At 70.2% G+C, this 57,340-nt stretch carries 54 protein-coding genes and 2 tRNA genes (1 of these 56 running past the window's edge); 18 read left to right on the forward strand and 38 right to left on the reverse strand.

The features are described from left to right. The first annotated feature begins 178 nt into the window (after positions 1–178). On the forward strand, positions 179–679 hold the full coding sequence (locus tag BMW78_RS21360; protein WP_177180369.1) for a DUF1918 domain-containing protein: 501 nt from the start codon (positions 179–181) through the stop codon (positions 677–679). Between the two features lie 125 nt (positions 680–804). Further along, complete coding sequence (locus BMW78_RS12120) at positions 805–2,049, forward strand: alpha/beta hydrolase (protein ID WP_091759847.1); 1,245 nt, start codon at positions 805–807, stop codon at positions 2,047–2,049. Between the two features lie 50 nt (positions 2,050–2,099). Here BMW78_RS12120 and BMW78_RS12125 read toward each other — a convergent pair whose 3' ends face one another. The 3 genes from BMW78_RS12125 to BMW78_RS12135 all read right to left on the reverse strand — a co-directional run bounded on the left by BMW78_RS12125 (position 2,100) and on the right by BMW78_RS12135 (position 3,228). Then, entirely contained in the window at positions 2,100–2,375 is a 276-nt protein-coding gene (locus tag BMW78_RS12125; protein WP_091759851.1) for a hypothetical protein, read from the reverse strand. Between the two features lie 320 nt (positions 2,376–2,695). Continuing rightward, a tRNA-Ser gene (locus BMW78_RS12130) sits at positions 2,696–2,782 on the reverse strand. A gap of 41 nt (positions 2,783–2,823) precedes the next feature. Then, entirely contained in the window at positions 2,824–3,228 is a 405-nt protein-coding gene (locus BMW78_RS12135; RefSeq protein ID WP_091759854.1) for an ATP-binding protein, read from the reverse strand. A 329-nt stretch (positions 3,229–3,557) separates the two neighbouring features. On the opposite strand from BMW78_RS12135, the gene BMW78_RS12140 reads away from it, so the two are divergent. The 3 genes from BMW78_RS12140 (at position 3,558) to BMW78_RS12150 (ending at position 5,216) form a co-directional block, all read left to right on the forward strand. After that, the gene (locus tag BMW78_RS12140; protein ID WP_143056238.1) at positions 3,558–4,220 is read left to right on the forward strand and encodes an SGNH/GDSL hydrolase family protein; all 663 of its coding nucleotides are present in this window, start codon (positions 3,558–3,560) and stop codon (positions 4,218–4,220) included. Positions 4,221–4,319: 99 nt separating this feature from the next. Further along, positions 4,320–4,790: a DUF6328 family protein gene (locus BMW78_RS12145; RefSeq protein WP_091759860.1), complete on the forward strand. Its 471-nt coding sequence runs from the start codon at positions 4,320–4,322 to the stop codon at positions 4,788–4,790. Positions 4,791–4,892: 102 nt separating this feature from the next. After that, on the forward strand, positions 4,893–5,216 hold the full coding sequence (locus tag BMW78_RS12150) for a YtxH domain-containing protein (RefSeq protein ID WP_141775252.1): 324 nt from the start codon (positions 4,893–4,895) through the stop codon (positions 5,214–5,216). 146 nt (positions 5,217–5,362) lie between these two features. On the opposite strand, the gene cysE is transcribed toward BMW78_RS12150, so the two are convergent. Both cysE and cysK read right to left on the reverse strand, forming a co-directional pair. After that, positions 5,363–5,947, reverse strand: coding sequence for a serine O-acetyltransferase (gene cysE / locus BMW78_RS12155; RefSeq protein WP_245735814.1), 585 nt, complete (start codon positions 5,945–5,947; stop codon positions 5,363–5,365). An 11-nt stretch (positions 5,948–5,958) separates the two neighbouring features. After that, positions 5,959–6,885 carry a cysteine synthase A gene (gene cysK, locus BMW78_RS12160; RefSeq protein WP_091759866.1) on the reverse strand — a complete coding sequence of 309 codons (927 nt, stop codon included), beginning with the start codon at positions 6,883–6,885 and terminating at the stop codon, positions 5,959–5,961. Between the two features lie 267 nt (positions 6,886–7,152). Between cysK and BMW78_RS12165 the strand changes: the two genes are divergently transcribed. Continuing rightward, positions 7,153–9,522, forward strand: coding sequence for a (Fe-S)-binding protein (locus BMW78_RS12165; protein WP_091759869.1), 2,370 nt, complete (start codon positions 7,153–7,155; stop codon positions 9,520–9,522). A 71-nt stretch (positions 9,523–9,593) separates the two neighbouring features. On the opposite strand, the gene BMW78_RS12170 is transcribed toward BMW78_RS12165, so the two are convergent. The 5 genes from BMW78_RS12170 to BMW78_RS12190 all read right to left on the reverse strand — a co-directional run bounded on the left by BMW78_RS12170 (position 9,594) and on the right by BMW78_RS12190 (position 15,902). Beyond that, positions 9,594–12,029, reverse strand: a complete 2,436-nt coding sequence (locus BMW78_RS12170; protein ID WP_143056239.1) for a LuxR C-terminal-related transcriptional regulator — start codon at positions 12,027–12,029, stop codon at positions 9,594–9,596. A 292-nt stretch (positions 12,030–12,321) separates the two neighbouring features. Then, positions 12,322–13,254: an ABC transporter substrate-binding protein gene (locus BMW78_RS12175; RefSeq protein WP_218144333.1), complete on the reverse strand. Its 933-nt coding sequence runs from the start codon at positions 13,252–13,254 to the stop codon at positions 12,322–12,324. Between the two features lie 29 nt (positions 13,255–13,283). Continuing rightward, positions 13,284–14,114: an ABC transporter permease gene (locus tag BMW78_RS12180; protein WP_218144334.1), complete on the reverse strand. Its 831-nt coding sequence runs from the start codon at positions 14,112–14,114 to the stop codon at positions 13,284–13,286. Further along, positions 14,111–14,755, reverse strand: coding sequence for an ABC transporter permease (locus BMW78_RS12185; protein WP_091759875.1), 645 nt, complete (start codon positions 14,753–14,755; stop codon positions 14,111–14,113). Before BMW78_RS12185 ends, BMW78_RS12180 begins: the two co-directional genes overlap by 4 nt. Before the next feature lie 28 nt (positions 14,756–14,783). Then, positions 14,784–15,902 carry an ABC transporter ATP-binding protein gene (locus BMW78_RS12190; protein WP_091759878.1) on the reverse strand — a complete coding sequence of 373 codons (1,119 nt, stop codon included), beginning with the start codon at positions 15,900–15,902 and terminating at the stop codon, positions 14,784–14,786. 62 nt (positions 15,903–15,964) lie between these two features. Between BMW78_RS12190 and BMW78_RS12195 the strand changes: the two genes are divergently transcribed. Next, positions 15,965–17,410, forward strand: a complete 1,446-nt coding sequence (locus BMW78_RS12195) for an MFS transporter (RefSeq protein ID WP_245735815.1) — start codon at positions 15,965–15,967, stop codon at positions 17,408–17,410. On the opposite strand, the gene BMW78_RS12200 is transcribed toward BMW78_RS12195, so the two are convergent. Genes BMW78_RS12200 through dcd form a run of 3 tightly spaced genes read right to left on the reverse strand, consistent with a single transcriptional unit; the run spans position 17,407 to position 18,798 of the window. Beyond that, the gene (locus BMW78_RS12200; protein WP_091759884.1) at positions 17,407–18,039 is read right to left on the reverse strand and encodes an alpha/beta hydrolase; all 633 of its coding nucleotides are present in this window, start codon (positions 18,037–18,039) and stop codon (positions 17,407–17,409) included. The two genes, BMW78_RS12195 and BMW78_RS12200, sit on opposite strands and share 4 nt — an antisense overlap. A 16-nt stretch (positions 18,040–18,055) precedes the next feature. Continuing rightward, positions 18,056–18,211, reverse strand: a complete 156-nt coding sequence (locus tag BMW78_RS20475) for a divalent-cation tolerance protein CutA (protein ID WP_143056240.1) — start codon at positions 18,209–18,211, stop codon at positions 18,056–18,058. Positions 18,212–18,222: 11 nt separating this feature from the next. Next, positions 18,223–18,798 (reverse strand): dCTP deaminase, encoded by a 576-nt coding sequence (gene dcd, locus BMW78_RS12205; RefSeq protein WP_091759887.1) that lies wholly within the window; start codon positions 18,796–18,798, stop codon positions 18,223–18,225. A 262-nt stretch (positions 18,799–19,060) separates the two neighbouring features. Here dcd and BMW78_RS12210 point away from each other — a divergent pair. After that, positions 19,061–19,134 (forward strand) — tRNA-Gly (locus tag BMW78_RS12210). Between the two features lie 1,135 nt (positions 19,135–20,269). Here the strand turns inward: BMW78_RS12210 and BMW78_RS12215 are convergent. After that, on the reverse strand, positions 20,270–20,605 hold the full coding sequence (locus BMW78_RS12215) for a hypothetical protein (protein ID WP_091759891.1): 336 nt from the start codon (positions 20,603–20,605) through the stop codon (positions 20,270–20,272). 297 nt (positions 20,606–20,902) lie between these two features. Between BMW78_RS12215 and BMW78_RS12220 the strand changes: the two genes are divergently transcribed. Beyond that, on the forward strand, positions 20,903–21,127 hold the full coding sequence (locus tag BMW78_RS12220) for a CsbD family protein (protein ID WP_091759895.1): 225 nt from the start codon (positions 20,903–20,905) through the stop codon (positions 21,125–21,127). 740 nt (positions 21,128–21,867) lie between these two features. Here BMW78_RS12220 and BMW78_RS12225 read toward each other — a convergent pair. Beyond that, on the reverse strand, positions 21,868–22,710 hold the full coding sequence (locus BMW78_RS12225; RefSeq protein ID WP_245735816.1) for an alpha/beta fold hydrolase: 843 nt from the start codon (positions 22,708–22,710) through the stop codon (positions 21,868–21,870). 479 nt (positions 22,711–23,189) lie between these two features. Between BMW78_RS12225 and BMW78_RS12230 the strand changes: the two genes are divergently transcribed. The 4 genes from BMW78_RS12230 (at position 23,190) to BMW78_RS12240 (ending at position 25,442) form a co-directional block, all read left to right on the forward strand. Next, positions 23,190–23,675, forward strand: a complete 486-nt coding sequence (locus BMW78_RS12230; protein WP_218144335.1) for a DUF899 family protein — start codon at positions 23,190–23,192, stop codon at positions 23,673–23,675. Between the two features lie 4 nt (positions 23,676–23,679). Continuing rightward, positions 23,680–23,895 carry a DUF899 family protein gene (locus BMW78_RS21315; RefSeq protein ID WP_281247081.1) on the forward strand — a complete coding sequence of 72 codons (216 nt, stop codon included), beginning with the start codon at positions 23,680–23,682 and terminating at the stop codon, positions 23,893–23,895. Positions 23,896–24,332: 437 nt separating this feature from the next. Then, positions 24,333–24,692, forward strand: coding sequence for a VOC family protein (locus BMW78_RS12235; RefSeq protein ID WP_245735817.1), 360 nt, complete (start codon positions 24,333–24,335; stop codon positions 24,690–24,692). A 297-nt stretch (positions 24,693–24,989) separates the two neighbouring features. Next, positions 24,990–25,442, forward strand: a complete 453-nt coding sequence (locus BMW78_RS12240; RefSeq protein ID WP_245735818.1) for a YdeI/OmpD-associated family protein — start codon at positions 24,990–24,992, stop codon at positions 25,440–25,442. Between the two features lie 15 nt (positions 25,443–25,457). Here BMW78_RS12240 and BMW78_RS12245 read toward each other — a convergent pair whose 3' ends face one another. From BMW78_RS12245 to BMW78_RS12260, 5 genes are all read right to left on the reverse strand, one after another. After that, positions 25,458–25,985 carry a DUF1062 domain-containing protein gene (locus BMW78_RS12245; RefSeq protein ID WP_177180370.1) on the reverse strand — a complete coding sequence of 176 codons (528 nt, stop codon included), beginning with the start codon at positions 25,983–25,985 and terminating at the stop codon, positions 25,458–25,460. A gap of 483 nt (positions 25,986–26,468) precedes the next feature. Next, positions 26,469–26,846, reverse strand: coding sequence for a GntR family transcriptional regulator (locus BMW78_RS12250; protein WP_091759905.1), 378 nt, complete (start codon positions 26,844–26,846; stop codon positions 26,469–26,471). Further along, the gene (locus tag BMW78_RS12255) at positions 26,843–27,718 is read right to left on the reverse strand and encodes a hypothetical protein (protein ID WP_091759908.1); all 876 of its coding nucleotides are present in this window, start codon (positions 27,716–27,718) and stop codon (positions 26,843–26,845) included. Before BMW78_RS12255 ends, BMW78_RS12250 begins: the two co-directional genes overlap by 4 nt. A 272-nt stretch (positions 27,719–27,990) precedes the next feature. Next, positions 27,991–28,140 carry a hypothetical protein gene (locus BMW78_RS20825; RefSeq protein WP_177180371.1) on the reverse strand — a complete coding sequence of 50 codons (150 nt, stop codon included), beginning with the start codon at positions 28,138–28,140 and terminating at the stop codon, positions 27,991–27,993. 376 nt (positions 28,141–28,516) lie between these two features. Then, positions 28,517–29,395 (reverse strand): aminoglycoside phosphotransferase family protein, encoded by an 879-nt coding sequence (locus BMW78_RS12260; RefSeq protein WP_245735819.1) that lies wholly within the window; start codon positions 29,393–29,395, stop codon positions 28,517–28,519. 552 nt (positions 29,396–29,947) lie between these two features. On the opposite strand from BMW78_RS12260, the gene BMW78_RS12265 reads away from it, so the two are divergent. Beyond that, entirely contained in the window at positions 29,948–31,156 is a 1,209-nt protein-coding gene (locus tag BMW78_RS12265) for an amidohydrolase family protein (RefSeq protein WP_091759914.1), read from the forward strand. A gap of 90 nt (positions 31,157–31,246) precedes the next feature. Here BMW78_RS12265 and BMW78_RS12270 read toward each other — a convergent pair whose 3' ends face one another. The 3 genes from BMW78_RS12270 to BMW78_RS12280 form a co-directional block, all read right to left on the reverse strand. Continuing rightward, a complete protein-coding gene (locus tag BMW78_RS12270) occupies positions 31,247–32,077 on the reverse strand; it encodes a CPBP family intramembrane glutamic endopeptidase (RefSeq protein ID WP_091759917.1) in 831 nt (276 codons plus the stop codon). A gap of 682 nt (positions 32,078–32,759) precedes the next feature. Further along, complete coding sequence (locus BMW78_RS12275; protein ID WP_091759920.1) at positions 32,760–33,443, reverse strand: Type 1 glutamine amidotransferase-like domain-containing protein; 684 nt, start codon at positions 33,441–33,443, stop codon at positions 32,760–32,762. 205 nt (positions 33,444–33,648) lie between these two features. After that, positions 33,649–34,764: a TIGR03118 family protein gene (locus tag BMW78_RS12280; protein ID WP_091759923.1), complete on the reverse strand. Its 1,116-nt coding sequence runs from the start codon at positions 34,762–34,764 to the stop codon at positions 33,649–33,651. Positions 34,765–34,913: 149 nt separating this feature from the next. On the opposite strand from BMW78_RS12280, the gene BMW78_RS12285 reads away from it, so the two are divergent. Beyond that, complete coding sequence (locus tag BMW78_RS12285) at positions 34,914–35,759, forward strand: maleylpyruvate isomerase N-terminal domain-containing protein (RefSeq protein ID WP_091759925.1); 846 nt, start codon at positions 34,914–34,916, stop codon at positions 35,757–35,759. A 433-nt stretch (positions 35,760–36,192) separates the two neighbouring features. Then, a complete protein-coding gene (locus BMW78_RS12290; protein ID WP_091759928.1) occupies positions 36,193–36,645 on the forward strand; it encodes a hypothetical protein in 453 nt (150 codons plus the stop codon). Here the strand turns inward: BMW78_RS12290 and BMW78_RS12295 are convergent. From BMW78_RS12295 to BMW78_RS12360, 14 genes are all read right to left on the reverse strand, one after another. Then, on the reverse strand, positions 36,642–37,319 hold the full coding sequence (locus BMW78_RS12295; protein WP_091759932.1) for an NADPH-dependent F420 reductase: 678 nt from the start codon (positions 37,317–37,319) through the stop codon (positions 36,642–36,644). The two genes, BMW78_RS12290 and BMW78_RS12295, sit on opposite strands and share 4 nt — an antisense overlap. Positions 37,320–37,429: 110 nt before the next feature. Further along, positions 37,430–39,106 carry a sialidase family protein gene (locus tag BMW78_RS12300; protein WP_143056241.1) on the reverse strand — a complete coding sequence of 559 codons (1,677 nt, stop codon included), beginning with the start codon at positions 39,104–39,106 and terminating at the stop codon, positions 37,430–37,432. 179 nt (positions 39,107–39,285) lie between these two features. After that, on the reverse strand, positions 39,286–40,968 hold the full coding sequence (locus tag BMW78_RS12305; protein WP_177180372.1) for a cell wall-binding repeat-containing protein: 1,683 nt from the start codon (positions 40,966–40,968) through the stop codon (positions 39,286–39,288). A 106-nt stretch (positions 40,969–41,074) separates the two neighbouring features. Further along, positions 41,075–41,980 carry an SGNH/GDSL hydrolase family protein gene (locus BMW78_RS12310; protein ID WP_091759939.1) on the reverse strand — a complete coding sequence of 302 codons (906 nt, stop codon included), beginning with the start codon at positions 41,978–41,980 and terminating at the stop codon, positions 41,075–41,077. 34 nt (positions 41,981–42,014) lie between these two features. Then, positions 42,015–42,788: a type 1 glutamine amidotransferase gene (locus BMW78_RS12315; protein ID WP_091759942.1), complete on the reverse strand. Its 774-nt coding sequence runs from the start codon at positions 42,786–42,788 to the stop codon at positions 42,015–42,017. Further along, entirely contained in the window at positions 42,785–44,437 is a 1,653-nt protein-coding gene (locus BMW78_RS12320; RefSeq protein WP_091759946.1) for a dipeptide ABC transporter ATP-binding protein, read from the reverse strand. The genes BMW78_RS12315 and BMW78_RS12320 overlap by 4 nt, the downstream gene beginning before the upstream one ends. After that, positions 44,434–45,630 carry a serine hydrolase domain-containing protein gene (locus tag BMW78_RS12325; RefSeq protein WP_091759950.1) on the reverse strand — a complete coding sequence of 399 codons (1,197 nt, stop codon included), beginning with the start codon at positions 45,628–45,630 and terminating at the stop codon, positions 44,434–44,436. The genes BMW78_RS12320 and BMW78_RS12325 overlap by 4 nt, the downstream gene beginning before the upstream one ends. Further along, a complete protein-coding gene (locus tag BMW78_RS12330) occupies positions 45,627–46,829 on the reverse strand; it encodes an anhydro-N-acetylmuramic acid kinase (protein ID WP_218144337.1) in 1,203 nt (400 codons plus the stop codon). Before BMW78_RS12330 ends, BMW78_RS12325 begins: the two co-directional genes overlap by 4 nt. Next, positions 46,829–47,713, reverse strand: a complete 885-nt coding sequence (locus BMW78_RS12335; RefSeq protein ID WP_218144338.1) for an ABC transporter permease — start codon at positions 47,711–47,713, stop codon at positions 46,829–46,831. Before BMW78_RS12335 ends, BMW78_RS12330 begins: the two co-directional genes overlap by 1 nt. Beyond that, positions 47,710–48,687 carry an ABC transporter permease gene (locus BMW78_RS12340; protein WP_091759953.1) on the reverse strand — a complete coding sequence of 326 codons (978 nt, stop codon included), beginning with the start codon at positions 48,685–48,687 and terminating at the stop codon, positions 47,710–47,712. The genes BMW78_RS12335 and BMW78_RS12340 overlap by 4 nt, the downstream gene beginning before the upstream one ends. Before the next feature lie 78 nt (positions 48,688–48,765). Continuing rightward, positions 48,766–50,319: an ABC transporter substrate-binding protein gene (locus tag BMW78_RS12345; protein WP_245735820.1), complete on the reverse strand. Its 1,554-nt coding sequence runs from the start codon at positions 50,317–50,319 to the stop codon at positions 48,766–48,768. A 278-nt stretch (positions 50,320–50,597) separates the two neighbouring features. Continuing rightward, positions 50,598–51,851: a sugar ABC transporter permease gene (locus tag BMW78_RS12350; RefSeq protein ID WP_091759956.1), complete on the reverse strand. Its 1,254-nt coding sequence runs from the start codon at positions 51,849–51,851 to the stop codon at positions 50,598–50,600. Between the two features lie 3 nt (positions 51,852–51,854). Beyond that, positions 51,855–52,673 (reverse strand): ATP-binding cassette domain-containing protein, encoded by an 819-nt coding sequence (locus BMW78_RS12355; protein ID WP_091759961.1) that lies wholly within the window; start codon positions 52,671–52,673, stop codon positions 51,855–51,857. Between the two features lie 168 nt (positions 52,674–52,841). Then, positions 52,842–53,930, reverse strand: a complete 1,089-nt coding sequence (locus BMW78_RS12360) for a sugar ABC transporter substrate-binding protein (RefSeq protein ID WP_177180373.1) — start codon at positions 53,928–53,930, stop codon at positions 52,842–52,844. 597 nt (positions 53,931–54,527) lie between these two features. Between BMW78_RS12360 and BMW78_RS12365 the strand changes: the two genes are divergently transcribed. Both BMW78_RS12365 and BMW78_RS12370 read left to right on the forward strand, forming a co-directional pair. Beyond that, on the forward strand, positions 54,528–55,859 hold the full coding sequence (locus BMW78_RS12365; RefSeq protein WP_091759967.1) for a PP2C family protein-serine/threonine phosphatase: 1,332 nt from the start codon (positions 54,528–54,530) through the stop codon (positions 55,857–55,859). Between the two features lie 131 nt (positions 55,860–55,990). After that, positions 55,991–56,932, forward strand: coding sequence for an aminoglycoside phosphotransferase/kinase family protein (locus BMW78_RS12370; protein ID WP_091759970.1), 942 nt, complete (start codon positions 55,991–55,993; stop codon positions 56,930–56,932). Between the two features lie 30 nt (positions 56,933–56,962). Here BMW78_RS12370 and BMW78_RS12375 read toward each other — a convergent pair whose 3' ends face one another. Continuing rightward, positions 56,963–57,340, reverse strand: the 3' portion of a protein-coding gene (locus BMW78_RS12375; protein ID WP_177180374.1) for a protein-tyrosine phosphatase family protein. The gene runs 123 nt beyond the window's last position; 378 of the gene's 501 nt are visible here — the last part of the coding sequence; its start codon lies off the right edge, out of view; its stop codon occupies positions 56,963–56,965.

Below are 57,340 nucleotides of genomic sequence, written 5' to 3' on the forward strand. Positions count from 1 at the left end.
GCCGACCCCCGCTGTGCCACGCTGGTCGGGAGCCGGTTGGACGACCTCGGTCCAGCCGCGCCCGGCCGGCGCTGGTGCCGGGAGGGGGCCTGTCCTAGGACCTCTGGCCCTCCCTCGTTGCGGCGCCTTGTTCTTCACTGAAGAGTCCACGCAGGTGGCCTTGACGGAGGTGTTGACCATGAAGGCGCAGAAGGGCGATCGCATCGTTCTGGCCGGCGAGCAGGTGGATCGGCCGACCCGGGACGGCGAGATCCTCGAGGTACGCGGAAAGGACGGTGCGCCCCCCTACCTGGTGCGGTGGAGCGACGGGCACACCGGCCTGCTCTACCCGGGCCCTGGTTCCGTGCTGCGGATCGGTTCGAGCCACGGCGAGGGCGCCACGGCACCCGCCGCCGAGGCGCCACCGAAGCCGGTGAAGGAGTGGCAGGTCCGGGTGTCGATCTTCGAGTCGGCCGACGACACGACGGCCAAGGTCGTCCTGCTCGCCGACGCCCCGGAGGCCCTCATGGCGAGTGGTGAGAGCCACCGCAGCGAGGAGGACCGGCCGGCGAACCGGATCGGTGACGAGGTGGCGGTCGCCCGGGCCCTGCGGCACCTCGCCGACGAGCTCCTCGACACGGCGACCCACGACATCGAGTCCGCCACCGGGGAGTCGGACGTGTTCGTGCGACCGCGGTAGGGCGACACCGCCCCCACCGCGGGGGCGGACGTGGTGCGCGGCGGACGCGGGTGCTGGGGACGTCGCAGCCGGTCGGTGAGCCGTCGCCCACCAGGGGGTCGACGGGCGACGGACAGGGGGATGTCATGACAACACTGCAGGCGCCGGAGCAGCCCCGCACGCCCCAGCAGGTGCGGCACCCACCGCACCGTCACCACCACGTGCCGGTGCGGTGGTTCTTCTGGCTGGTCGCCCTGTCGGTCGTGCTCGTCGCCGGGGTCCACCTCGCCGGCGGCTGGTACGTCGCGGGCCGCATCGGCTCGGGCGCCCTCGCCTCGACGCCGGCCCAGCCGATGCCGGCGTTCGACGACGTGCGAATCGTCAAGGTCACCCGCACGTCGGTGCAGCTGCGCCGCGGCCCCGACGCCGGCGACAGCTTCACGGGGGCCGCGACCTACGGCCTGGCCTGGGAGGGCGGCACCGGCCTGGTCGGGCCAGCCAAGGTCAACAAGGACGGCACGGTCACGCGTTCGTTCAGGGTGCTCCAGGGCACCGCGCCCTTCGCGCGGCAGCCCGCGGCGCTCGACCGCAACGTGTGGATGGGCGACCCGCCGCAGGCCTTCCCGCTGGCCAAGATGGACGTCACGGTGGGCCGGCTCCCCGCGTGGTACTTCCCGGCGGGCCCCGGGGCAGTCGGAACCGTCGCGATCTACGTGCACGGCCAGAACGGCAGCCGCAACAACGCCCTCCGCTTCGTCAACGCCGCCGTCCCCGCCGGCACACCCGTCCTGGCCATCACCTACCGGGGCGACGTCGGCGCACCGAACGAGCCGTCCGGCCGGCTGCAGTACGGCCAGACCGAGTGGAAGGACCTCGAGGCCGCCGTCGACTGGGCGCAGCAGCAGGGGGCCCGCAACGTCGTGCTGGTCGGGGAGTCGATGGGTGGGGCGATCGTCGCGTCGTTCCTCGAGAAGTCGACCCGGCGCACCATGGTCTCAGGCATCATCCTCGACTCGCCGATGCTGTCGCTGTCCGCGGCCGTCGAGAACGGGGCCCGTCATGGGCTGCCCGGCGGACGTGCCGTGCCGGCCTCGGTGCTGTGGGCCGCCGAGAAGATGGCTGCGCATCGCTACGACCTCGACTGGAAGGCCGTCGACTACCTCGACGACACGAGCTGGCTGCGCATCCGGGCCCTGGTCGTCCACGGGTCCGACGACACGGTCGTGCCCCTGTCGGTGTCTCAGCGGCTGAAGCGGGCCCATCCGGAGCTGGTGCGGCTCGAGGTGTTCCCCGGCGCCCAGCACACCGAGGCCTGGAACACCGACGCCAAGCGCTACACCACGGACGTGCGGCAGTACCTGCGGTTGGCCACCCCCAAGCCCGGGAGCTGACGGCGCGCGGGGCGGTCCTTCGGCGGTGAGGTCCTACGGCGGTGAGGTCCTCAGGCGAGCTGGGTGGCGCGACCGGCCTCGCGCAGACGCGGCAGCGGGATGAGCACGTAGACCAGGGCCGCTACCGCGCCCACACCCATCACCGTGCCGACGGCGAGCGCCACGAGCCAGAGCGCCTGCTGCTGCCCGGCGACCGCCCACTGCTGGCGCGGCCGGCGAAGCACGTCGACGAAGGCCCAGACGACGAACGCCATGAGGGCCAACGCCACGATGAACCCACCCAGGATCAACAGGCCGCCGAGTGCGGCGATGCCACTGCTGTCCACGTCTCCCCCTCGTCACGACCGTGGACCAAGGCTATCGGTCAGCCGCCGGCGTCGAGCCGGCGGCCCGCGCAGTGCGTGCACCGCGACGGCCCACCGACAACGGGTGCCCGCGTGCCAACCGTTGCACCGCCCGAGGCCGGTATGCCGCAACCGTTGCCCCGCTGCCAACCGTTGCGGCGTGCGCGTGGCGAGCGGAGGGCGTGGGAACCGTTGCGGGGCCGCTGCGCGGCGAGCGGAGGGCGTGGGACTCCGTCAGGCGCTCGTCCCTCACGCCCTCCTCCCCGAATGCGGGAGCCCTCGAGGGGCCGCTGCGCGGCGAGCGGAGGGCGTGGGATTCGAACCCACGATGACGTTGCCGCCATAGCGGTTTTCAAGACCGCCGCACTAGGCCACTATGCGAGCCCTCCCGAAGCGACCCGTGAGCCGCCGGGGACAGGGTACCCACCCGCTACGGGGTCGGCGCAGCCTCACCGTTGCGGATCGTGAACCAGACGTCCTTGCCCTCGCCCAAGCGCGGCTCGACCCCCCACTCGTCACTGATGAAGTCGACGAGCCGGATGCCGCGGCCCGACTCGTCCTCGGGACCGGCATCTCGCACGTACGCCGGGTCGGAGTTGCGGTCGGTGACCGACACGCGCAGGCGGGTGCCGTCACACTCGACCCGCAGGGTGATCGGCGGCGCACCGTGCAGGACGGCGTTGGTCACCAGCTCGCTGACCAGCAGCTCGGCCTCGCCCAGCACCTCGGCATGGTGGACCTCGCAGGCAGCCTCGCGAAGGAAGGCCCTCGCGCTCCCGGGCGCCGTCTTGTCATTCGGCAACCGCGTCTCAGCGGGGTCCGAAACCTCACACATGTCACTCCTCAGCCAAGGGATGTCGGCACGCGACGAGCTGCTCGCACGGCGCACCCCGCGACTCCCGTCCCGCCACCGGTGTCAGCAACCGGAGTGAGAGCCCCCCGGCCGCAGCCCACTCGGCGCTCAAACGGTACCGCCGTTCCGCTCACTCGACGCGGTGGCGACGAGGTGGCGACGAGGTGGCGACGTCGGCGGGCAGTTCGGCCCTTCCCCGCTCCCGCCGGTGGGCGCGTCATGGCGGTGTGGGCGAAACACCTCCGCGCCGGCCGCGCAGACCCTACGCTCGCGACACCGACCCACCGGGGCGGCACAGCAGGGGGATGCAGGTGCCACGTCGCAGGACGATCCTGGCCGTCGCCGCGGCGGCCGTACTCACCACCGCGGGCGCCCTCGGCACGCCCGCTCCAACGCATGCCGCGTGGCAGGAGAACGTCCGCACGGTGTCAGCAGACCGCACCTGGCAGGTCGCCCGTGGGCACGGGGTGTGGATGTACGGCGACTCCATCACCGCCGCCGACGCCCCGCAGCTCGCGGGGTCACTGCACTCGCGCGGGCTCACGCTCGCCTGGGACGCGACTCCCGGCATTCCCACGGAACCGGCCGTCGACCGGCTCCTCGAACGCCTGCACGACTCCCGGCCCCCGGCGCGACTGGTGATGGCGCTGGGCACCAACGACGGTGACGCCCGGCTGGTCGCCGCCCAGGTCGAGCGGGTCATGCACGCCGTGCCGCCCACCACCCGGGTGTGGTGGGTGAACACCTGGAAGCAGCGCTGGCTGGTGACCGGCGGTGACAGCGACCGCCGGGCGGCCGACCTGGTGAACGCCGCGCTGGCACAGGCGGACCGGCGCCACGGCAACCTCGCGGTCGTCGACTGGTCGGTCGTGGTGGCGGCCGAGCCGAGGCGGTACCTGCGCGACGGCGTGCACACCCTCCCCGCCGGACGGGAGGCCCGCAACGGCCTGATCCTGCGAGCCGTGACCGGCTAGATCGAAGGCTCGAGGCCCACCACTCGACGCCGCATCGTGGCGGCGGTTGAATGCAGCACCGGCTGGAGATGGAACGGGCAGCGAGGCACGAGGAGGACGGTGGACCACTACACCCGCGACGAGACCGAGGCGCAGAAGCTCGACCGGAACTGGAGCGAGCTCCTGCAGGAGCTGCGTGTCTCCCAGACCGGCGTACAGGTCCTCACCGGCTTCCTGCTGACGCTGCCGCTGCAGCCGGAGTTCCACGGGATCACCACCCTCGAACGCAACTTCTACGTCGCCGCGATCAGCTTCAGCATCCTCGCCACGGTCCTGTTGGTCGCGCCGGTCAGCATGCACCGGGTGCTCTTCCGCAAGCGCCGCAAGGAGTCGCTGGTCGAGGTGGGCGCCTGGGTGGCCAAGGCCGGACTGGTGGCCCTGGCCCTGGCGAGCGCCACGGTCGCGGCCTTCGTGTTCAGCCTCGTCTTCACCGACACGGTCGGCGTGTGGGTGGGTGCTGCCACGCTCATCGTCTTCGCCCTGGCGTGGCTCGTGCTCCCGCTGGTCATGCGCGCACCCGAAAGCGACTGACCCCGTCCGCCGCTGGACGCGCGGTCACGCCCTCGTTCTGTTCTGATGGAAGGAACACGGATCACCACTGACCAGGAGGTTGAATTCACCATGATGGGCAAGGTGTCATTCGTTCTCGGCGCGGCCGCAGGCTACGTCCTCGGCACGAAGGCCGGACAGAAGCGCTACGAGCAGATCAAGGGCAGGGCCACCCAGCTGTGGTCCAGCGAACCCGTTCAGAGCAAGGTCGAGACCGCTCGGCAGACCGTGATGGACCAGGCGCCGGTGGTGGCCGCGAAGCTCGGTGACGCAGCCAAGTCCGCGACCTCGACAGTCAAGGACAGGGTCGGCGGGGAGCACCTGCCGCCCTCGCTCCACCGCGGCACCGACGGCCACCTGCACGCCGACACCACCGGATTCGGCCCCGGTCCGGACAAGCTCCCCTGACGGGCGGCCCCCATGGTCACCTGACCAGACGGTCCTCTGACCAGACGGTCACCTGACCACACGCGGCGAGGCACGGCATACATGCGGTATGCCGTGCCTCGCCTCGTGTGCGCCCCTCCAGCTGGGCCCCGAAGGGGCGGACCTGCTCAGATCCAGATGGCCGGGTCCTTGAACATCGCCTCGTAGGGGTCCTCGTTGCCCTTCGGGAACCGGATGGTCGCCGGCACCCCGGTGGCGATGGCACCGGCGGGGATGTCCTTGACCACCACGGAGTTCGCGCCGATCTGCACGTCGTCGCCGATGTAGACGGGTCCGAGGATGCGGGCGCCGGCCCCGATGGTCACCCGGCTGCCCACGGTGGGGTGACGCTTCTCCCGCCTCAGTGACCGGCCGCCGAGCGTGACGCCGTGGTAGATCATCACGTCGTCGCCGACCTCGGCGGTCTCGCCGATCACGACGCCCATGCCGTGGTCGATGAAGAACCGACGGCCGATCACCGCACCGGGGTGGATCTCCACCCCGGTCAGCGACCGCGACAGCTGCGAGAGCAGCCGGGCGACCAGCTTGGTGCCGGGCTGCTGCCAGAGCCGGTGGGCCACGCGGTGGGTCCAGATGGCGTGCAGGCCCGGGGAGGCCAGCGCCATCTCCAGCCGCGAGCTCGTCGCCGGGTCGCGCGCGATCGCGGCGTCGAGGTCCTCGCGCAGGACGGCGAGGGCGGAGCGAAGGGTCACGAGGAGTCCGATCAGTCGAGCAGGTCGGAGAAGAGGATGGTCGACAGGTAGCGCTCGCCGAAGCTCGGGATGATCACGACGATCGTCTTGCCGGCGTTCTCCGGACGGGTGGCGACCTGGTTGGCGGCGGCGAGCGCGGCACCCGAGGAGATGCCCACGAGCAGGCCCTCCTCCTTGGCCGCGCGGCGAGCCCACTCGACCGCCGTGTCGGCGTTGATGTCGATGACCTCGTCGTAGATGTCGCGGTCGAGGATCTCGGGGATGAAGTTGGCGCCGAGGCCCTGGATCTTGTGCGGGCCGGGTTGGCCGCCGGTGAGGATGGCCGACTCCTCCGGCTCGACGGCGATCATCTGCACCCCGGGCTTGCGCTCCTTGAGCACCTGGCCCACGCCGGTGATGGTGCCGCCGGTGCCGATTCCCGCAACGACGATGTCGACCTGGCCGTCGGTGTCCTTCCAGATCTCCTCGGCCGTGGTGGCGCGGTGGATGGCCGGGTTCGCCTCGTTGGCGAACTGGCGGGCCAGCACGCCGCCGCGCTCCTCGGCGATCTGGTTGGCGCGCTCGACGGCGCCCTTCATGCCCTCGGAGCCGGGGGTCAGCACCAGCTCGGCGCCGTAGGCGCGCAGCAGGGCGCGGCGCTCCTTCGACATGGTCTCGGGCATGGTCAGCACGACGTTGTAGCCGCGGGCCGCGCCCACCATGGCCAGCGCGATGCCGGTGTTGCCGGAGGTGGCCTCCACGATGGTGCCGCCGGGCTTGAGGTCGCCGGACTTCTCGGCGGCGTCGACGATCGAGACGCCGATGCGGTCCTTGACCGAGGACGCGGGGTTGTAGAACTCGAGCTTCGCGGCGACCGTGGCGTCGCTGTGGATCAGGCGGTTGATCCTCACCAGCGGGGTGTTGCCGATGAGCTTGGTGACGTCGTCGTAGATGGGCACTGCGGATCCGCCTTCACTGGTCTCGGGGCCGGACCGCGGGGACGACCCCGCGCCGGTGGGCACACTTGCTCGTTCAACAAACACTGCCTTATGAATGTTCCAATGGCCCGTTATCCCGGCGCAAGCCGTCGTGGGTCACAGGCGGCCGTCGTCCCACCCCTCGACCCGTGCGACGTCACCGCCGGGGCGGGCACGCGGCATACCGGGCATTTGACGCTCCTCACACGAGAGGTATGCGGGCGCTTACCTGTCAGTAGACTCGCGCGCATGTCCCCTTTGCAGATCGTCGCGCTCGTCGTCTGTCTGGCCGTCACGGCCGTGGCCATCGCCCTGCTGGTGCGCACGGTCCGCCGCTTCCTGGCGACCTTCCGGCTCGGCCAGCCGGAAACGCGCAACGACAACCCGGGCGAGCGGACCCGCACGCTGCTGCGCGAGTTCCTCGGCCACACGCGGATGTCGCGCCTGCCGGTGGTGGCGGTGGCGCACTGGATCACGATGATCAGCTTCGGGGTGCTGTTCTTCACGCTGCTCAACGCGTTCGGCCAGCTCGTCGACCCGGAGTTCGTGCTGCCGGGGATCGGCCACTTCTTCCTTTACGAGTGGGTCACCGACGTCTTCGCGTTCGGCGGCTTCTTCGCGATCCTGCTGCTGATGGCGATCCGCCAGAAGAACCACCCGCGCAGCGCTGCCGGGGTCGACGGCCGCCGGTCGCGCTTCTTCGGGTCGACCTGGTGGCAGGCCTACTACGTCGAGCTGACGATCTTGGGCGTCACGATCTGCATCGGGTTCCTGCGCGCGTTCGAGTGGACCCTGGCCCGGTTGAACGGCACGGGCTACGACAACGCGCTGCACTTCCCGCTGACCGGGTGGATCGGCAACTTCTTCACCGGCCTGTCGGTGGGCACCATCGAGACCCTCATCGTGGTCGTGTCCGCGGTCAAGATCCTCATCTCGTTCGCGTGGATGATCACCATCGCCCTGCAGCCGACCATGGGTGTGGCCTGGCACCGCTTCCTGGCCTTCTTCAACATCTGGTTCAAGCGCCACGCAGACGGCCGCACCTCCCTCGGTGAGCTGCAGCCGCTGAAGGTGGGGGGCGAGGTCGTCGACTTCGAGAACATCGAGGAGCTCGACGAGGACGCCGCGCTCGGCGTCGGCAAGGTCGAGGACTTCACCTGGAAGGGCCTGCTCGACTTCACCACCTGCACCGAGTGCGGCCGCTGCCAGAGCCAGTGCCCGGCGTGGAACACCGACAAGCCGCTGTCGCCGAAGATGCTCGTGATGACGCTGCGCGACCACGCGCACGCCAAGGCGCCGTGGCTGCTGGCCACCGACGAGGAGCGCGAGGCCGCGCTCGCCGGAGCGGGCTCGGCCGAGGGCAACCCCGACGGGAAGGGTGACGCAAAGGGCAAGGGCCTGGCCGCCGCGGCCCCCTTGGCCGAGCTGCCGCTCATCGGTGAGACCGGCTACGACCTCGACCACCCGCTGACGGCCTACAACCCGCACGGCCCCGACGCGGTCATCGACCAGGACGTGCTGTGGTCGTGCACCACCTGCGGCGCCTGCGTCGAGCAGTGCCCGGTCGACATCGAGCACGTCGACGCGATCGTCGACATGCGTCGCTACCAGAACCTCATCGAGTCGGCGTTCCCCAACGAGCTCGGTGGCCTGTTCAAGAACATGGAGAACAAGGGCAACCCGTGGGGCATGGCCGCCCGGGCCCGCCTCGACTGGGCCAAGGACCTGCCCTTCCCGGTCAAGATCCTCGGCCAGGACGTCGAGTCCGCCGACGACGTCGACTACCTGTTCTGGGTCGGTTGCGCCGGCGCCTACGAGGACCGCGCCAAGAAGACGACCCGCGCCGTGGCCGAGCTGCTCGACCAGGCCGGGGTCACCTTCGCCATCCTCGGCGACGGCGAGACCTGCACCGGTGACTCCGCCCGCCGCGCCGGCAACGAGTTCCTCTTCCAGATGCTGGCCCAGCAGAACGTCGAGGTGCTCAACGAGGTCGGCGCGACCAAGATCGTCGTCACCTGCGCGCACTGCTTCAACACGATCAAGAACGAGTATCCCCAGCTCGGCGGCAAGTACGAGGTCGTCCACCACACCCAGCTGCTCAACCGCCTCGTGCGCGACAAGAAGCTGGTGCCGGTGGCCCGCCCGGCCGAGCGTCCCGGCATGTCCAGCAACAAGGACGTCGCCTCCACCGCCGAGACGGTCACCTACCACGACCCCTGCTACCTCGGCCGCCACAACGGGGTCTACTCCCCGCCCCGCGAGCTCATCGGCGCCCTGCCCGGCGTCGAGCTCAAGGAGATGGAGCGCAGCAAGGAGAAGTCGTTCTGCTGCGGCGCCGGCGGCGCCCGCATGTGGATGGAGGAGAAGCTCGGCACCCGCATCAACATGAACCGCACCGAGGAGGCGCTGGCCACCGGCGCCGAGCGGATCGCGATCGGCTGCCCCTTCTGCCGCGTCATGATCTCCGACGGACTGACCGCCAAGCAGTCCGAGGGACAGGGCGAGCAGGTCGAGGTCGTCGACGTCGCCCAGATGCTGCTCGCCGCGGTCCGCCGCGGGCAGGAGGGCGGCGAGGTCGCCGCCGAGGTCCCCGAGCCGGAGCCCGCGCCGACCGCCTGACCCGTCAGGGCTGTGAGGTGAGAGGGCCGGTATGCCGCGTGGGCGGCATACCGGCCCTCTCTCGTTCCGTCTCAGGCGTGGTCGACCATGAGGGCCGCCAGCCGGGCCCGCGAGCTGATGTCGAGCTTGCGGAAGATGTGCGCCAGGTGGGCGTCGACCGTGCGCGGTGACACGAACAGCTGCTCGGCGATCTGCCGGTTGGTCAGGCCCTGCGCGACCAGGCTGGCCACGGTGCGCTCCGTGCGGGTGAGCAGCGACAGCGGCGAGTCGGCGGCCTCACCGGCGCCGCTCTCGGGCGTGAAGAGCGTGGTGACGGCGGCGACGCCGGCGTCGGTGAACTGGCCGTCGGACACCCAGTCGGCGGGCACGCTCCGCTGCGGCACGCTCGAGGGCACGCCCTGGCCAGGTCGCTGACGGGCCACGGCACGACGTGGCGCCCGCAGCGCGCGGGCCGCGGCCGAGCACCGGCCCGCCGCCGAGCTGCCCTCCGCTGCGAGCGCCCGGTCGAGACCGTCGAGGGCGTCCGCCGCCCGCAGCGGGAAGCCGCACTCGGTCGCCTGCCGCAGCGCGCCCAGGTATGCCGCGGCCGCCTGGGCCCCCTCGCCGCAGGCGGTGAGCGCGTCGCCGAGGAGGAGCCGGGCCTCGATGCCGTCGCGACCCAGCCGGATGCTGTCGGCCAGCACGATGATGTCGGCGGCCAGACCTGCGGCCCGGCGGCACTCCTGCGCTGCCATCAGGTCGCGGGCGTCCTGCAGCTGCACGCCCAGGCGCACCCCCCAGGGCAGCCACTCGTAGTGGACCTTCGCGGACCGCGGGTTGTCCGACACGGCCCGGAAGAGCGTGTCGGCCAGCAGGGCGATGCGGTCCTCCGCGAGGTCGACGGCCCGGTCGCGGGCCGCCCGGGCGATGGCGGCCGCCTCGACGGTCCGGCCCTGCTCGGCCGCGATGACGCCCATGAGCATCCGCGCCGACAGCGCCATCCACTGCTCCTCGGCGGGGGCGTCGGTCATCACCACCTCGGCGAGCGCCTCGGCCTCGTCGAACTCGCCCCGGCAGACGTGGATGTCGACCAGGGTGCGGCGCAGCTGGCGCAGCACGTAGTCGTCGCCCACCGCGAGGCGCAGTCCGGCCTCGACCTCCTGACGGGCGGCGTCGAGGGCGCCGGCGTCGAGGTGCATCTCGGCGCGTATGGAGGCGTTGCGGGCACGCTGCCGGTCCGGGTGGGGGTCGGTGAGCGCGTGCTGCTCGGCCCGCTCGAGCAGGGGCATGCCCTCGTAGGTGCCGCGGACCTCCGAGGCGCAGATGCCGGCCCGTCGGGCGAGCTGCGATCCGATGTCGGCCGGTCCGTCGCCGCTGGCGAGCACCTCCTCGAGGATCTCGACCGCCTCCCGGGCGCGCATGGCGGTGTAGAGCGAGGAGAAGATGTTGTTGGCCAGCCGGTAGGCCAGCGGGCGGGTTCGGGCCTCGGCGGCGGCAGCGGTGATGGCCTGCCTCATGACACCCATCTCCCGCAGCCAGCTCTCGTCGGCGGCGCCACTCATGCCGTCCGACGGGGTGACCCGCTCCGCCCAGCGCAGCAGGCCGGCGACCGCCTGCTCGTGGTCGTCACCGTCCACGGTCAGGGCCACCCCGTGCCGGCGGATCGGTGCGAGCATGTCGAACCGGCCGTCGGAGTGCACCTCCACGAGGCTACGGCGGGCGAGGGCGGAGGCGAGCTGCGCCGCCTCCGCGCGGGTGACGTCGGTGATGTCGGCGAGGACGTCGAGGCTGACCGGGTGCTGCATGACCGCGAGCCGGCGGAAGCAGCGCTTCTGGTCCTCGTCGAGCAGGGCGTAGGAGGCATGCACCGCCTCGTCGATGGAGGCCGTCGGGGTCACGTCGGAGACGCCGACCAGCGCGATCTGCACGCCGAGGTGCTCGATCAGCAACGGCAGCCCACCGCTGGCCTGGAGGAGCCGGCGGACGTTGCGCTCGTCGCGGCGCAGGTCCACGGGGTGGCCGCCGGCAGCCGCGATCCGGGCCAGGAAGAGCTCCACGGCGGGGCCTTCGAGACCCTCGCCGCGCTGCGGCACCCGCAGCGGCCCCAGCCGCACCACCCGTTCGTGGGGGCGACCGGCCACCGACGAGGCGGTGCAGAGCAGCCGGAAGGTCGAGGTGGAGTCGATGAGCTCGTCGCACAGGATGCCGAGCCCGTCGACGCTGTCGACGCCGTCGAGCACGAGCAGGACGTCCTGGTCGTCGAGTGCGCGCTTGAGCGCCAGGAAGGGCGGGTCACCCGGTGCGATGTCGGCCCCGAGCGCGTCGAGGGCGGCGGTGACGATGGCGTCGGCGCCGCGGAGGCTGCGGGCCGAGACCCAGACGGCGCGGGGGTGCTCCTCCGCGGCGTGGCGGGCGAGCAGCGTCTTGCCGCACCCGGGGGCTCCCGTCACGGTCACCCAGCGCCCGTCGAGGAGCAGGCTGCGCACGCGGTCGAGGGCGTCCTCACGCCCGACGCATGGAGTCAGCACCGAAGCAGGCTATCGACACCCATCCGTCAATATCGGTGGTTTCACCGATGCCTCCCTCGGTGCCACCCGGGCAGTCTGGTCCACAGCAAGCCGGGGCCGGCAGGCGGGAGACGTGGAGGGGCGCCTCCCGCGTGCCGGGCTCGGACGCGCAGCGGCGGATCGGGGGAACCGCCACAGAAGCCGGATGTGGTTCGGGGGAGCCACATCCGGCCTTTCTGTGTGCGCCGTTGCCCTGGGGTGAGCTCGGCCCGGCGTCGGACCGGTCCCGAGTCAGCCCCGAGTCAACCCCGAGTCAGCCCAGCCCGTTGGACTTCAGCCACTCCTGCGCGACCTTGTCCGGGTCCTGCTTGTCGGTGACCACCTTCGCGAGCAGGTCGGTCAGGGTCTTGGTGTCGAGCTTGGCCGAGACGCCGTTGAGGGCCCCCGAGACGGTGTCGTTGACCTTCGTCTTCGTGATGAGCGGCACGACGTTCTGCGCAGCGAAGAGGTGCTTGGGATCCTCGAGCACGACGAAGTTGTTGGCCGGGATGCTCGGGTCGGTGGTGAAGATGTTGGCCGCGTCGACCTGGCCGTTCTTCAGCGCCTGGACCGACAGCGGACCACCGGCGTCGAGGGGCTTGAACGACTTGAACTCCAGCCCGTAGAGCTTCTTCAGGCCGGGAACGCCCGTCTCGCGGGTCTTCCACTCCGGCGGCCCGCCGAGCACGAGGTTCTGCGACTTGCCCTTGAGGTCGGCGATCGACTTCAGCTGCAACTTGTCGGCGGTCGCCTTGGTCACCGCGACCGAGTCCTTGTCCTCAGCAGCCGACTTGTCCAGCACGGTGAGGGTGGAGGGCAGCGCCGCCTGCAGCTCCTTGTAGACGCCGTCGGCGTCGGTCGCCTTCGCGTTCTTGTTGAAGTACTGCGCCAGCACGCCGGTGTACTCGGGGATGAGGTCGATCGAGCCGTCCTTCAGGGCCGGGATGTAGACCTCGCGGCTGCCGATGTTGAGCTTGGTGGTGACGTCGACGCCCTTGGCCTTGAGCGCGCCGGCGTAGATCTCGGCCAGCAGCTGGTTCTCGGGGAAGTTGGCCGAACCGACGGTGATGCTCGAGCCGCCGCCGGAGCCGCTCGAGCTGCTGCCGGTGGCGAACACGTCGTTGTTGTTGCCACCGCCGCCGCAGGCGGCCAGGGACACGAGGGCGAAGGCGGCGCCGAGGCTGACGGCGATCCGGGATGTTCTCACTGACCTGCTCCTTGCGGTTCTTTGATCGGTCAACTGTTGTGTCGCGGTTCAGTCTTGCCTGCCTCGCGGCGAACGGCGAGTTCCTTTTCGCCTGCGAACACCGCGCCAGGCGCTGGTATGCCGTCCGCGTCCGTGGTGCCGTCGGCGTCGGTGGCCGCGCGGCCGCCACCGCGGGTGGTGGTTCGTCCCGTGAGCCCGGGCGACACGGCATACCGTTGCACGCCGGCGAGGGCGAGGTCGACGAGCAGCGCCAGCACCGCGACGAGCAGGGCGCCGGACACCATCTGCGGGAAGTCGCGGATGGCCTGGCCGTCGATGAGGAGGCGGCCCAGGCCGCCGATGCCGACGATGGCGGCGATGGTGGCGGTAGCCACCACCTGCAGGGCCGCCGACCGCAGGCCGGAGAAGATCAGGGGCAGGGCGCAGGGCACCTCGACCCGGCTGAGCACCTCCCAGCCGGTCATGCCCATGCCCCGGGCGGCGTCGCGTGCGGCCGGGTCGACGCCCTCGACGCCGGCGTAGGCGCCGGAGAGGATCGGCGGGATCGCCAGCACGATGAGCACGATGAGGCTGGGCCAGAGGGACGCCGCGTCGCCGCTCAGCCTCGGGCCGAGGAACAGCACCATGATGAACAGCAGCCCGAGGCTCGGGACGGCCCGGGCGGCGCCGGCGAGGTTCACCGCGACGACCCGCCCACGGCCGGTGTGACCGATCAGGAGACCGGCGGGCACCGCGATGAGCGAGGCGATGAGGAGTGAGACGCCGGAGTACCAGATGTGCTCCCACGTGCGGGCGGGGACACCGTCGGGTCCGGTCCAGTGCGCCGGGTCGAGGAGCCAGGAGGCGACGTCGTTGATCACGAGGCACCACCTGCCCGCTGCCACGGCGTGAGCAGCCGGGCCACCGCCAGGATCACGAGGTCGAAGGCCAGGGCCAGCACGAAGCAGGCAGCCAGACCGACGACGATGGGGTCGTAGAAGGAGCGCGCGAACCCGTCCGTGAAGAGCAGCCCCAGCTGGGGGATGCCGATGACGGCGGCAACGCTGACGATGCTGACGTTGCTCACGGCGGCTACCCGCATCCCGGCGGCGATGACGGGAACGGCCAGCGGCAGCTCGACGGCGAAGAAGCGGCGGAACCGGGTGAAGCCCATGGCGGTGGCCGCCTGCTTCACGTCGTCGGGCACCGCACCGAGGGCGTCGGCGACGGTGCGCACCAGCAGCGCCACGGTGTAGACCGTCATGGCCACGAGGACGTTGCTCCGATCCAGGATCCTGGTGCCGAGGATCCCCGGCAGGAGGATGAACAGGGCCAGGCTCGGGATCGTGTAGAGCAGGCCGAAGCCGGCCGTGAACGGCGTGTACAGCCCGGGGTACCGCCGGGCCAGCCAGCCGAGTGGCAGCGCGAGCAGCAGGCCGATCACGAGGGGGAGCCCGGCGAGGTAGACGTGCTGGACCGCGAGGTCGAGGACGTCCTGGACGTGGTCGAGGAACCAGGTCATGGCTGGCCGCTGCTCGGTCGAGGGCTCGTCATCGCGCCGGCGCCCCGGGGTTCGTCGGGTCGGCGACCTCGGGACGCGCGGCCTCCTCGATCGCGTTGAGCACCTCGTGGGCCTGCACGGTGCCGACGAGCGATCCGGAGTCGTCGACGATGACGCCGCGCCGGCTGGGCGACGACAGGGCAGCGTCGAGGGCGCCGCGCAGCGGACCGCTGGCCCGGGCGACGGTGCCGCCGCGGTGCAGCATCTCCGAGCGGATCTCCCCGGTGACGCGCCGCGGCTCCACCCAGCCGAGCGGGTGGTTGGCGTCGTCGACGACGAGGGCCCAGTCCTGGGCGACGCCCTGGGTCGTCTCGCCGATCAGTAGCGTGCGCTCCGGCCGCAGCGGCAGGCGCGGGGTCGGCTGGAACGACAGCGCCCGGTAACCCCGGTCGCGCCCGACGAAGTCGGCCACGAAGTCGTCGACCGGGTGGTTGAGCAGGTATGCCGGGTCGGCCAGCTGGGCGAGCACCCCACCGACGCGGAGGACGGCGATCTGGTCGCCGAGCTTGATGGCCTCGTCGATGTCGTGGGTGACGAACAGGATCGTCTTGCCCAGCTCGTCCTGCAGGCGCAGGAACTCGTCCTGGAGCTGCTCGCGCACCACCGGGTCGACGGCGCTGAACGGCTCGTCCATGAGGAGCACCGGTGGGTCCGCGGCCAAGGCGCGGGCGACGCCGACGCGCTGCTGCTGGCCGCCGGACAGCTGCGACGGGTAGCGGCTGGCGAAGACCTCGTCCAGGCCGACCTGCTCCATCAGCTCGTGGGCGCGGGCATCGGTCCTGCGACGGTCCCAGCCGAGCAGGCGCGGCACGGTGCCGATGTTCTCGAGCACCGTGCGGTGCGGGAAGAGACCGGCGTGCTGGATGACGTAGCCCATGCCGCGCCGCAGGTCCGACTCCTTCATCCGGGCGGTGTCGCGCCCGTCGAGGGTGATGGTGCCCGAGGTAGGCCGAATCATCCGGTTGACCATGCGCAGCGAGGTCGTCTTGCCACAGCCGGAGGGACCAACCAGAACCGTGATCTTCCCGTTCGGCGCCACGAGGCTGAGGTTGTCGACGGCCACCGTCCCGCCGGGGTATCTCTTGGTCACGCCGTCGAAGACGATCATGCGATCGAACCTAACGGAGGAAGGTGACACCTGCGCGCATGCCGCGGGATCACAATGGCCGGGTGACCGTGGCGCCCAAGGAGCAGCTCACCCGCAGCAGCGGACGCGGCCGGGGTGCGCTGGCGGCGGTGACCATAGGCTCGGGGGTGGCGATCCTCGACGGCTCGGTCGTCACCATCGCCCTGCCGACCATCGGGCGCGAGCTCGACGCCTCGCTGGCACAGCTGCAGTGGGTGGTCAACGGCTACATGCTCAGCCTGACCGGGCTCATCCTCGTCGGGGGCTCGCTGGGCGACCGGCTGGGGCGTCGACGCGTGTACCTGGTCGGCGTCGGCTGGTTCGCCCTGGCGTCGCTGCTGTGCGCCGCGGCCCAGTCGCCCGACCAGCTCATCGGCGCCCGCGTGCTCCAGGGCGTCGGGGCGGCCCTGCTCACCCCGGGCGGCCTGGCGCTGATCCAGGGCAGCTTCCGCGAGGAGGACCGGGCCGGGGCCATCGGCACCTGGGCGGGCCTGTCCGGCATCGCCGCCGCGGCCGGGCCCTTCGTGGGCGGCTGGCTGCTCGACCACGGCGGCTGGCGCGGCATCTTCGCGGTCAACGTGCCCATCTGTGTGCTCGTGGTGTGGCTGTGCCACCACTACATGCCGGAGAGCCGCGACGAGGAGGCGACCGGGCCGTTCGACGTGGTCGGGGCGGCACTGGGTGCTGCGGGGCTCGGGGCCCTGACCTACGCCCTGACGGCGAGCGGCGACGCGTCGAGCCTCGTCCTCGCGGTCACCGGTGCTGCGGCGGTCGCGCTGATGGCCGGGTTCCTGCTGCGGCAGGCGAGGACGCCCTCGCCGCTGGTGCCGCTGGGACTCTTCCGGTCGCGGGTGTTCTCCGCCGCGAACGGGATGACCTTCCTCGTCTACGGCGCCCTCGCCGCGGTGCTGTTCTTCCTGGTGATCCAGCTGCAGGTGGTCTCCGGCTTCTCGCCGATGGTCTCGGGGCTGGCGGCCCTGCCGATCACCGTGGCGCTGCTCCTGCTCTCCTCGCGGCTGGCCGACCTCTCCAGCCGCATCGGCCCCCGCATCCCGATGACGGTGGGCCCGATCGTGTGCGCCGGCGGCGTGCTGCTGCTCGTGCCGGTCGGCGAGGGCACCAGCTTCTGGACCGGCGTCATCCCCGGCATGACCGTGTTCGCCCTGGGGCTCGCGACCCTCGTCGCGCCGCTCACCGCGACGGTGCTCGCCGCGGTGGCCGACCGGTATGCCGGCGTGGCCAGTGGCGTGAACAACGCCGTCGCCCGTGCCGGCTCGCTCCTCGCCGTGGCGGCGCTGCCGCCGCTGGTCGGCCTCTCCGGTGCCGACTACACCAACCCGACCGCGCTCACGCAGGGCTACCGCACCGCGCAGCTCGCCTGTGCGGTGCTCCTCTTCGCCGGGGGTGTGGTCAGCTGGGTGGGTCTGCGCGGGACCGGCGGTCGCGACGTCGCTGTCCATGGGGAGGGTTCCTCGCCTGCGGACGGCTAGCGTCCGGGCAGCCCGGCGTGGAGGGCGTCGACGAGGAACCGGGCGGACTCCTGGTGCCAGGTGCCGGCCTGCCGCAGCATGCTGTGGGTCTCGCCCTCGACCGGGCGCCACGTCACGTCGACACCGAGGGCCGACATCGCCTCGGCCATCGCCTTGCTGTTGCGCGGGGAGGTGATCCGGTCGCGGGTGCCGTGCATGACCAGGGTGTGCAGGCCGGGATGCCCCATCGCGACATCGCTGCGCTCGACCCAGGGGGCGAGGGCCACCAGGGCAGACACCCGGTCGTCGCCGGACAGCCGGAAGGCGACCCGCCCGCCCATCGAGTGCCCGAGCAGCCCCACCGGAACCCCCGGGTAACGTGCGGTGACCTGGTCGAGGGCCTCCCTGGCGTCGGCCACGGGACTGGCAGCCGACCCGTTCCAGCCGCGCACGGCATACCGGAGGACGGCCACGGACAGGGCACCCTCGCCCTCGGAGGCCAGGGTCCACGCGAACGGCATCATCCGGAGCACGGCCAGCTGTCGCCAGCTGGTGGCCATGTGGCTGTTGCTCTTGCCGCCTGGCAGCACCAGCACCGCTCCGCGGGGCTCCTTGGCCTCGTGGGTCCACTTCAGCTCGGGCCCGCTCATGTCCTCCCCTGCCTCGTCACGCCTCCCCGGGGGCCACCGGCTCAGGCAGTCGAGCGGCACGCGTCTGCGCCGCCTCGGCGACCGGGACGGCGAGCACCTCAGGGTTGTCACAGGGGTGTTCGGCGCGGACGCGCTCGCGGATGGGGTCGTGGGTGCTGTCCGCGCGCGGCACCGGAGGTCTCGTCAGAGCTCGGTGCGGTGGAAGCTCTGGAAGGAGCGGCTGGCGGTCGGGCCGCGCTGGCCCTGGTAGTGCGAGCCGTACTTCTCACTGCCGTAGGGGTTCTCGGCGGGCGAGGTCAGGCGGAAGAAGCACAGCTGGCCGACCTTCATGCCGGGCCACAGGATGATCGGCAGGGTCGCGACGTTGCTCAGCTCGAGCGTGACGTGGCCCGAGAAGCCGGGGTCGACGAAGCCGGCCGTCGCGTGGGTCATCAGCCCGAGTCGGCCGAGCGACGACTTGCCCTCCACGCGGGCGGCGAGGTCGTCGGGGAGGCTGACGGTCTCCAGCGTGGAGCCGAGCACGAACTCGCCCGGGTGGAGCACGAACCCGTCGGCGGGGTCGACCTCGACGAGCCGGGTGAGGTCGGGCTGGTCCTGCGCCGGGTCGATGACCGGGTACTTGTGGTTGTCGAACAGGCGGAAGAACTTGTCGAGGCGCACGTCGATCGACGACGGCTGGATCATCGCCGGGTCGTAGGGCTCGAGCCGTACGCGCTCGGAGTCGATCTCGGCCTTGATGTCGCGGTCGCTCAGCAGCACGGGGAGAGGCTATCGCGCGGGTTCGACCACGACCGTGGCGCCGGGCCGATGCGTCACCCGCAGGTGCCGGGCCACGGGTTGCGGTCGGCCACGGCGTGCACACCCGAGAGCGTCAGTGTGTCCGCCGGGGTGCGGGAGTGGCTCGGGAACCTCGCGCCAAGGGGCTCGGCCGGTATGCCGTTTGGCCGGCTTCGAGGGGTCCGGCGGACGTCGCCGCGGGTTCCGTTACACTGCACGCGCACCGCCTCGTGGGGCGGTGCCTGCCGGTGTAGCTCAATGGTAGAGCGCCAGCTTCCCAAGCTGGACACGCGGGTTCGATTCCCGTCACCGGCTCCAATGGGAAGGACCCCGAACACGCTTTTCGTTTGGGGTCCTTCCCATTGGACGGGAACACTGCCGGGAATCGGGAGGAGGCCACCCGCGAGCGAGGAACGAGCGAGCGCCCGGCCGACGGCTCCCGTCACCGGCTCCGATGCCAAAGCCGCAGGTCAGGGACTGACTCCCCGCCTGCGGCTTTCGTGTTGTTGGGCCGACGATCCCGCCGCGTGCCCACTACGTGCCCAATCGGGAGCGCGTTCCTTCGTCGCCGTGCCCGTTCAAGCCGCCCGGTCGGCAGCAGCCGTCGCTAGGACAACCAGACGACCGTATGCCGAAGGCAGCGGGCGCAGCGCCACTTCACCGCAAAGCGGCCGCGTTCGAGGATCGTCGGCACAAGCGACCGGGGAACGCGATCCATGGCCACGTCACAGCGGTCGCAAAGGGGCGGGGTCTGGGCCGCTTTGCGGTGGGACACGGGAGCATCTTCGGCGTACCCCAGGGGTTGCCCATGGCTCGTCGGGACTATTTCGACGTCGAGACATTCCGCAGCAGCCGGGCACGGTGCAGCCTCCGCGATCAGGGGGCGATCCGCGGAGGCTGTCACCGCCGGCTCATGTCGGGAGCCGATTCACCGGGTGCGGGCATTCTAAGGGGGATGAACAAGCCCGTACCTAATGTGTGCGCCTGCGAAGAACGCAGCACCATACGCCGAAGGTCCTAGCCCCCATGCGGTGAAACCTCGAGCAACGCCAATCAGGGTCGCCCGCAGCGTCCCCCTACCAGTCGCAGCGGGCGACCCTCAGCGTCAGTGTGTGCCGACTTGGCGCCGGTCCGCATGGCATTTCAATGACTTTGAGACGACCCCGAATCAGAAGGCCCGAGGAGCGAAGGCCGGAACTCACCGCCGTGCGATCGGCGTGCGATTAGCCAAGGTCATCCACGGTCAATGAGGTCACTCGCTGCGCCGTCCCACTGCGCCTGCCACACGGGAAAGCTGTGTTGGGCCGACTTCCCAAGTTGGACGTCCGCGCGGACAGCGCCAGATCCGGACGTTGGATCGCGGTCGTTCGCGGTACTTGACGCGAGGACCGGCGCCGCGGAGCGATGCGTGTAGGAGTGGGACGACTTAGCCGCAGCCATTATTCACATCCCGTCATTGCTGGAGCACGACTCCGAGGACGTAGATCCCGCCGATCACAACCAGCGCGATGGCGGTTCCGGGCAGGCCGCCGCGACGGAACCCGTTGATCCGCACGCTCCCGTAGATAACCCAGCCCAGGCCGGTCACGAGAGTTGCAAGCAGCAGCCAGGGGAAGGTGCGTTCCGCATGCCAACTTTCAGGTCCCACCATGCTGCCGACGGTGGCGAGCACCCCGGCCGCGATCCACGGGACGACTAACAAGGCCAGTCCGGACAGCCAGCCGAGTACGCGGCCGGTGCGCTCCCGGGCGGCCCGCTCCCCAGGGGCGCGCTCGTGCTGGTCCGTCACATGTACTTACTCGAGGCCGCGCCTGTCACGCGGCAGGGGCCAAAGGCATGACCACGCATCCGAGCACTCGTCACGGCATGCGGTGGATGCCGGAGTTCCGGGTCGGCAGTCGCGCTGGCAGCGCATCGACCGGCGGAACTTCCGATCCGGGCGGGTGTTGGGGCTCGGCTGGTGGAGTCGAAGGTCAGCCAGGAGCGACTAGGTGCACCCGCGGGTGACCTCTGACCCTACCCGGCGTCAGCCGGGCCATGAAGGGTTAGAAGAACAACCGAAACACACATCGAGGAGAGCGATCCCATGAGTGGCAAGTCTGATCAAGCCAAGGGACGTGTCGAGGAAGCCTATGGCGCCCTCAGCGGCGACGAAGAGCTTCAGGCCGAAGGTAAGCGCGATCAACTCGCGGGCAAGGCCAAGAACAAGACCGCTCAAGCAGAGGAAGACGTCGAGCACGGTATCGACAAGGCGAAGGACGCGATCGAGTCCACACTCGACAAGACGAAGAAAGCGCTACACCGCAAGTAGGCCGACAGCAGTATCACTGAGGGCTAGCGGGGCGGGTAGTTGTTGCATGCCGTCGCTGCGGTCGGTCATCGGTCACGATCGTTCAGAAACGGGCGTTTGCGCAAACGCTCAAGTCGACGACTCACGAGCGCTCGCTCATCGGCATGAGAGGACGACTCCAGCTCGCGATGGAGTTAAGAGCATCGTGTGGGTCGGAGCCTCCTTCTCGTGCCCTTACCGTGCCCAATGTGCGGCTCAATAGGTGCATTCGGGGTCACTCCCGCGCACTGCCTCTGAGCACGAACGTGGCTAGGTGAGCCCACTTCCCAAGCTGGACACGCGGGTTCGATTCCCGTCACCGGCTCCAATGAGAAGGACCCCGAACGCGCTTTTCGTACGGGGTCCTTCTCATTGGACTCGGGAACATGGCCGGGAATCGGGAGGAGGCCTCCCGCGAGCGAGGAACGAGCGAGCGCCCGGCCGACGGCTCCCGTCACCGGCTCCAACCAACGAGAAGAACCCTGAACACGCTGTCAACGTTCTACCAAGCTCGGCCATATCGAGACGCCGAAGCAGGCGCATCGCCAAGCTCACGATGTCCACGTCGGACGAGAAGCCCAAGAGACCCGACCTCTGGCTCACGGCGGTCTCGAAGTGCCGGGCGTGGAGCATGGTCGTCGCTTGGAGACAAGGCGAGACAGACGGCGCCGACGGCCCTCGGAGCCGCGCCGGGCGCGCGCTGCGGCCAGGGCCCTGGGTACCTAGAGGCCGAGCATCGCCGTCGCGACCTCTCCGGCCGCCGTAACCGGGATCGCCGTCGAGGCCCGTTCGAGTACGAGCAACCGCGCACCGGGGATCTCGCGTGCGAGCGCTTCACCATTGCCAACCGGGAAGAACGGGTCGCGGCGACCATGCACCACCAGCGCCGGCAGCGAGAGCTCGGCCAGCCGCTCACGCCAGCGTGGCGTGCAGTCGAGCTTGGCGAACACCACGCCCAACTGGTTGGCCATCTGCACCGCGGGCGCCGAGCCCGGCGTGCGATCCCACTTGCGCTCGGCGACCCCGCGCGCGACGGCGGGATCGTCGCCGAGGATCTCAGCGCTACCAGCGGCAAACTCCGCCACCGCCTCGCGGTCGGACCAGTCTGGCATTGCGCGCGAGAACAGCCGGCCCATTGTCGCCGCGTCATGGTCGGGCAGGTCGTCATCGACGGGGCCCGGAGCGACAGGCCGCGTTCCGGCGAGGGTCAGCGCGCAGAACGCGGCCGGATGGTCAAGCGCGGCGACCTGGGCGACCATCCCGCCGACACCGATGCCCGCCAAGTGCGCGGGCCGATCATCGAGTTCGCGGGCGAGCGCTGCCGCGTCGGCGGCAAGGTCGCGCAGCGTGTATGCCGGAGCCTCCGGATCGACGGTGAGCGACGCACCCGAGTCGCGCAGGTCGTACCGGACGACGTGACGCCCGCCGTGGGCCAGGGCCTCGCAGAGCTCGTCGGGCCAAGAGAGCATCGTCGTGCCGCCCACACACAGGATCAGCGGGGCCGCCGGGTCGCCGAACTGTTCGATCCCGAGGGGAACGCCGTTCGCTTCGATCGTCGTCACCACGCCCCCCGCCGTCGCGAGTGAGTCATCGGATGCATCGTGGACCTCCAAGTGCGTCGTGGAGCGGTCGTGTGGGAAATGTGGCCCGAGCGCGTTCCCGCCGAGATGGCATGCGTCGCGCCGAACCGACGCGACCAGGGTGGTTGCTCAACGATGGACAGCTCACCGGGCGCCGGCTAGGTGTTCACCAGACACTGCTGCCCGTCGATGAGCTCGCGAACCGCATCGAGGTGTAGACCACCGGGACAAGGAAAACTCATCGGCGACAGGCTCACACTGCAACAACGTGCCAGCACAGCGCTTGGACGGCCTCGCGTAGGGGGACCCACGAGTGGCGGAGTCACCTGCGCCAGGCAACGCCAGACACCGCCCTGGTGACAGCCTCGCCGTGACCTGCCCTCCTGCACGTGGGGCCCGACTTCCGATGATTCTCTGCCGCGTAGACGGTCCGAGATCAACGCTGAACAGTCGAAGGAGACGAAATGACCGCCACGCCGCCCACCGTGAACCGCGACACCTGGCAAAGGCAGGTGGATGCGCTCCACGTGCGGGAAAAGGCACACACCCGCGAGGGCGACGCGATTGCTGCAGTACGCCGGTGGCTTCAGATGGTGGAGGTCGACAGCATGACGCAGGTGATTGCCGCCAACGGCGAGGTACCGCTCATCGACACGTTCGAGGGCAGGTCCCAACTGTTCGCGTCGTTCCACATGTGGCACACCGGCCACCCCGCCGCCGAGCAGTGCGAGGGCTGCACGTTCTTCTCCGGCCACGCACTGGAACTGTCCTACCTGCATTCGCGCGACGTCACCTTCGCTGTGTTCTGCCAAGGCCCCTACCCCGAGTCCGCCCGCTACCGCGACTTCGTGGCGTGGGAGATGCCGTGTACTCGGTGCCCAGGAATCGACGGACCGCCTGCTCGCCGGGCGCCACTTCGGGATGAAGGCCTGCTACCTGCGCGACGGTGACCGCGTGTTCGAGACGTACTGGACCACCGGCCGTGGGGTCGAGGCCATGGCCGGCAGCTACGGGATGCTCGACATGACCGTCTACGGCCGACAGGAGCTGTGGGAGGACTCGCCCGAAGGCTGGCCGCAACCGTTCGCCACAGACGGCGCCCAGTTCCGCGAGGTTCGCGGCGAAGCAGAGCATGGACCAGCCAGTCCCGTCCGGTTGGCGTGCGACTAGACGGGGTCAACGGTGGTCAGCCACGGCATACCGGTGTGCAGCGTCCGTGTCTGGTCATGCGGAGCCGAAAAGGCTCCGTCCGATTTCCCGACCTGGACACGCGGGTTCGATTGCCGTCACCGGCTCCCATGAGAAGGACCCTGAAGACGCTTTCGTTCGGGGTCCCTCTCATCGGACTCAGGGACACGGCCACGCATGGATGAGCCCGCTGCGTCCGGAGCTTTACAACTGAGACCTGAGGACGTGCCCATCCGATGCATCAGCTCTCGCGTCGATGCACCCTTGGCCCCAAGGTGGCGTCATTTGCGCCCGTTCCTGAGGCGCAGGATCCCCAACTCGGTCGAGGTTGAAGATGTCGTGTTTTTACAAGCGCCCACCGGTCGATCCTGGGCAGCCTTGAGGCCTCATCGACGTCGGATAGACAAGGAGAACCCTGCATGCCCACTGCGAAACCCATCGCAGCACTGAAGATGCTCACCCTCGACTGCGCAGACCCCGGAACGAGCGCCCGGTTCTGGAGTGAGGTGCTTGGGTGGGAGCAGCCGTATGCCGACGACAACTACGCGATGCTCACCGGTCCTGCTCATGCCCTCGGCTTCGGCCCGGTCGAGGACTACCAACCACCGTCCTGGCCTAACACGAAGGGATCTAAGCAGTTCCACCTCGACTTGGCCGTGGACGATCTCGAGGCCGCTGAGAGGGCCTGCCTTGCGCTGGGTGCGACTGCGCCCGCCGAACAGCCAGGTGAGGTAAGTGGCGAGTGCTCCTGGACCCGGCTGGTCACCCGTCCTGCTTGACGCGTGCCGACGCATGGCAGTAGGCGACTGTCGACCGCATCAGGTCGTCCGTCCCGACTTCGTTCGATGGGTTACACGCTGGCTCCCCTTGAGGCGTCACAGTTCCGGCCCCAAGGCGCTAGGCCGCCCCCGGTAGTCTCGGCGGGCTGATGACGGGAGGGGTGACGGCAAGGGATGGCCGCGGAAAGAGAGATCGTCTCGTTTGAGTCCGCTGAGGCGTTCGAGACTTGGCTCAGCGAGCAACACGCGACGTCCGCGGGTATCTGGCTCAAGTTGCGAAAGAAGGGCCCCGGGATCGTGGCCTTGGACTACGCCCAGGCTCTGGATGTCGCGCTGTGCTACGGCTGGATCGACGGACAGAAGGGCAAGTTCGACGACCAGCACTGGCTGCAGCGATTCACCCCGCGCAAGCCGAACAGCAAGTGGTCCAAGGTCAACCGGGACAAGGTGACCGCCCTGATCGAACAGGGCCGGATGCAGCCTGCCGGGCTGGCCGAAGTCGAGCGCGCCAAGACCGATGGACGCTGGGAGGCGGCCTACGACGGTGCACGGACATCCTCGGTGCCGGACGACCTGGTGGCGGCGCTGACGACCAACCCGGCTGCCGCAGAGTTCTTCGAGACCCTTGACCGGCGAAACCGCTTCGCGATTCTCTACCGGATCCAAGACGCCAAGAAGCCCGAAACCAGGGCGCGCCGAATCGAGCAATACGTGGCCATGCTGGCTGAGGGAAAGAAGCTCCACCCCTGAGCCGTCGGGGAGAACTCAGCGCTTGAGCGTGAAGGTGAAGTCACCCGAGCGTTTTCCGCTCAGGCGGACTGCCGATACGAGATTCCCCTCAGCGACCAGTCTCTCGACCTCGGCTCGCGAGAGGCCGAGACCTTCAGCTACCAGTCGCACCGGCCGAACCGGGATCCGCGCCGCAAAGCGGACCGAGACGTCAACCGCCTCGTCTCCCGGCGCTTCCGATCCGCCGGTGTCGAGGTGCCAGGCGCTGTGCCAGTCGAGGGCGATGCGATTACGGCGCAGAACGACCGGATCTTCGAGCAGCTCGGCTATCAGGTCGCGGTCGTTGTGGTGCAGACGGTCCAGCAACTCAGGTCGAAAGGAGCGCACGCTCATCCGCTCCACGACAGTGATCTTGATGGTTTCCTCGCAAACGGTGCACAGCGCGAGGAGCCACGCGTCGAGGAGCTTGTGGTTTGCGTTGACGCGGAATTTGCCGCTTGCCCTGAAACGCCCTGAGGCACACGCGTGGCAACGGCGGATGATGATAGGCAGGCAAATGGGCATGACCACCCAATTTGTTGGCACAGAGAAACACCGGTCCCAGTGAGAAGTTCACAGCGGAAAAGAGCGCGGCACACAGGCGCGACGCGCGACGAATCAACGCTCGAGAGGTCTCACTTGGTGTACAACGGCAGGTCCTCAGCAGCTCTCAGCAGGGCGACAGGGGCGGCAGCACGGTAACGGCACACAGAATTGCGGCTCTACTGGTTTTCGAAGGCGGCTGGTCGAGCCTCAACGAATACGACAGCGAAAACCACCGGCACTGTGCGGGACGAAAGCACCACGCGCCGAAGGTTCGATCCCCTATGCGGCAAACCTCGAGCAAGGCCGATCAGGGCCGCACGCAACGTCCCCCTTCGGCTTTCGCCATGGCTCGGGTCGTGAGAGTCGCGGTCAGCTCCGTCCCGCGCACCAGCTGGTTAGAGCCAGGCGCGCTACTCCTGATCGGCCCCGTGCTGGGGATCGCTGGCCGTATACGGGAGCCGCTCATGACAAGGGGAGCTGGCGACCTAGGGCGACGATGATCTCCTCGTCTGTGAAACCGAGAGACCTAGCACGCGCCACAAACTCTGCGGCCATGCCGCCGAGCAGCTGCCGCCGACCTCCTGCAGGTACTTGGCCCCCCGCGGCGACACGGGTGCCACCGCCGCGACGCGAAGTGAGCAGTCCCTCCTGCTCGAGCTCACGGTAGGCGCGCGCGACCGTGCCTACGGCTACCCCAAGATCGCCGGCGAGTTGGCGCAGCGGCGGCAGCCGGTCGCCCGGGCCGAGCAGCCCTGCCGTGATCAGGTCGGCGAGCTGGCGCCGCAACTGCTCGTATGGAGGGGTCGGGTCGTCGGGTTGGAGGGTGAGGACCAGTGTCACCGTGCCCCCGCCGGTTGTTGAGGCCTGGCAGCGGGGAGTGCCCCTGGGGTGACGATCCGGCCAAGAAACCAACCGAGCAACAGCAAGGCCACGGGCACGCTTGCCACCAGCACCCAACCGACGGGCTCCATCCAGGCACGTTGACACTCCATCCTGAGCAGGGCAGTCCCCGCGAAGAAGGCTGTGCCCGCGTGGCTGGCAGCCAGAGCGGCGCCTGCCGCAGCCAGAACCCGAGTCGTGGACCACCGGCGCAGTACGTCGTCCCCGACCTCGTCAGGGGCGAAACCGCGCGGCCGGCGTACTACCGCCATCAACGCTGCCACGGTGGTCAGGCCGATGACCAGAAACACCACGCTCATTGGCACGGAGTAGTAACTCCCCGGATAGGGAGAGGCTGCGCTGCCAGTGGTACCGCACTGAGCTGCGACCTGCCGACCGGCACGCCCCATGTCGTCCGGGGAGGCCGTGACCGTGGTCAGGGTCAGGGTGGCGAGGTGCAGCACTGCAGTTGCCAGGACCACGGCGGTCAGACCCCGCGGCAGGTAGTCGGATACCTGCCGCGCAACCAGCGAAGCGGACCGGGGCCCGGCCGGTCGCTGGGGCCGGACCACGGTCTCACCAAGTCCCACGCCGACGACAACGGCGACACCCAAGACGGCGGGGACCAGCATCGCGCCACGCCCTAGGTCCAGGCTGCCGTACAGCAGCCACGCGACCACGCCACCAATGAGGACCGCGACAGCCCACATCCACCGAACTCGGGTCCACTCCTCGCCCGTCTCGACACTTCCGCGCGTCAATGACAGAGCGATCATCGTCAACAGGAGCGGCGTGCCGACCAGGACGAAAAGAACGATGAGCGACATCGACACCCCCGAATCGTTTGTGCCACACAGTTGTGACAAGCCGAGGATGGACCGACGACAATCCTTGTGTCAACCATTAGACACAAACTAGGCGGTGCGCCGAGCGCCCGACCGCGAGTCTCCATCCGCCCACTCCTTGCGGCAGCCCATCGGCCAGGGCGGATTCGCCACGAGGACAGGCGTGAACCGGCTGTCCACATCGAGCGGACAGCGCCGGATCGGGACGTTGCGGAGCCATTCCAGGAGCTCGAGGACGATGCGATGCCGCCAGGGGCTTGCTAAGCCTTCTCTTGGCGGCTGTTCTCAGCCATCGCCGCAAGGCTCTGCGCTATTGACGCCAGCGCTAGCGCCTGCACGGCCTCCCAAGTGCCGGGCTTCAGCTTCTCTGCCAAGGTCGTCGCCTGATCCGCAAGATCCTTCGCTGTCATGCCAGGCACGATAGATGCGTCAACCGCCGAAAGGGTTCGGACGCGCGGGATCCCGCTCGCCCAGCGGCAAGCCAGGGCACTCGCAGGTCCTAACCGCTGTCCGGGCTCGACGTCGACTGCGCGGAGGCCCCGGGTTCCTCCAACGCAGAATTGCACTTCGCGCAGCTCTCTCTACGCCCGGAATGCCTGAAGCCGGTGAGCGTGACGTGCTGCAGCCCAAACCACACGTTGTAGCCCGGCTTCAACCGAGGCCGGTCGCTGTCGTCTCTCATGCCGGGAGCATCTCAATCTCGAGGCGGCAGCAAAAGTGGACGCCCGCCTCGTCTACAGGGACCAACTCCGGCAGTCGTTGTGTACGCACGGTCGTCTGCCTCGATCAACGTGCGGCGCCGAAGTCCTCGAGGAGTCCGTCGATGACCCGGCGCGCCTCGGATGCCGAGGTCTCGTCGCGGTCGTCGAGGGCGCTGGCGAGATGGCACAACGACTTCCAGAGAGCCCATCCGCGACCTCGCGACCAGGTCGAGGCGTCAATGTCGAGTCGTTGGCGGAGGACCTGGCGGCCGGCGCGGTTGAGCAGGGTCCAGGCGATCACGAGGTCGCAGGATGGGTCACCTACACCGCAGGTGCCGAAGTCGATGACAGCGGCAAGTCGGCCCTTTTCCAGCAGCAGGTTCCCAGGCGCGAAGTCACCGTGGAACCACACGTCCACCCCGTCCCAGCGCGCGGCCAGGGCGTGGTCCCACGCCGCAGCAGCCAAGCCGACGTCAAGGTGATCTTCGAGCTCTGCAAGGGCGCGCCGGGCGGTCGCGTCGTAGGTGCGCAAGGCAGCGCCGCGGAACCAGTTGTGTATGCCGGGCTGCGGGCCGTCGGTGGTGTCTATTCGCTGCAGGGCCCCGAGGAAGTCGATGACGTCCTCGGCGATCCCCGCCGGGTCGGTGATCGCGCCCTGGTCGGCAGCCTCGCCCGGGATCCATCCGTAGATCGACCAATGAAACGGATACCCGGCACCTGGCCGGCCAAGACCCAGCGGAACGGGGATGGGAACGGGCAGGTGCTCTGCCAGCTCGGGGAGCCAGTGGTGCTCCTTCTCCACAGCCAGCGCGTACTCCGCGGCGCTGGGAAGCCGCACGAGCATGTCGTGCCCGAGGCGGAACGTGAGGTTGTCCCACCCGGGAGTACGGACCGGCGTGATGGGCCGCTGTGACCACTGGGGGAACTGCTCCTCGACGAGGCGACACACGGTCTCGACGTCCACGGTGAGCCTCTGCGGCACCGGCCCGAGGTCCGGCACTTCCATACTGGATGCACCGGTCTCAGAGCTCATGGCGGCCAGCTACCGAGCGCGATCGCGCGAGCATCAGCATTTCGTCAGCGCATCGAAGGGCCGCCCCTCGGCATGACAAGACGACTCCGTCTCCTGACTGAGCAAGCAGCATGGAGTCCGCGTTGGAGGCAGTGAGGGAATCGAACTCGCGTGTCCAGAACAGGTCTGCCAGAGCCCTGCCCCGAGCCTCAGTGGCGTGCTGGTGGATCAGTGCCGCCCGCATCGTCGAGTGCCCCATGCGATGCATCCAGCGCAGCCTAGTTATCGCCCGTCGCGACTGCCAGGTCAGCCCGGCTGTACTGCGACCACGATGCCGGGAAACGTCGCCCTGGCTCAGCAGCCCAGTGCCGCCCGCGCTGCTCGTCTTCCCATCATGGGGTTAGCACTGGGGTGGCAGACACCACGCCGACCGAGCATGGACACTTCCCAGTGGTCGTCAGTTTGGAGGATGCTCGTGAGCAGCCACGAGGTGCACCGTGAAACATGCACGCGATTCGAGCGCCGCACGTCTTCGACGGCACCCGCTTCCTGACCGGCGGCGCCACGGTGCTTCTGGACGGCGACCGCATCGTCGACGTCAACAGCGGCCCTTGGGACCCCCCAGAGGGCGTAGAAGTGACGGATTATGGCGGAACCATCCTGCCGGGGCTCATCGACTGCCATACCCATCTGGTCGCCGACGCGACGTTCGGAGGGCTGGAACGTGCCGGCGCAATGTCCGACCACGAGGTCGAGTCCGTGATCACCCAGTCCCTGACCGCTCACGCATCGGCAGGAGTGACGACCGTACGAGACCTCGGTGACCGGGGATACCTGACGCTGGGTTTCCGCGAACGCCCCGGCCTGCCACGCGTCGTGGCGGCTGGTCCTCCCATGACCACCCCGGGTGGACACTGCCATTTCCTGGGCGGAGTCGTCGAGGGCGATCCGGGTGTCGCCGTCGCTGAGCGCGCCGAACGCGGTGTCGACGTGGTCAAGGTGATGGCCTCCGGTGGGTTCGCGACACCCGGAACAGACCAGCTGGGCGCCCAGTTCACCTCCGAAGAGCTCGCGGCCATGGTCGATCACGCACACAACGCGGGGCTGCCCATCGTCGCGCACGCCCACTCGCTGCTGGGCATCCGCAATGCCCTCGCGGCCGGCGTGGATGGGATCGAGCACTTCACTGCGCTCACCCTCGACGGTCCGCAGATCGATGACCAACTCCTCGAGGAGATGGCTCGTCGCGCCATCTACGTCGACCTCACCATGGGCAACGACCGCAGCTTGCACGCCCTGATGCCCGAGCCCCCGCCACAGTTTCGAGCCCTCGCGGCACGACTGGGCTTCACCACCTTCGACGAGTTCTACGTGTCTCGGATCAGCGTGCTGGGGCGGCTGCGCAAGCACGGCGTTGCCGTCATCACCGGGGTGGACTCCGGGATGGGCCCCCCGAAGCGGCACGGCAATGTCTGGCGAACCGTGGGAGAGATGGTCGATGGTGGGTATCCCGTGGCTGACGCTCTCGCGGCTGCGACGTCGGTGGCGGCCGAGGCGTGTGGACTGGGTGCCGAGACAGGGCGGCTCGTCAAAGGTTTCTCGGCGGACCTCCTCCTCGTGGATGGAGATGTCTCAGAGGACGTCTCGTTGCTGAGCAAGCCGCGAGAGGTCTTGCTCCGAGGAGAAAAGGTCAAAGCACCGAAACCCGACTAGGGCCGCGCGTGGATGGATACGGCCGCACGCACCACGGCGGAATCGCGGGGGCCGGAAGGGCGGGGGCCGGAGGCGCAGTCCTGGGTGCAGCTACTTCTGCGTGATGCCCGAGGGGGTGACCACCGTCGACTTGTCGGTGCGCCAGACCGAGACGAGCACGAGGACGCCGAGGACAACGCCGCCGGCGAGGAGCGCGAGGCTGACGGGGCCAAGCCAGTCGCGGCCGTCGCTGTCGGCCAGGAATGCGGAGCTGTCCCAGATGCCGTGAGCGATCATGGCAGTCAGGAGGAGACCCCGGTAGCGCCGGAATGCGTACAGGGTCGCTCCCGAGAGTGCCGCGAGGACGATCTGGACGAGCTGGCTCGGCCCGGAGCCGACGAGGAGGTTCGGCAGGTGGAAGAGTCCGAAGGCGATCGCCGTCCACAGCGCGGCCACGGCCTCGGTGCGGCCGTTGGTCCGCATCGAGCGCAGGAAGATCCCGCGAAAGAGTGTCTCCTCGGCGAAGCCGACCAGGACCCCTGAGGCGATCACCACGAGCAGCAGGTTCACCTCCACCGTGCCCCAGTCGACTCCCGCGGCCCGCACGAGTATGGCTGCGACGAAGAAGTAGAGCGCAGCCTTCATGACCGCGGTCATCGGCAGCCGGCCCGGGTCGCGCCAGATCATGTCCCAGCGTGCGATCGCCAGGAAGGCGACGAGCAGCACCGAGCCGACCGCCAGGGGGAGGACGGCCGTGCGCAGACCGTTGGCCGGCGTGCTCACCCAGTCCACGTACGGGATGCCGGAGCTGAACTGGAGGCCGAAGACCACAACGATGTAGGCCACGATCATCGCGACGCCCATGAGCGGCGTGGGCTTGATGCGGTACCGGGCCGACCGGCCCGCCATGTCCTGGCCAGTCATCGTGTCTCGACCCGTCATCGAGGGGTCTCCTTCGGTTCCAACGGAGGCGGCAGCGCTCAGGCGAGGGTGCTGGGTGGATCCTTTCCGGACCACTGACGTCGCAGCATCACCCTGGTGGGATGAGGAGCCGGCGCAGCCCTTCGGTGCGAACGCCCTGCCCACCCGAGCACGCCTGGCACGCTTGGCCCACCTCCCAAGCGGGCGAGTGCGTGGGACTTGTCACTCCGGGCGTCGTCGGGGTGCTCGAGCGGCTCGCCGGCTCAGAAGTAGCGCTGCCAGCCCGTTCCAGCCACGCGCGTCGAGCGCACGTGACCTCGGCCGTCCCCGGCATACACGAGGAACGTCCCCGCGGTGGTGAGGCCGACGACGTCGGCCTTCCCGTCGCCGGTGAAGTCACCCAGCGGCCCGACGGCCGCCAGCCCTGCCCAGCCGGTGCCGACCTTGGTGGGTGAGCCGCGAAGCCGCCCTTGCCGTTGCCCCGGTAGAGCCGCAGGACCCCCGCCCGGTCCACGGCCAGGACGTCGCGGGTTCGGTCTCCGTTGAAGTCCGCGGTTCCGAACACCCCCACCATGCCCTGCCACCCGGTGCCGATCCGGCGAGGGGGCCCCAGCCGGCCGCGCCCGTTGCCGGCGACGCTGCGCTCCGTCATGAAGTGGCCGTTGCTGGCCGTGCACAGCTCGAGTCGTGCTGATGGACGCGGTTACGAGGGGAAGTGCCTCCACTGCCCCTCGGAGACGACCTCGACAGTCCCGCCGACCACCTTGATGGCCGTGTCCTCGTCGATGGCGTAGGCAGGTCCCACGATGTCCGCGGCCCACTTCTCGGCATTCGCGATCGTGTTCCACGGCATGTCCGGGTGGTTCAGGTGCGGGAAGATCGAGAAGTCGACGACCCCCAGGGTGCTGTCGTCGCCGTCGGCCCCCTTCCACGAGACGAAGTCGTCCCCGATCCGGGGCGTCATGACCATGCTCCCGGCGCTCACCCCCACCCAGACCTTCTCCGGCAGCGACGGCAGGAGGTCCGCCAGCCCGGACTCCCGCATCCAGTGACACAGGTACGTCGCGTCGCCCCCGTCCACCAGAAGGACGTCAGCCTCTTGGAGCCAAGGGACCCAGCGCTCCTCGCCGATGGTGGTCAGCGCGGTGAGCTCGAGGAGGCCGACCGCCTTCCAGCCCAAGTCGCACATGGGAGCCGTTGGCCGGCCTGCCGGGGTCTGGCCGGTGACGAAGCGCCAGGCCGAGAACGGCGTGCACCAGGGGTGGCCGTACTCCGCTGTCGGGATGCAGAGAGCAGTCGAGTCGGCGATCGGCTTGCCCAGCAGGTCGAGCAGCGCATCACGGATGCTCGCGTTGGTGATGCCGCCAGACGTGAGCAGAAGTTTCACGATGCCTCCCGGACGGGTGCGACTGTTCCGATCTTGGCAAGAATGACTCCCAGGGCCTTCCGAACTCATCGGCGCGCGCGCATCGCTGCGCCGGCGTCGTCCGGCACAGCGATGCGCGCTCGCCGCTCAACCTGTCCGAGCGAGGAGACGGCTACTTTCAAACCCCCTGCTGCACAGGGAGATTCACTTCAGCCAGAGGCCACGTTCAGCGTCGACGATTCGCCTCCAGCAGGCCCAGCAGCCCATGGGTCTCGTCCTGCGGCCCTGCGGTGAACAGCACGTCGTGGGTCGACCCTTCGGTGCCGTTGCCCCGCAACAGCGCCCAGAGGCCGTCGATCGCCAGCGCCTTCCCGCCCGATGTCCTCAGGCTGCCCCTGAACGCGAGGGTGGCGGGACTGAAGGCGTTGATGCGCCCGTCACCGAAGTTGCCGACGAGCAGGTCGCCGGAGAACGTTCCGAAGCCCGACGGGGCCACGGTCATGCCCCAGGGCGCGTTCAGGACGCGATGGGCCTGCAGGCGGCGCAGCAGCATGCCGTCGAGGGTGAAGATGTCGACGCGCCCACGCCCCGCGCCCGCGACCTCATCCTTGCGCTGCTTGTCCTGTTGGGCGTACGAGACGTAGACCTTGGTGCCGGCCACCATGACGTTGAAGGGCGCGTACCCACGCGGCATACGGGCGTCGCTGAAGGCACCCGGGACGCGGACTCGGTGGAACGCCCCGTCGTAGACGTCGACGCGCGCACCGGAGAAGTTCGCGACGTACAGGCGCGGACCGTGCGTCGTCTGCCCCATGGCCACGCCCTTCTCGACCGCCCCACGAGTGACGACCGCGTCGACGGCGTGTGTGGAGGGTGCCGTCGCGGAGCCGCCCACGGTGGGAGCCCACCCGGTGAGGTGCCCGGTCTCCCCGACGAACAGGAACCGCGCCGGAGCCGCTGCACCCCTGCTGCGGATGACGAAGGACGTCGTGGGGTTCGACACCTGTCCTGTCGGCGCACCTCCGGGGATGCGCACGACCAGGGGCAGCACGGTCTGCCGGCTGCCGCGGACGCCGCCGGAGTACAACGTGGCCACGCCGGGCCCGTTGTCCGAGACCCACAGGGGGCTGGTGCCCAGGTATGACGCGCCCCACGCGTTCACGAGGTGAGGGTCAGTCACCTTGGCCCGGCCAGGCACGTCGGAGACCAGGTTGACCTGGTGGTAGGTCGAGGGGGCGGTCGCCATCGCGACGGGGGCGGTGACGGCCAGGAGCCCGAAGGCTGTGCCGAGGCTGGCACCCAGCGCCAGCGACGGGGAGGGACGACGAACTGTGCTGGTCATGGATGACCTCCCGATTTGGAGCCGCCCGCAGGGAACAGCGGGCGTCCTCTTGAAGACGGGGTAGCGCGTCGCAGAGTTCACCGCCTGACCTCACAAGCACAGGCGAAATTCGCTGTCCGGCTGCGACCGCACGGTGGTAGACAGCCGCAGTGGACAGCGAGCTGGAGTTCCCCGACCTGCTGCGCCTGATCGACGAACGGTCGGCGGCGTTTCGCGTCGCGGTCGCCTCCGCACCGAGCCTCGAGGTGCCGGTGCCGACCTGCACCGAGTGGACGTTGTCCGACCTGGTGCAGCACCTGGGTCAGGGGCGCCGCCGCTGGGCCGCCGTTGTCGCCGCAGGGCCCTCCACCGTCGACCCGGCCACGCGAGCGACCCAGCGCATCGGCACGTCCGAGGAGACCGCTTCTGTGAAGGCCGCGCCCCGGGATCGGGAAGCCCTGGACACCTGGCTGGCGGAATCCACCCAGGAGCTGCTGGACGCCTTGCGCGAGGCCGGCCCGGACCGAAGTTGCTGGACGTGGTGGGGCACCTCGCAGTCCCCACAGACCTGCGGAGCCGTCGCCCGCCACCAGCTCCAAGAGGTCGCGGTGCACACCTACGACGCCCAGCTCGCCGTGGGCACTGCGCAGCCGCTGCCGGACGACGTGGCACTCGATGGTGTCGAGGAGTTCCTGTCGACCTGCGTCGCGACGACGGCCGCCTGGCCGCACGATCCAGCGGTCGTCGACTACCACGCCACCGAGGGCCGCTCCTGGCGCCTCTGGCTCTCCGCCGACGGCGCACGGGCCGCCCGTCTCCCGGCGCCCACCTCCACAGGGAGCACCGCGGCCGGTGAGGACCACGCCCCGGTGCGCTACGCGCCATACGCCTCGGCCCGAGGAACGGCGGCCGAGCTCGTCATGGCTTTTTACGGCCGAACGCCCGTCGAGGCTCTGGCGCTCGACGGCGACGGGCGGGTGTTCGACCAGCTCATCGCCTGGGAACCGGAGGCGTAGACCTGCGTGGACGTGAGAGAGCCGGGGCGTGCATGAGCCGCCGCGCCAAACATGACACCAACGGGCTATGGAGCTTTGCCGGTCCCTCGGGCAGGTTTGCGCGGTGCCGTCCCCCGACCCCCCAGGTGCCCCGACCTGTCCCGGATGCCTGAAGCCCATGCAGCGCGTTCGGCGCTCGCTGGTGCCCCACCTGTTCGAACGGGACCACGGCGGTCGCTTCACGGTGAGGTGGCGGTGCCCCGCCTGTCGTCGCGTGGAGACCGTCGCGCTGTCCTAGTGGGCGGCCATCACAGGTACCGCGCGGCCGGTTCAGTTGACACGTGGCACGGGGGCACAGATTACGCCCGGCGCACCGCATCCAACGCCAACCTGTGGCACCACGCCATTGGTGGAGGTCTCGGCGGAAGCGTGCAGCGTCAGCCAGACTGGCCGCATGGGCACCGATGGCCCGCGAAAGCGCGGCGAGCGGGAGGAGCGGGCGGCGAACGCCGACTACCACGTGGCGGCGCAGCGACGCCGTGACGAGCAGGACGCGGCCAGGGCGCAGGTCCTCATCGACCGGTTCGTCGAGCGGGCGACGGAGTCCCGCCTCGCGACCGAGGAGCTGACCGCCCGCCCGTGGTCGGGGCGCGGTCGTTACCGCACCGGAGTGGTGGGCTGGTACCTGCGCCGCGACCGGTCGGTCGCCGTCGGCGCGGATGGCGCCTACTACGTCCTGGTCGTGCCGCCGGAGCGGTTCGGGCGCTGGCGCACGGTGCCGCTCGAGCCGACGCCCCCGTCGCTGCAGGTGGGGCGCGGCGGACGTGACGGGGAGTCGGTGACGCTCGAGACGCTCCTGGAGATGCGGCTCCAGTGGCCGGGCGCCGGGTCCGGGAACGCGCCCTAGCGCTGCGCCTGGGCGGCGTGCCGGGCCACCTCGTCGGCGGGCACGGTGCGGCCGCCCTCGTCCCACGCCTCCGGGTTGCGGGCATACATGGTGCCGTATGCCGTGGTGCCCGGCTGGGTGCGCCAGCCCTCCGAGAGGGGGCCGAGGTCGACGGTGTCGTAGCCGATCTCGTCGAGCGCCTGGGTGACCACCTGCTTCGCCGCCGTGTCGTCTCCGGCGATGGCGAGGGCGGAGCGGTCATCGGCGCCGTGGGGACGGGCCAGCGAGGCGAGGTGCCCGAAGTAGATGTTGTTGAAGCCCTTGACGACCTTGGCGTCCGGCGCGTGCGCCTGGAGGAGCTCCGAGCTGGTGGTCGAGCCGTCGTCGAGCTGGGGAAAGGACCCGTCGCGCTGCGGGTAGTAGTTCATCGTGTCGATGACGACCTTCCCGGCCAGCGCCTCGGCCGGCACCTGCTGGTAGCGGCCGAGCGGGATGGTCACCACGACCACGTCAGCGGCCCGGGCCGCCTCCTCGCTGGTGGCCGCACGGGCGTGCGGGCCGAGCTCGGCCACGAGGTCCTGCAGCGTCTCCGGCCCTCGGCTGTTGCTCAGCACCACGTCGTGGCCCGCCGCGACGGCCAGCCGGGCGACGGTGCTGCCGATGTGTCCGCTTCCGATGAATCCCCAAGTGGTCATGGCGTCGCAACACCACTGGGGCGGTCGGACAATCCGCACGGCCCTCAGGAGCGGGCGGTGGACCTCGGCAGCCGGACGCGGTGGACGTCAATAACCGGAGCCGGTGGACCTCAGTAGCCGGAGCCGAAGCCGCTGCGCGGCACGGTGGCCAGCACCTGCTGCTGGTAGTAGATCGGGCCACCCTCGTCCGCGGTCACCCCCGAGGGGTAATGGGTCGAGGCCGAGAGGGTGTAGATGTTCTTGGCCGAGATGGCCAGCCCGAAGTAGTCGCCGATGAACCCGTCGCCCCTCTGACAGGGATCCGTGGCGCCGGCGCAGGGGTACTGCGACAACCCGCCGAGCTTCTGCGCAGGCTGCTCGGGGTCCCAGGTGTCCTTCGAGACGCGTACGTTCGCGCCGACAGCCACTGCACCGCTGCCGCTGTCCTTGTAGGCCTGCACCGAGGTGTCGATGCAGAAGTTCGTCCGTCCGACGTCCGCCGACAGGATGCTCGGGTCCTTCGGGCAGGCCTGCCGCCGGTCGTAGAACGCGACGGCGACGGCGCCTCCCGGACCGGCCGCGACGGTGGGCTGGAACTGGTCGGTGCGGACACCGACGTCGCTGTTGTCGTTGACCAGCACCGGTGCCGTCCAGGTGGCGCCCCCGTCGGTGGACTGCGTCATCTTGACGTCAGCCTGGCCGCCGACGGCGTCCCAGTCCTCGTAGGTGAGGTAGAGGTGGCCGGCATACGTGGGGCTGGCCGCCAGGTTTGCCGCGATGCCGCTGCGGAAGCGGGTGTTGGCGTAGACCTCACCGGGCGGCAGGGTCACGGTGGTGATCGGCACGAAAGCGCTGAACGAACGACCGTCGTCCTTGGACCGCGCCACGTAGATCGTGGACGCGCCGCCATTTGGGGGGAACGACACGACTGAGACGTACACCGTGCCCACGGCGTCGATCTCCGGGTAGACGTAGGTGGCACCGGGCCCGACCTGGGACGGCGCGCTGATCGTCACCGCCTTGTCGAAGGTGTCCCCTCGGTCGCGCGAGACGGCCATCCGGACCTTGATGGACTGGCCGTTGAACACGGCCCACGCCGCGTAGACGTGGTCCTGGAACGCGTTCCCGGCGATGTGGTTCACGGCGACCCACTGCTTGTCCTCGACGTGCCCGAGCTGCAGCGCCGAGGCGTTGTTCGGCGGTTCGAGCGGCACGCCACCGTTGCCCTTGACCCAGTTGCGGCCGAGGTCGTCGCTGTAGGACAGGTCGATCTCGCCGTCCGGGTGGAGCCGGCTGGCGTCGAAGTAGGAGTTGAACGGCAGCATCGTCTGGTAGACCCGGCCCTTGGTGTCGAAGTCCGCGTTGGGGTCGGTGGTGTCGGTCCAGCTCGGCGGCATGGCTTGCGTGCCCGTCGAGAGGCAGTCGTAGCCCTGGACCTGGTTGTTGCCGGACGGCGCCCCGCCCGGCATCTGCATGGCGCCGATGTAGAACATGTAGAAGGTCGAGTACTTGTCGAAGAAGTACTTCGCGGCACCGACGAGGTCCTCGCTGCCGGGCTTGACCGCGAGCCAGGACTCGGAGTGGTTCGCGTTGAACGGGCCCTCCCGGCAGGTGCCCGCGACCGGCACCCGGGCGCCCGGCGGCACGGGGTAGCCACCGCCCGTGGTCGGGGAGCTGGCGACGACGTTGGTGAACGGCACGCTCTGTTGCCAGCCGGGGCCGGACGGGGCGGCGGTTGCCCCGCCAGCCGTCACCAGGAGCGGTCCTGCAAGGAGGGCCGCTATGGCAGCCGTCTGCAGTCGCTTCATGTCTCCTCCAACCCCTGGAGGGAGCGCGCACCCGGAACGCCCCGGCGCGCCCCTCGTCACCTCGAGGGTGCTCCTGGTGTGGAGGAATCACAAGGCCCGAAGCGGGCCGTCCGGACGGTGGGCCACGGCGCTCGGCCCGTGGCTCCCGCTGTCACGAGTCCGTTCTCAGGAGTCCGTTCTCAGGAGTCCGTGATCGAGAAGTCGGTGAACCGCCAGGTCGCCGAGGAGCCGCCCGTGTCGACGATCTCGACTCCGTAGCAGATCTGGTCGACGGTGGCGCTCGACGCGACCCGACCCTTGGAGACGAGGTAGCCCAGCATGGCCTTGATGTCGATGGTGCCGGAGGTGATCCGCGCGCCGTTCGACGGGACGAACGCGAGGTAGCCGTTGCCGCTGGTGGCGTAGACGTCCCACGTGTAGCCGCCCAGCTTCACCCCCGAGGCGAAGCGCGACCCGGCCGGCACCTGCTTGTGGTTGTCGGTCCAGATCATCACCTCGTCGTTCGGCACGCCGTTCAGCCACAGGTCGTAGGCGACGTTGTAGATACCGGTGCCGGGCGAGGTGGCCGCGAACCTCGAGGTCAGCCTCGGGAAGCTGGAGATCGTGCGACCCGAGTAGTCCTTGTGCACGTTGGGGTAGGTCTTCACGGCACCGTCACCGTTGTTCTTGGCCGTGCCGATGTGGTTCCAGGAGCGGTACGAGCACACCTGGGTGGTGCCCTTGGTGCCCGGGTAGCTCGAGGCGTTCCAGAGGTTGTTGTGCACGTAGTAGCCGTGGTCAGTGACACCACCGTTGGAGTCGCTGGTGGTGAAGTACGGGTTGGTGCAAACCTGCCCCACGACCGAGGAGCAGGTCGTCAGGGAGGCAACGGCGCCGGAGAGGACGCCGGTCCCGCCGAGCAGCGTCACGCGGCTCGCTGCCAGCCGGGTGATCTCGGTGCGCACCGCAGCGGGGACGCAGGTCGGCCTCGACAGCAGCAACGGGCCGGGGACGCCGGCCGCGACCGACCCGCCGGACAGGGCATCGGGGAAGACGCTGCCGCTGGCGAGCAAGGCACGGGTGGCCGACGGGAACGCTGCCTTCGAGATGGCGACGGAGGTCGCGTAGCGGTCGGCTCCGGACAAACGGCTCACGCTGCCGGTGGTGTAGCCGGCGAGGGCGTTGGCCACACCCGCGCTCACGGCGCCGGTGCCCCCCAGCACCGTGATCTTCGCCGGCTTCAGCCGCTTCAGCTCCGTGGCCGTCACGGACGGCACGGCGGTGGCGCCGACCAGCAGCACCGGCACCTTTTGCGCCCCGGCCGCCGCCGAGCCCGAGAGCGCGTCGGGGAAGCTGGCGCCCGTGGCGACGAAGACGTTGCTGGCCCCGGTGCCGTAGCTCGCCCTCGACGCTGCGGCCGCCGTGGCGTACCGGTCGGCACCAGCGAGCCGCGTGACGCTGCCCGTCGTGTAGCCCTCCAGAGCCGACTCGACCGCATTCGACACCGCGCCGGTGCCGCCGAGGACGACGATGCGACCGGGCGCCAGCCGCTCGAGCTCGGTCTTCACCTCGGACGGGATCGCGCTCGGGGTGACCAGCAGCAGCGGGGCACGGTCACGTCCGGCGACCGCCGACCCGGCAAGCCCGTCGGGGAACGCCGCACCGGTCGCGACGTAGGCGACCGGCACTCCCGCGGGGAACGACGCCTTGGAGACCGCGGCGGACGTGGCATAGCGGTTGGCGCCCGAGAGACGGTCGACGGTCGGCGTGGCTGCCTGCGCCGGCGTCGCCGCCGCCAGACCGAGAGCCGCGAGGAGCACAGCCGCGGCATACGCCGCGAACGGTGCAACCCCCCTGCGACCGTGGTGAACCTGACCAGTCACGACGCCATGGGACATAAAGGCACGATACCGACGGGCACAAGAGGGGCCGCCGGTTCACGACAGGTATGCCGCCCACCTCACCGGGGCGGCGTACCGGCACCGGCGGTCACGGCGTGGCGTGCAGCAGCGTGGCGGCGATGAGGGCGTGCCCGGCGGCGTTGGGGTGGTCGCCGTCGTCGGCGAGGAGCGCCGAGGGGTTGCGCGTGCCGTCCTCGCCCTCGAACGGCTCGTAGAGGTCGACACAGCTGGCACCCACGGCCGCAGCCCGGGCACAGATCGTCATGTTCGCGGAACCGGTCACCTCGTCGCTCCAGGTGGCGAATCCGGGTCCCCGCTTGGCGTCGGCGACCTCCCCGTCCTCGAACACGTTCCAGTAGTCGGTCACCAGCAAACGCGCGTGGGGCGCCTGGGACCGGATCTCTTGGAGCGCGGCGGCGAGGCCGTTTCCCATGGTGACGACGGCGGGTTGGACGCAGGCGTCGTCGCACCCACCCGCCGTCCACCTGGCGATGAGGGGGACCAGGTCGTTGGCGCCGATGGTGACCACGACGACCGACGCCTGGGCGAGAGCCCGGCGGGCCGCCGCGTCGCCCTTCAGCAGCGCAAGGAGCTCCACCGTGGTGTCGCCTCCGTGACCGAGGTTCACCGCACGCACGGGCGCGCCGTCACGCCGGGCCAGCGCGGCGGCATACGTCTGCACGAACGGCGTGCAGTTGCACGCCGCACCCGAGGTGACGGAGTCGCCGAGCCCCACCACGAGACCGGGCTGGGGTGCAGAGCTCGGAGACGTGGTGGCGGGCACAGAGGTGGTGTCGGGCGCGGGGGTGGTGGCGGGCAGGGAGGTGGTGGCGGGCAGCGGGGTGCTGGCGCTGCCGGAAGGGCTGGCGGGCGCGGTGGGTGCCGCACGGACCCGCTGGGTGGTGCGGCTGGTCCCCACCACCGCGCCGACGGCGACCAGGAGGGCAAGCAGCACGCTGGCTGCGGCCATCATTCGCAGGGGCGTGACGCGCACCCAAGCAGGCTAGGTCCCAATTCTGTGGACATTCTCAGCGTTCCGGGCGCCCTGAGCGCCGCCTGGGGCGGGACGCCCTGTCAGCGGGGCCGCGCACCTGCTCGGCGAAGCGCCCGGCGAGGAGCCGCGCCACCTCGGTCGCCCTCGGCTGGACCCGTTCGGCCTCACGCCTGAGCGCGGCAAGGTCGAGCCCCTCCTGCGAAAGCGCCGCCGCGTCCCAGGAGCCGAGGCGCGACGCCCCCGCCTCCGGGTGGAACTGGACTCCCCACGCGGTCGCACCGACGCGGAACGCCTGCACGCGGCATACCGGCGAGGTCGCGAGAAGCACGGCGCCGGGCGGGAGCTCGACCACCTGGTCGGCGTGGTTCTGGATGACGGGGAAGTCCTCGCGGAGGCCGGCGAAGAGCGGGTCGGCAGCCGCCTCCGTGGTCGGCGAGACGCGGCACGAGCCTCGCTCCGGCACGCCGTGGCTGCGCACCACCCGACCCCCTGCCACGTGGGCGAGCAGCTGCGCACCCAGGCAGATGCCGAGCAGAGGTATGCCGCGCGCGAGGGCCCCCGCCGCGAGCTCACGCTCGCGCGGGAGCCAGGGCGCGGCGCCGTCGTCGTCGGGCATGAGGCCACCGCCGAGGAGCACGACACCGTCCGCTCGTCCGACCACCGCGTCGACCGCGGCGTCGCCCAGCGCCTCACCGGGCACCTCCCTGACCTCGAGGCCGTCGCTCTCGAACCAGCCGGTGAGGCGGCCCAGGGGGCTCCCGGGGCTGTTGCGGACGGCGACGAGGAGCGCACGGCGACCGTCGCTCACCGGAGGGCCTCGCGTCGACCTGGGATGGCCGCCACCAGGCGCTTGGTGTACTCCTCCCGCGGGTTGCCGAAGATCTCCTCGGGGTCGCCTGACTCGACCACCCTGCCGTGCTGCATGACGTAGACCTCGTGGGCGACGAGGCGCACGACGGCCAGGTCGTGGCTGATGAACAGGTAGGCGAGGTCGAGATCGCGCTGCAGCTGCACCATGAGGTCGAGGACCTGTTCCTGCACCAGCACGTCCAGCGCGCTCACGGCCTCGTCCATGACGACCAGCTCGGGCTCGAGGGCGAGGGCGCGGGCGATGGCCACGCGCTGCCGCTGACCACCCGAGAGCTCGTGGGGGTAGCGGTCCGCCAGCGCGGCCGGCAGGGCGACCTGGTCGAGGAGGCGGGCGACCGCGGCGGAGCGCGAGCGCGTGTCACCGATCCGGTGCACGCGCAGCGGCTCTGCGACCACCTCGGCCACCGTGTATCGCGGATCCAGCGAGGCGTAGGGGTTCTGGAAGACCGGCTGGACGCTGCGCCGGAAATCCTTCAGGCCCGTGCGCTTCAGCGTCGCGAGGTCGGTGCCGCGGTAGGTGGCCACGCCCGCGTCGCAGGCCTCCAGCCTGAGCGCAAGCCGGGCCGTCGTGGACTTCCCGGAGCCCGACTCCCCCACGATGGCGACGGTCTGGCCCTTGCGGACCTCGAGGTCCAGCCCTCCCACCGCGACCAGCGGCTCGCGCCGGCCCCGGAGGCGGTAGCGCCGTTCGACACCACGCAGCGACAGCAGCACCTCTCTGGTGCCGGGCTCGGTCACCGAGGTCGCGATCTTCGGGGTTGCCATGCTCGGTGCCGCTGCCAGGAGCCGGCGGGTGTAGTCGTGCTGGGGTGCCTCGATGACCTCGGCGGAGAGCCCCTGCTCGACGACCTCCCCGCGGTACATGACGACAACCCGGTCGGCTCGCTCGGCAGCCAGGGCCAGGTCGTGCGTGATGAGCAGCACCGCGGCGCCGAGCTCGTCGGCGAGCTCTGCCATCTGGTCGAGCACCAGGCGCTGCACGGTGACGTCGAGCGCGGAGGTCGGCTCGTCGGCGATCAGCAGCTCCGGACGACAGGCGAGGGCCATCGCGATCAGCACACGCTGGCGCATCCCACCGGAGAACTCGTGAGGGTACTGGTTGGAGCGAGCGGCGGCGTCAGCGATCCCAGCCTTCTCCAGGAGGGCGACGGCCTGGTCCCGAGCCTGCTGGCCGGAGGCCCGGCCGTGCACCTCGAGCGCCTCGACGATCTGGGCGCCGACCTTCATCACCGGGTTGAGGTTGGTCATCGGGTCCTGGGGAACCATGCCGATGCGATTGCCCCGGATGGCCGTCATGGCCTTCTCGCCCAGCTCGGTCAGCTCGGCACCGTCGAGGCGGATGCTCCCCCCGCTGACCCGGCCGTTCGAGGCCAGAAGGGCGTTGATGGAGGCGGCCAGGGTCGACTTCCCCGACCCTGACTCGCCGACCACGGCGACGGTCTCGCCGCGGGAGATCTCGAGGGTGACGTCACGGACGGCCTCCACGGTCCCGTGCGGCGTCTCGAAGGTGACCGAGAGGTTCGTGACGGCCAGGAGTGGCTCGATCTGCTTGGCGCTCGTCGCCGGCACCGCGGTCGTGGTAGTCATGGTGCTCCTGTCTGCGTCCGGGCGGCGGGGGCTGGGTCGAGGGCCCGTTCAGGGGCTCGGTCGAGGGCGTGGGCGACGCCGGTGAGTGCCGTGGCCGCGAGCTGGTCGGTGGAGACCAGCGAGTCGCGCGGTGCGAGGGGCCGGGCAGGTGTGCCTGTGGTGCCGTGGAGGCGGGTGGCGGCCACCGCGACGACCAGGTCGCGGTCGAGCGCGACCGCCAGGTAGGTGCCCGTGAAGCCACCGTGCACGACCAGCGGCACCTCCTCGCCGGCGACGGCGAGGGTGGCGAGACGGAACCCCAGGGCACGCTCTGGCGCGAGGGCCAGCGGAGCGGTGAACGTCTCGACCACCTCGGCCGGGACGAGCGTGGTGTCGAGCAGCGCCCGGCCGAGCCGGACAAGCTCCGGCACCGTGGCGAAGAGCCCTGCGTGACCGGCGACCCCGCCGAGCGCGTGGGCGGCGTTGCCGTCGTTGACGACCCCCGTCGGGGGCTCGAGACGCCACCCTGCGAAGTCGTCGACCCGGGCCTCGACGGCGTACGGCGAGGAGGAGGCGACCATGTCGCGCTCGATGACGTCGCTGTCGCCCGACGCGGCTGCCTCCGCCGCCGGCACCGGACCGTACCCCGTGCGGCGCAGGCCGAGGGGGCCCGCCACCAGCGCGGCGAAGGCGGCGTCCTGCCGCAGACCGGTGACCGCCTCGAGGACCGAGCCGAGCGTGATCATCCCGAGGTCGGAGTAGACCCACCGAGCGCCGGGCTCGGACTGCAGCGAAGCCCTCGACGCGAGCCGCAGGGCCTCGTCGCGGTCGGTCGTGCGGCAGTAGAGCGGCTGCCAGGGTGGAAGGCCCGACGTGTGCTCGAGCAGGTGGCGAACCCGCACCGCCTCGTGGTCACCGTCGAGATGGGGCAGGTATGCCGCGACCGGTCGGTCGAGGTCGAGGTCATCGCTGGCGACGAGACGCATCGCCAGCGCCGTGGTCGACGCGACCTTGGTGACGGACGCGAGGTCAAGGCGCGTGTCGGGCGTCATGGGTCGCGCGTCCCGGTCCGAACCGGCCAGCACGGCATACCCGCCGGAGGCCACGACGGTCTCGCCGCCCCACCCCACGCCCACCACGGCGCCGGCCGGGTGCGTGCCGGCGCCCCCGAGCGACAACAGGTCCTCGACGACCGGGTTGAGGTCGAGGCTCATGCCGGGAGACCGTTCTCGAGGACCAGCCACGAGGGCCGGGTGCCGCCGGCCACGGGAAGGAGGCCGCCACCAGGGGCGGGCGTCACGGCCCCCAGGACACGCGGGCCCTCGGCTCCCGTGCAGCTCGGGACGTTGCCCGGTATGCCGTGCATCGTCGCCCAGCCGATGAGCGCGAACGCGATCGCCTCCTTGGCGTCGGGGTCGAGGCCGAGCTCGGCCGTGGTGGCGAACCGGACGCCGGGGGCGGCGGCGGCGAGCGCCCGCATCAGCGTGGGGTTGCGCGCTCCTCCGCCCGAGGCGAACACCCGCGCCACGCCGGCCTCGCGCAGGCCGTCCGCGACGGTCCGTGCGGTGAGCCCCACCAGGGTCGCGACGAGGTCCGGGAGGGAGACGGTTCCGCCCCACGACGCGAGCACGTCGTCGACGTAGTGGGCGTGGAACAGCTCCTTGCCGGTGCTCTTCGGGGCCGGGATGCCGTAGTAGGGCTCGGCGAGGAACACCTCGAGCAGGTCGGGCACCACGGCTCCGGACGCGCTGACCTCGCCGTCGCGGTCGAAGGTCAGCGGGGTTGACGCGTTGGCCGTCAGCACGGCGTCGAGGAGCGCGTTGGCCGGGCCGATGTCCCACGCCAGAGGGTCGCTGCCCGGCGCGCACACCGTGACGTTGGAGATGCCACCGAGGTTCAGGGCTGCGGCCGTCCCTTCTCCGTCCGGGAAGGGCGCCAGCACCAGGGTGTCGAGGAGCGGCACCAGCGGCGCGCCCTGGCCACCGGCGACGATGTCGGCGATGCGCACGTCGGCCACGACCGGCAGCCCCGTGCGTTCGGCGATCCACGACGGCTGCCCGAGCTGGAGCGTCCCGAGCACGGCACCGTCATCCACCCAGTGGTAGACGGTCTGGCCGTGCGAGCACACCGCGTCGACCGCGCCGCCGCCGGAGGCCGCGTGGGCGGCCAGCGCGCCCTCGGCAGCGGCCGCGAAGGCCTGGCCGATGCGGGTGTCGAGCCGGGTCACCTCGTCCACGGTCGTGGCAGCCGGTGGCAGGGCCGTCCTGAGCGACTCGCGCAGCGCGTCGTCGTAGGGCACCGAGTCGACGAGCTCGACCCGCCCGCGGAGCCCCGGCCCGTCCCACTGGAAGTCGCAGATCGCGACGTCGATGCCGTCGTGCGACGTGCCCGAGATCATGCCGAGGACCCGCATCAGCGCGCACCTCGAGAGCGGGGGTCAACGGCCGCACGGAGGCTGTCGCCGACGAGGTTGAGCCCGACCACGAAGACGACGAGCGCGGCCCCCGGGAAGGCGAGCATCCACGGGGCCACCGTCGAGAGGGTCTGGGAGTCGTAGACCATGCCGCCAAGGGACGCGGCCGGAGGCGGGGTGCCGAAGCCGAGGAAGCTCAGCGAGGCCTCGGTGAGGATCGCCCACGACAGCGACAGCGTGGTCTGCACGACGAGGATGCCCCGCATGTTCGGGACCACGTGCGCGAAGAGGGTCGAGAGCCGCGACCGCCCGATCGCCGTCGAGGCCGTCACGTAGTCGACGCTGCGGAGGCTCAGCACTGGCCCGCGGGCCACCCGCGCGAAGATCGGCATGTACACGGTCGCGATGGCCAGGCTCACCGTCACCCAGCTGCGCTCCAGCGTCGCGGCGAGCGCGAGGGCGAGCAGCAGCGAGGGGAAGGCGAAGAGCACGTTCGTGACGACGCCGACGACGCGGTCGAGGAGGCCCTGGAAGTACCCGGCGAACACCCCGAGCAGAACACCGATGACCCCTGCGACACCGACGGAGACGACCGCGATGCGCAACGAGTTGGCCAGACCCGCGCAGACCCGCGAGAACAGGTCGCGCCCGAACTGGTCGGTCCCGAACCAGTGGGTGGCCGAGGGGCCCTGCAGGGCGGCTGCGACGTCTTGGCGCGCTGGGTCGTAGGGCGTCAGGCCCACCAGCCCGGCGAGGGCGAGGAGCACGACCAGGCCGGTGAGCACCACACCCACGACCGCCGAGGGCGCACGGAGCGCGACGAGCAGCTGCGAACGACGCGAGGTACGGACCACGCGGGCGGGGACCGTGCTCGTGGCGCTCACTCGGCACGCACCCTGGGGTCGACCACCCGGTAGAGGAGGTCGGTGGCCAGGTTCACCGCCACGAACAGCACGGCGATGACGAGGACGGTGCTCTGCACCACGGCATACTCCTTCTGGTTCAGGCCGAGCAGCACCTGTCGCCCGATGCCCGGGATGGAGAAGATCTGCTCGATCACGAGGGTCCCGCCGAGCAGGAAGCCGAACTGCAGTCCGCCGATCGTCACGATCGGGATGAGCGCGTTGCGCAGCACGTGGCGGTACTGCAGGCGCCGGGACGGGACCCCCTTGGCCCGGGCGGTGCGGACGTAGTCCTCGTCGCGGATGGCGAGGATCGACGCGCGCGCGGTCTGGAACACCGGTGAGGCGATGCTGACGCCGAGGACCAGGGCCGGCAGGAGCATCTGCTGGAGGTTGCGGGCAGGGTCCTGGGCGAGGGTGGCGAACTCCTCGCCGTTCGGGTTCCAGCCGAAGGTGTTGGCCAGCCACGTCGAGACGACCGTCGCGACGAGGAACGTCGGCAGCGACAGCGCCAGCAGGCTGGCCACCTGCGACCCGCTGTCACGGGTCGCACCGGGGCGACTGGCGGCGAAGAGGCCTCCCGGCACGCCCAGGAGGAGGCCGATGGCGATGGAGAGGACCGCCAGCTCCAGGGTGTTCGGCAGGGCGGCTACGGTCATGTCGAGCACGCTCTGCCGCGAGGTGGCGGACACCCCGAGGTTGCCGCTGACGACGCCCCCGAGCCAGTGGACGTACTGCGTCACGAGCGGCTGGTCGAGCCCGTAGTAGGCGCGCAGGTCGGCCAGTTGCTCAGGGCTCAGCGCGCCGGCCTCGATGCCGTAGCTGGCGGTGATCTGGTCACCGGGCAGCACGCGCAGCAGGGTGAAGGTCAGCACCGAGACGCCGAGCAGGGTGAGCGCCGCCTCGAGCACGCGGCGCAGTACCGGGTGGCGGGTGAGCATGAGGAGCACGGACATGGTGATCAGTCCCGGGGAGACGGCCGGACGCGGCGGGGCGCCGCGTCCGGCGGGGGCGTGTCGTCAGGAGGCGGCCGGTCAGGCGGCGGACATGGTCGCCTTCCACAGGGTGCTGAGGTCTCCGTTGGTGCGCGGCTCGAAGCCCTTCACCGCCGAGCTCGTCGCGATGTAGAGGTTGCCGGTGTAGGTCCACACCCAGGCGGCGTTGTCCTCGAGCTCCTGTGAGACCTTGGCGTAGATCTCCTTGCGCTTGGCCGTGTCCGTAGTCGCCTTGCCCTCGGCGAAGAGCTTGTCCAGCGTCGCGGATCGGTAGCCGGCCACCTTGTTGAACGAGCCGGTCGAGGTGAAGTAGCGGGCGTACATCGTGTTCGGGTCGGTGCTGCCGCCGTTGAGCGCGATGGCGGCGTCGAAGTCACCGGCCAGCCAGCGCTGCACGTAGGCGTTGGAGTCCAAGGTCTCGAGCTTGACCGTGATGCCCACCTCCTTGAGCTGGGCCTGGATGTTCTGTGCCTCGTTCACGGCCGTGGAGTAGAGCCCCTGGGACGTGATCATCGTGAAGCTGACCCCGCTCGACTTCCCCGCCTTGGCGAGGTGCTCGCGGGCCTTGGCCACGTCGCGCTGCGGGCACGGGCGGCTGTCAGGGTCGGAGCGGTAGGCCGGTGACGTGATCGGCCCGGTCACCTTGCCCGCGCCGAGAGCCGCGGTGTCGAGCACCTGCTTGCGGTCGATGGCGCAGGAGATTGCCAGGCGGACCTCGACGTCCTTCAGCACCGGCGCGTCGGCCCGCAGCTGGAGCACGTGGAAGTTCAGCTGGTCGACCGTGGCGACCTTGACGTTCGAGGCGGTGGCGGTCTTCGCCGTCACGGAGTTGTCGAACACCGCCATGTCGACCGCGCCCGAGCGCAGGGCCGAGACCATCGCCTTCTCGTCGGCGATGATGCGGAACTGCACACCCGGGAGGCCCGGCTTGCCCTGGTAGTAGCCCGGGTTGGCCTTGAGGGTGATCGACTGGTTGGGCGTGCGGCTCTCGAAGAGGTACGGCCCCGACCCGACAGGCTTCGTGGTCAGGCTCTCGGCCGGCACGTCGGAGGGCACGATCGAGGTGTTGACGTTCGACAACGCCGAGACGAAGGACGCGTCGGGAGCCTTCAGCGTGACGACGACCGTCTGGGGGTCCGGCGCGGCAACGCTCTTGACCGAGCCGAAGTAGGAGGCCGACGTGGCCTTCGTCGCCGGGTCCATGATCGTGTCGAAGGTGTGCTTGACGTCGGTCGAGTCCAGCGCGGAGCCGTTTCCGAACTTCAGGTCCTTCTTCAGCGTGAAGGTGTAGGTCAGTCCGTCGCCCGAGATCTTCGGCAGGTCGGCCAGCCCGGCCGTGGGCTGCAGGTCGGGGCCGGTGTTGAGCAGGGTGCTGTAGATCTGCCCGAGCACCTGCAGCGACTGCGTCGACGTCGACAGGTACGGCAGCGTCTGGGTCGGGTCGGCGCTGATGCCGAACACCAGCGGACCCTCCGAGGCGCCGCCGGACGCCTTGCTGGCCCCCGAGCAGCCGGCCGCGGCGAGGGAGGTGACGAGTGCGGCTCCGACGACCATGGTGCGCACCGTCACGGCGCCGGGACGGAGGTTCAGCATGAGGACTCCTAGCGGGGAGGCGGCGGCCCAGGCAGGAGCCTGGCCGACGCAGCGGGCACGTCGCGGCCCAATATGGCACTTTGTTCCGCATATGGGTACATGTACGTGAACATTTTCCAGATTGTGACGTGCCTCAGCGCGGCAGCGGTCGCCAGCTAGTAGGAGCCGTCATCGGTCGGCCGCACCGGTCGGCGCGCAGGAGAGAGGGACACGTTCGTGCCCGCGGGCGACCGGACGCCGGCAAGCAGACGGCGGTCGGCCGCCTCCTTGGTCTGGCTCTACGTGCCGGCGGGCCGGTTGCGGCGGGCGACGGCGTCGATCGTCACGGCGACGATCAGGACCACCGCGGTGACCATGTACTTGCTGGCGGCGCTGAAGCCCAACAGCCCCATGCCGTTGTCGATCGCTGCGATGACGAGCCCGCCGAGGACGCCGTGGATCGCCTTGCCCCGACCGCCGAAGAGACTGGTACCGCCGATCACGGCTGCAGCGACGGCATACAGCACCAGGGTGCCACCGTCGATGGCCGTCGAGATCGACCTCAGGCGCGAGGCGTAGGCGACGCCGGCGATGCCCGCCGTGAACGAGGCGAGGATGAACGCGTAGGTGCGGATCCGGGCCAGGCCGACGCCTGCCCGCCGGGCAGCCTCCGCGTTGCCGCCGATGGCGTAGATGTAGAGGCCGAACCGGGTGCGTCCCAGCAGGAACGTCCAGGCCGCGAGCACGGCGAACACCAGCAGGACCACCCACGGGACGCCGTAGACGGGGAGCAGGATGCCGCGGTCGGCGTTGCACAGCACGACGAGCGCCGCGCCCCCGAGCAGGGCGAGCACGATCTTGGTGAGGGTCAGCGCTGCCGGCGGTGCGGTCAGCCCGGCCTCGCGTCGGTGGGCGTCGACACGCCAGGTGTAGACGCCGTACACACCGACGACCACCAGCATCAGCACCCAGCCGGCGAGCCGTGACAGGTTGCCGCTCGAGATGGCGTTGATCTGGGCGTCCTGGATGAGGAGCGAGCCCCCGCTGCCCAGGATCACGAGCATGACGCCCTGCCAGAACAGCAGGCCGCCGAGGGTCACCACGAACGACGGCAGGCCCAAGCGGGTGATCAGGCTGCCCTGCAGGGCGCCGATGGCCGCGCACACCGCGAGCGCAGAGAGGATCGCCAGCCACCAGGGCCAGCCCACGTTCGGCTGGACGCGCTCCGCCATGACGACGGCGCTGAGCCCGGCCACGAAGCCGATGGACAGGTCGATCTCGCCGAGGAGAAGGGCGAAGACCTGCCCCATCGCGAGAAGGCTGAACACCGCCGCCTGCACCAACAGGTTGACCAGGTTGCCGGCGGTGAGGAAGTTGCTGTTGAGCGACTGGAACAGGACCGAGACCAGCAACAGACCGGCGATGACGGGCAGCACCCCGGTCTCGCCCCCCTTGACCCTGGCAAGGGAGGTGCGCAGGTACCCCGCTGCGGTCGCGGGCGGTTCGGGCTTTGCTTCCTCCGGGACGGGAGGAGCGTCGTCGAGCTTTGACATCGTCTACTCCCGACTCGGGCGCGGCTGGGCGACACGGGTGGACTGCCCGGTCGTCATCAGGTCCACCACGATCTGGCGGTCCAGCTCCTCGATCGGGCGGACCGCGACCATCCTGCCGAGGTGCAGCACGGCGATTCGGTCGGCGACCTCGAACACGTCGTTCATGTTGTGCGACACGATCAGCACCGCGACCCCTCGGTCGGCGAGCCGGCGCACGAGCTGGAGCACCATGGCCGTCTGGGCCACCCCCAGAGCAGCGGTCGGCTCGTCCATGATCACCAGCTTGGAGTTCCACAGCACGGCCTTGGCGATCGCCACCGACTGACGCTGTCCGCCGGACAGGGAGGCCACCGGCTGCCGGATCGACTTGACGCTGGTCACGGCCAAGCTCTTGAGGGTGTCCAGCGCCGAGTGCTCCATCGACTCCTGGTCGAGAGCCGCGCGCCGGGTGCGTTCGCGCCCCAGGAACATGTTCTCGACGATGTCGAGGTTGTCGCACAGGGCGAGGTCCTGGTAGACGGTCTCGATGCCGAGCGCCGCGGCGTCGCGCGGCGACTCGATGTGGACGTGTCTGCCGTCCCACCACATCTCGCCCGACGTCGGGGCGTGGATGCCCGCGATGCACTTGATGAGGACCGACTTCCCTGCGCCGTTGTCACCGGCCAGTGCCGTGACCTTTCCCGCGAGGATGTCGAGGTCGACGTCCGTGAGGGCCCGAACCGGGCCGAAGCTCTTGCTGATGCCCCGCAACCGCAGCAGGGGATTCTCCCCGGCCTCGTCCGACGGGGCGGTCGCCGATCTGCCCTCGGCGTTCGGGCTCACCTGGTCCGTGGCGTCCTCCTCGAGTCAGCCTGGCGCATCCACCGATGCATCCCCTGACGCGCCTCCACCGACGCGCCTCGACTGCGAATCCCTGAGTGACAAATCCGTGAGTGACGTCCGGCCGTGGACGGGCTGCATGCCGCAGTCCGTCCACGACCGGTCGAGCCGCTATCCGATCCCGGCGGCCTTGCAGGCGCTGGCCACGTCACCCGCGCACAGCTTGTCCTTGGTGACCGCGCCGTCCTTGACGACCGTGTTGTTCATGTTCTCCGTAGTGACCCAGATCGGGACGGTGTAGACGGACGCGATGGCCTTGCCGATCTTGCTGTCCTGGGTCTTGGCGTTGACGAGCGTCAACGGTGGCTGGACGCCTGCCCGCAGGAACAGCGCCAGGGCCGCAGCGGCCTGGGCCTCGAGGTAGATCGGCTTGTAGACGGTGCCGCACTGGTAGCCGGTGAGGATGTTCTGCAGACCCGGCAACGACGCGTCCTGACCCGTGGTCGGGAACTTCTTCGCCGGCACCTTGTTCGACTTCAGCACGGCGATGACGGCGTTGGCGTTGTCGTCGTTCGGCGTCACCACGGCGTTGATGTTCTTGTGGGCGGTCCACTGCTGCTGGAACGTCGTGGCAGCGACCGACGGCGTCCACGTGCCAGCGGGCTCCGCGACCTTGACATAGCTGCCGTCGGAGAACTTGGGGTCGAGAACCGAGTGGTAGCCCTGCGCGAAGAGCTTCGCGTTGTTGTCGGTCGGGTCGCCGTTCATGATGAGGATGTTCGGCTTCGCGACGTTCCACTTCGAGATGCAGTCGACCTCGCCCTTGCCGATCAGCTCACCGACCTTCACGTTGTTGAAGCTGACGTAGTAGCGGTTCGCCGGACCACCTGTCACCAGGCGGTCGTAGTCGATGACCTGGGCACCGGCCGCCTGGGCCTTGGCCTCGATGGCCGCGCCCGAACCCGGGTCCAGCGGGTCGACCAGCAGCACGGTCGCGCCGCCGGTGATCATCGCGTCCGCCTGGGTCTGCATGGTCGAGGCGCTGCCGTGCGCGTTCTGGATCATGAACTGGTCAGACGTCAGGCCAGCCGTCTGGAACGCCTTGGCGAGGTAGGGCGCGTCGTACTGGACGTAGCGGGTCGACGTGGTGGTGTCAGGCAGCAGGACGCCGATCTTTCCCTTGCCCTTGGAAGCGACTCCCGTCAGCTGCTTCATCGGGGAGAAGTCGGACGTGAAGGCGGCCGCGTTGATCTGCGGCACGGAGGCCGAGCTCGACGAGGACGAGGACGACGACGTTCCCTTTGTCGTTGAGGATGGGGTTCCGCACGCCGCCACAGCAAGGCCCGCAACGAGCACGATGCTTGCGGGCGCGACGAACCTTCGTGCCACTGCCATGAGAAGACCTTCTTTCGGGTTCCTACCCGCCCCGGGCCCAACCCCCGCGGCTTGGGACCAGCCACGCCTCGATCTCCCCCTGTGGCAACCGAGATGCTGCGTGACATCCAGCAACACTTGACCACCCCGTCGGCTCCGAGGACAGGGACCTTCGGCCTCAGTGGAAACCGGTTCACCTGCGGCGTTGGGCCTGCCTCACCCCCACGTCGGCACCACGCGGATACCGTGGGGCCCGTGAGCGATGCACAGACCTCCACTCGTCCCCCGGCCTCCTGTCAGCCGACCATCGGCGGGCTCGCTCCGTGCGACAGCTGCGGCGCGCCCATGCGGTGGGAGACCTCGCACCAGCGCTGCGACTCGTGCGGCCACATCGTCCCCTGCTGTGAGGGTGCACCGCTCGGCTGAGCCGAACCGGAGCGGTAACACCCACGGCGCCACGTGGGGTCGCTCTATGCTCCAGAGATGCAGGACCCGAATCCGGCGAGGGCACTGAGCCGGGTGTTGGACGCCGCGGAGAACGCCTCCCCCCTCGACGCGGTGGAAGCGGTGACCCGCGAGCTGGCTGCGGCCCTGGGGGCGGAGGCGTCGTTCTTCCTCATCGAGGACCTGTCGGGCCAAGGGCTCATCCGGCTCTCCCACGCGACCGGTGGCGACGCCGAAGGGGTGTTCACCGCTCGCACCGGCGAGGAGGACGCGACGGTGCGGTTCGACGCCGCGGAGCAGGCCGTGGTGCTGCCGTTCGACGGCGGCCCGGCCGAGCTGGCGGTGCGCTCACAGACCCTGCAGGTGGTGGCTCCTGCCGACGACCACGCCGACGAGGCCGACGACCAGGCCGACGACGAGACCCGCGCGTCGGCTCGATACTGGACGGTCCTCACGCCGGTCACCGAACGTGGTGAGGTGCTCGGGCTGCTCGAGCTCGTCCTGCCGTGCGAACCGGACGCAGACACCCTCGACGAGATCAGGCGGGTCGGGCACATCCTGTCATTCGTCATCATCGCCAACCGGCGGCACACCGACCTGTTCGAGTGGGGCCAGCGCACCACACGTTTCTCGCTCCCGGCGGAGATCCAGCGCCGGTTGCTGCCAACCGCCTTCACCTGCGAGGCCGGGGCGTTCTCCCTGTCCGCCTGGCTGGAACCGGCCGCCTCGGTGGGGGGCGACTCCTTCGACTACTCGCTTGCCCGCGACACGCTCCATCTCTCCATCACCGACGCCATGGGCCACGGGGTGGCCAGCGCCCTCAACGCCACGCTGTGTGTCGGCAGCCTGCGCAACACGCGCCGCGCCGGCGACTCGCTGCTCGAGCAGGCGACGACGACGAACCGGATGATGTGCCAGCACGCCACCGACACCGGCGCCGAGGGCTTCGCAACAGGGCTTGTGGGTCGGCTGGACCTGCGCACCAGCACGCTGTCCATGGTCAACGCCGGGCACATCGCGCCCTACCTCTGCCGAGCCGGCACCGTGACCCCGGTCCAGCTGCCGGCGGACCTGCCGTTCGGCCTCTTCCCCGATGCGGAGTACCACAGCACCGACCTGGTCCTTGAACCCGGCGACCGACTGATGCTGGTCACCGACGGCATGCTCGAACGCAATGCCGCCGCGCTGGACCTGCCGGCGGAGATCGGCACGACCATCGGCCTGCACCCGCGGGAGGCCACCCGTGACCTGACCCGCAAGGTGGTGGCCATCGCAGGGGCGGCGTTGTCCGATGACGCCACCGTCATGGTGCTCGACTGGTACGGCGGCCACGGCCGCGAGCGGCGCACCGCCATGGGGTCGAGCCGCTGATCCCGGCGACCGCGCCGCCAACGAACCTGTCTTGTCGAGGGGCACGGACAGGACGCATACTGCTCCCGCCCGACCCGGTCACGGCAGTCCCGCCCGAAACGTCGCGTGGTGGCAGGACTTCGGGAGTCGGCATGACCATCGAGCTCGTCGGACCCTCCCCCGGGACGGTCGATGGCTCCCTTTCCCGGGCCGAGCGCCTTGCTGCCACACCGTCGCTCGCAGGGCTCAGGGCCACCTCGCCCCTACCCCTGCCGACCCGTCATTGGGGCGCTGCCGAGGCGCTCCTGGCCCTCGACGAGGCACGCCTGTCGCTGCCCCTGCACCTGCCCGACGCCACCGTCGTCAGCGCCCTCACCACCGTGGTCCTCCGCTCGGGCGATGCCGCGGTCAAGGTCTACCCGCCGGGCACCGACCCCGCGCACCTCGACCTCCTGGCAGCCGCGCTGGCCGGCACGTCGACGGCGCACCTGCCCGACGGCCGGGCGGTGGTGACCTCCCACGGCATCGTCACGGTCACCCCCTGGCTGCCGCCCGCCCCTGCGGTGACCTGGGAGGAGGTCGGTGCCCTGCTGCGCCGGTTCCACGCCGAGCACGCCGCGGCCGACGTCCCTGTCTGGGCACCCCTCTCGCGGCTGCCCTCCCAGGTCGAGGGCCTCCCGCTCGAGGTGGCTGAGGTGATGCTCGCGGCGCGCGCCGCCCTGCTCGATGCCCTGGGCGGGGTGCGCTCCGAGCTCGGCGTCGGCACCATCCACGGCGACGTCTCACCGTCCAACGTGATGCGCACCGCCGCCGGCCCCCGCCTCATCGACCTGGACTGGGTTGCCGTGGCACCTCGCGAGTACGACCTCGCCGCGGCGTCACGCCGGGTCCGCGACGGCGAGATCTCGCGGCCGACCTATGCCGGGTTCTGCGACGCCTACGGCTTCGACGTGCTCAGCTGGGACGGCCTGCCGGTGCTCGACCGCATCGCCGACCTCGGCGGGGTGGCCTTCCGCCTGTGGGACTGCCGCCACCACGGCCGCGACCTCGACTGGGTCGAGGCCGAGGCGCGCCTCTGGCGCCCCCCGCTCTGACCGACGCCGGTATGCCGTCGGGCCGGCTTCTCAGGACGGCTGCGGGAGCGAGGTCAGCCAGGTGGCGAAGACCTCGTTGTTGACGGCTCGGTCGCGCCGCTCCTGCACGTACTCCAGGGAGTCGCGGCCCGAGAGACCGAGCAGCTCGCGCACGATGAGGGTCACGACGAGCCCCGAGCGGTTGCGTCCGAAGGTGCAGTGCACCAGCGCCTGGCGCCCCTCGCGCACGAGCCCGGCCACTAGCTCGGCCAGCCGCAGCGTGACGGCGGGGTCGGGCAGGTCGTCGCCGTCCTCGAGAGGGCACTTGAGGTAGGTCAAGCCCTCGATGTCGTCAGCCGGCGGGTAGGCGTCGGCGTCCGCGAGGTCGAGCACGACGTCGATGCCCGTTTCCCTCACCCACGCGAAGTC

It is taken from the genome of Pedococcus cremeus (assembly GCF_900111375.1).
GTDB classification, from domain to species: domain Bacteria; phylum Actinomycetota; class Actinomycetes; order Actinomycetales; family Dermatophilaceae; genus Pedococcus_A; species Pedococcus_A cremeus.

Coding starts and splice junctions, on each gene's coding strand:
- BMW78_RS12300 (WP_143056241.1), bottom strand. CDS start 39,106: ATGAAGCGACTGCAGACGGCTGCCATAGCGGCCCTCCTTGCAGGACCG.
- BMW78_RS12295 (WP_091759932.1), bottom strand. CDS start 37,319: ATGACCACTTGGGGATTCATCGGAAGCGGACACATCGGCAGCACCGTC.
- BMW78_RS12135 (WP_091759854.1), bottom strand. CDS start 3,228: ATGTGTGAGGTTTCGGACCCCGCTGAGACGCGGTTGCCGAATGACAAG.
- BMW78_RS12230 (WP_218144335.1), top strand. CDS start 23,190: ATGACCGCCACGCCGCCCACCGTGAACCGCGACACCTGGCAAAGGCAG.
- BMW78_RS12265 (WP_091759914.1), top strand. CDS start 29,948: ATGCACGCGATTCGAGCGCCGCACGTCTTCGACGGCACCCGCTTCCTG.
- BMW78_RS12345 (WP_245735820.1), bottom strand. CDS start 50,319: ATGCTGAACCTCCGTCCCGGCGCCGTGACGGTGCGCACCATGGTCGTC.
- BMW78_RS12350 (WP_091759956.1), bottom strand. CDS start 51,851: ATGTCAAAGCTCGACGACGCTCCTCCCGTCCCGGAGGAAGCAAAGCCC.
- BMW78_RS12165 (WP_091759869.1), top strand. CDS start 7,153: ATGTCCCCTTTGCAGATCGTCGCGCTCGTCGTCTGTCTGGCCGTCACG.
- BMW78_RS12190 (WP_091759878.1), bottom strand. CDS start 15,902: ATGATCGTCTTCGACGGCGTGACCAAGAGATACCCCGGCGGGACGGTG.
- BMW78_RS12185 (WP_091759875.1), bottom strand. CDS start 14,755: ATGACCTGGTTCCTCGACCACGTCCAGGACGTCCTCGACCTCGCGGTC.
- BMW78_RS12340 (WP_091759953.1), bottom strand. CDS start 48,687: ATGTCCGTGCTCCTCATGCTCACCCGCCACCCGGTACTGCGCCGCGTG.
- BMW78_RS12280 (WP_091759923.1), bottom strand. CDS start 34,764: ATGACCAGCACAGTTCGTCGTCCCTCCCCGTCGCTGGCGCTGGGTGCC.
- BMW78_RS12325 (WP_091759950.1), bottom strand. CDS start 45,630: ATGAGCCTCGACCTCAACCCGGTCGTCGAGGACCTGTTGTCGCTCGGG.
- BMW78_RS12320 (WP_091759946.1), bottom strand. CDS start 44,437: ATGACTACCACGACCGCGGTGCCGGCGACGAGCGCCAAGCAGATCGAG.
- BMW78_RS12370 (WP_091759970.1), top strand. CDS start 55,991: ATGACCATCGAGCTCGTCGGACCCTCCCCCGGGACGGTCGATGGCTCC.
- BMW78_RS12120 (WP_091759847.1), top strand. CDS start 805: ATGACAACACTGCAGGCGCCGGAGCAGCCCCGCACGCCCCAGCAGGTG.
- BMW78_RS12330 (WP_218144337.1), bottom strand. CDS start 46,829: ATGCGGGTCCTCGGCATGATCTCGGGCACGTCGCACGACGGCATCGAC.
- BMW78_RS12235 (WP_245735817.1), top strand. CDS start 24,333: ATGCCCACTGCGAAACCCATCGCAGCACTGAAGATGCTCACCCTCGAC.
- BMW78_RS12270 (WP_091759917.1), bottom strand. CDS start 32,077: ATGACGGGTCGAGACACGATGACTGGCCAGGACATGGCGGGCCGGTCG.
- BMW78_RS12220 (WP_091759895.1), top strand. CDS start 20,903: ATGAGTGGCAAGTCTGATCAAGCCAAGGGACGTGTCGAGGAAGCCTAT.
- BMW78_RS12245 (WP_177180370.1), bottom strand. CDS start 25,985: ATGCCCATTTGCCTGCCTATCATCATCCGCCGTTGCCACGCGTGTGCC.
- BMW78_RS12365 (WP_091759967.1), top strand. CDS start 54,528: ATGCAGGACCCGAATCCGGCGAGGGCACTGAGCCGGGTGTTGGACGCC.
- BMW78_RS12200 (WP_091759884.1), bottom strand. CDS start 18,039: ATGAGCGGGCCCGAGCTGAAGTGGACCCACGAGGCCAAGGAGCCCCGC.
- BMW78_RS20825 (WP_177180371.1), bottom strand. CDS start 28,140: ATGACAGCGAAGGATCTTGCGGATCAGGCGACGACCTTGGCAGAGAAG.
- BMW78_RS21360 (WP_177180369.1), top strand. CDS start 179: ATGAAGGCGCAGAAGGGCGATCGCATCGTTCTGGCCGGCGAGCAGGTG.
- BMW78_RS12290 (WP_091759928.1), top strand. CDS start 36,193: ATGGGCACCGATGGCCCGCGAAAGCGCGGCGAGCGGGAGGAGCGGGCG.